At 34.5% G+C, this 56,137-nt stretch carries 69 protein-coding genes and 4 pseudogenes (1 of these 73 cut by a window edge); 60 read left to right on the top strand and 13 right to left on the bottom strand.

Annotated elements, in window-relative coordinates; all coding sequences use genetic code 11:
- Window positions 1-394 carry the 5' end (the start) of a tyrosine-type recombinase/integrase gene (locus DWW96_RS11355; protein WP_117910497.1) on the bottom strand. It extends 527 nt beyond the left edge of the window, so the window shows 394 of its 921 coding nt (coding positions 1-394); its start codon is at window positions 392-394; its stop codon lies beyond the left edge, outside the window.
- A gap of 284 nt (window positions 395-678) precedes the next feature.
- Between DWW96_RS11355 and DWW96_RS11350 the strand changes: the two genes are divergently transcribed.
- The 7 genes from DWW96_RS11350 (at window position 679) to DWW96_RS11320 (ending at window position 4,258) form a co-directional block, all read left to right on the top strand.
- The gene (locus DWW96_RS11350) at window positions 679-975 is read left to right on the top strand and encodes a helix-turn-helix transcriptional regulator (protein WP_117910496.1); all 297 of its coding nucleotides are present in this window, start codon (window positions 679-681) and stop codon (window positions 973-975) included.
- Between the two features lie 133 nt (window positions 976-1,108).
- Window positions 1,109-1,477: a hypothetical protein gene (locus tag DWW96_RS11345; RefSeq protein WP_117910495.1), complete on the top strand. Its 369-nt coding sequence runs from the start codon at window positions 1,109-1,111 to the stop codon at window positions 1,475-1,477.
- Between the two features lie 79 nt (window positions 1,478-1,556).
- Window positions 1,557-1,880, top strand: a complete 324-nt coding sequence (locus DWW96_RS11340) for a helix-turn-helix transcriptional regulator (RefSeq protein ID WP_117910494.1) — start codon at window positions 1,557-1,559, stop codon at window positions 1,878-1,880.
- A 14-nt stretch (window positions 1,881-1,894) separates the two neighbouring features.
- Window positions 1,895-2,263 carry a recombinase family protein gene (locus tag DWW96_RS11335; protein WP_117910493.1) on the top strand — a complete coding sequence of 123 codons (369 nt, stop codon included), beginning with the start codon at window positions 1,895-1,897 and terminating at the stop codon, window positions 2,261-2,263.
- A 15-nt stretch (window positions 2,264-2,278) separates the two neighbouring features.
- On the top strand, window positions 2,279-2,641 hold the full coding sequence (locus DWW96_RS11330) for a type II toxin-antitoxin system PemK/MazF family toxin (RefSeq protein ID WP_117910492.1): 363 nt from the start codon (window positions 2,279-2,281) through the stop codon (window positions 2,639-2,641).
- Window positions 2,642-2,692: 51 nt separating this feature from the next.
- Entirely contained in the window at window positions 2,693-2,890 is a 198-nt protein-coding gene (locus tag DWW96_RS11325) for a helix-turn-helix domain-containing protein (protein WP_117910491.1), read from the top strand.
- A gap of 153 nt (window positions 2,891-3,043) precedes the next feature.
- Complete coding sequence (locus DWW96_RS11320) at window positions 3,044-4,258, top strand: site-specific integrase (protein WP_117910490.1); 1,215 nt, start codon at window positions 3,044-3,046, stop codon at window positions 4,256-4,258.
- A 334-nt stretch (window positions 4,259-4,592) separates the two neighbouring features.
- Here the strand turns inward: DWW96_RS11320 and DWW96_RS11315 are convergent, their stop codons facing one another.
- Window positions 4,593-5,777, bottom strand: a complete 1,185-nt coding sequence (locus DWW96_RS11315) for an ISL3 family transposase (RefSeq protein ID WP_117910489.1) — start codon at window positions 5,775-5,777, stop codon at window positions 4,593-4,595.
- Between the two features lie 390 nt (window positions 5,778-6,167).
- Between DWW96_RS11315 and DWW96_RS11310 the strand changes: the two genes are divergently transcribed.
- Entirely contained in the window at window positions 6,168-9,578 is a 3,411-nt protein-coding gene (locus tag DWW96_RS11310) for a M64 family metallopeptidase (protein ID WP_243003073.1), read from the top strand.
- Between the two features lie 204 nt (window positions 9,579-9,782).
- On the opposite strand, the gene DWW96_RS11305 is transcribed toward DWW96_RS11310, so the two are convergent.
- On the bottom strand, window positions 9,783-10,925 hold the full coding sequence (locus tag DWW96_RS11305) for an IS110 family transposase (protein WP_347496362.1): 1,143 nt from the start codon (window positions 10,923-10,925) through the stop codon (window positions 9,783-9,785).
- Between the two features lie 510 nt (window positions 10,926-11,435).
- On the opposite strand from DWW96_RS11305, the gene DWW96_RS11300 reads away from it, so the two are divergent.
- On the top strand, window positions 11,436-12,452 hold the full coding sequence (locus DWW96_RS11300) for a DUF5688 family protein (protein WP_117910487.1): 1,017 nt from the start codon (window positions 11,436-11,438) through the stop codon (window positions 12,450-12,452).
- Between the two features lie 2 nt (window positions 12,453-12,454).
- The gene (locus tag DWW96_RS14085; protein ID WP_158562699.1) at window positions 12,455-12,619 is read left to right on the top strand and encodes a hypothetical protein; all 165 of its coding nucleotides are present in this window, start codon (window positions 12,455-12,457) and stop codon (window positions 12,617-12,619) included.
- A gap of 64 nt (window positions 12,620-12,683) precedes the next feature.
- On the opposite strand, the gene DWW96_RS11295 is transcribed toward DWW96_RS14085, so the two are convergent.
- Window positions 12,684-13,604 (bottom strand): tyrosine-type recombinase/integrase, encoded by a 921-nt coding sequence (locus DWW96_RS11295; protein ID WP_117910486.1) that lies wholly within the window; start codon window positions 13,602-13,604, stop codon window positions 12,684-12,686.
- A 283-nt stretch (window positions 13,605-13,887) separates the two neighbouring features.
- Here DWW96_RS11295 and DWW96_RS11290 point away from each other — a divergent pair, with 283 nt between their 5' ends.
- The 6 genes from DWW96_RS11290 to DWW96_RS11270 all read left to right on the top strand — a co-directional run bounded on the left by DWW96_RS11290 (window position 13,888) and on the right by DWW96_RS11270 (window position 17,059).
- A complete protein-coding gene (locus DWW96_RS11290; RefSeq protein WP_117910485.1) occupies window positions 13,888-14,184 on the top strand; it encodes a helix-turn-helix transcriptional regulator in 297 nt (98 codons plus the stop codon).
- Between the two features lie 234 nt (window positions 14,185-14,418).
- Window positions 14,419-14,826: a SpaA isopeptide-forming pilin-related protein gene (locus tag DWW96_RS11285; protein WP_117910484.1), complete on the top strand. Its 408-nt coding sequence runs from the start codon at window positions 14,419-14,421 to the stop codon at window positions 14,824-14,826.
- 9 nt (window positions 14,827-14,835) lie between these two features.
- A complete protein-coding gene (locus DWW96_RS14475) occupies window positions 14,836-15,345 on the top strand; it encodes a prealbumin-like fold domain-containing protein (RefSeq protein WP_243003071.1) in 510 nt (169 codons plus the stop codon).
- A gap of 133 nt (window positions 15,346-15,478) precedes the next feature.
- Complete coding sequence (locus DWW96_RS14470; RefSeq protein ID WP_347496360.1) at window positions 15,479-15,796, top strand: class B sortase; 318 nt, start codon at window positions 15,479-15,481, stop codon at window positions 15,794-15,796.
- A 58-nt stretch (window positions 15,797-15,854) separates the two neighbouring features.
- Window positions 15,855-16,457, top strand: coding sequence for a Type 1 glutamine amidotransferase-like domain-containing protein (locus tag DWW96_RS11275; protein WP_089135587.1), 603 nt, complete (start codon window positions 15,855-15,857; stop codon window positions 16,455-16,457).
- Window positions 16,458-16,570: 113 nt separating this feature from the next.
- Window positions 16,571-17,059 (top strand): hypothetical protein, encoded by a 489-nt coding sequence (locus DWW96_RS11270; RefSeq protein WP_117890483.1) that lies wholly within the window; start codon window positions 16,571-16,573, stop codon window positions 17,057-17,059.
- Between the two features lie 163 nt (window positions 17,060-17,222).
- On the opposite strand, the gene DWW96_RS11265 is transcribed toward DWW96_RS11270, so the two are convergent.
- Both DWW96_RS11265 and DWW96_RS11260 read right to left on the bottom strand, forming a co-directional pair.
- Complete coding sequence (locus DWW96_RS11265) at window positions 17,223-18,518, bottom strand: tyrosine-type recombinase/integrase (protein ID WP_004841158.1); 1,296 nt, start codon at window positions 18,516-18,518, stop codon at window positions 17,223-17,225.
- 86 nt (window positions 18,519-18,604) lie between these two features.
- Entirely contained in the window at window positions 18,605-19,234 is a 630-nt protein-coding gene (locus tag DWW96_RS11260) for a helix-turn-helix transcriptional regulator (protein WP_004841162.1), read from the bottom strand.
- 175 nt (window positions 19,235-19,409) lie between these two features.
- Between DWW96_RS11260 and DWW96_RS11255 the strand changes: the two genes are divergently transcribed.
- From DWW96_RS11255 to DWW96_RS11235, 5 genes are all read left to right on the top strand, one after another.
- Window positions 19,410-19,640, top strand: a complete 231-nt coding sequence (locus DWW96_RS11255) for a helix-turn-helix domain-containing protein (protein WP_002578307.1) — start codon at window positions 19,410-19,412, stop codon at window positions 19,638-19,640.
- Window positions 19,641-19,784: 144 nt separating this feature from the next.
- Window positions 19,785-20,099 carry a hypothetical protein gene (locus DWW96_RS11250; protein WP_009243674.1) on the top strand — a complete coding sequence of 105 codons (315 nt, stop codon included), beginning with the start codon at window positions 19,785-19,787 and terminating at the stop codon, window positions 20,097-20,099.
- Between the two features lie 329 nt (window positions 20,100-20,428).
- Window positions 20,429-22,129, top strand: coding sequence for a MobA/MobL family protein (locus tag DWW96_RS11245; protein ID WP_055159449.1), 1,701 nt, complete (start codon window positions 20,429-20,431; stop codon window positions 22,127-22,129).
- Complete coding sequence (locus DWW96_RS11240; protein ID WP_004841175.1) at window positions 22,113-22,817, top strand: DUF6040 family protein; 705 nt, start codon at window positions 22,113-22,115, stop codon at window positions 22,815-22,817. The genes DWW96_RS11245 and DWW96_RS11240 overlap by 17 nt, the downstream gene beginning before the upstream one ends.
- 366 nt (window positions 22,818-23,183) lie before the next feature.
- Window positions 23,184-23,756, top strand: coding sequence for a hypothetical protein (locus DWW96_RS11235; RefSeq protein ID WP_005421581.1), 573 nt, complete (start codon window positions 23,184-23,186; stop codon window positions 23,754-23,756).
- Window positions 23,757-24,243: 487 nt separating this feature from the next.
- Here DWW96_RS11235 and DWW96_RS11230 read toward each other — a convergent pair whose 3' ends face one another.
- Complete coding sequence (locus DWW96_RS11230) at window positions 24,244-24,480, bottom strand: DUF6061 family protein (protein ID WP_004841179.1); 237 nt, start codon at window positions 24,478-24,480, stop codon at window positions 24,244-24,246.
- 310 nt (window positions 24,481-24,790) lie between these two features.
- Here DWW96_RS11230 and DWW96_RS11225 point away from each other — a divergent pair, with 310 nt between their 5' ends.
- The 4 genes from DWW96_RS11225 (at window position 24,791) to DWW96_RS11210 (ending at window position 27,312) form a co-directional block, all read left to right on the top strand.
- On the top strand, window positions 24,791-25,375 hold the full coding sequence (locus DWW96_RS11225; RefSeq protein ID WP_117910483.1) for a GNAT family N-acetyltransferase: 585 nt from the start codon (window positions 24,791-24,793) through the stop codon (window positions 25,373-25,375).
- Window positions 25,376-25,452: 77 nt separating this feature from the next.
- Window positions 25,453-26,082 carry an alpha/beta hydrolase gene (locus DWW96_RS11220; RefSeq protein WP_117910482.1) on the top strand — a complete coding sequence of 210 codons (630 nt, stop codon included), beginning with the start codon at window positions 25,453-25,455 and terminating at the stop codon, window positions 26,080-26,082.
- A 49-nt stretch (window positions 26,083-26,131) separates the two neighbouring features.
- Window positions 26,132-26,437: a hypothetical protein gene (locus DWW96_RS11215; RefSeq protein ID WP_117910481.1), complete on the top strand. Its 306-nt coding sequence runs from the start codon at window positions 26,132-26,134 to the stop codon at window positions 26,435-26,437.
- A 59-nt stretch (window positions 26,438-26,496) separates the two neighbouring features.
- Window positions 26,497-27,312 carry a class I SAM-dependent methyltransferase gene (locus tag DWW96_RS11210; protein WP_117910480.1) on the top strand — a complete coding sequence of 272 codons (816 nt, stop codon included), beginning with the start codon at window positions 26,497-26,499 and terminating at the stop codon, window positions 27,310-27,312.
- A gap of 606 nt (window positions 27,313-27,918) precedes the next feature.
- Here the strand turns inward: DWW96_RS11210 and DWW96_RS11200 are convergent.
- Window positions 27,919-30,084 (bottom strand): CAP domain-containing protein, encoded by a 2,166-nt coding sequence (locus DWW96_RS11200; RefSeq protein ID WP_158562698.1) that lies wholly within the window; start codon window positions 30,082-30,084, stop codon window positions 27,919-27,921.
- 335 nt (window positions 30,085-30,419) lie between these two features.
- Here DWW96_RS11200 and DWW96_RS11195 point away from each other — a divergent pair, with 335 nt between their 5' ends.
- The 11 genes and pseudogenes from DWW96_RS11195 to DWW96_RS11145 all read left to right on the top strand — a co-directional run bounded on the left by DWW96_RS11195 (window position 30,420) and on the right by DWW96_RS11145 (window position 39,011).
- A complete protein-coding gene (locus tag DWW96_RS11195; RefSeq protein ID WP_117910478.1) occupies window positions 30,420-30,653 on the top strand; it encodes a hypothetical protein in 234 nt (77 codons plus the stop codon).
- Complete coding sequence (locus DWW96_RS11190; protein WP_158562697.1) at window positions 30,646-30,822, top strand: tyrosine-type recombinase/integrase; 177 nt, start codon at window positions 30,646-30,648, stop codon at window positions 30,820-30,822. Before DWW96_RS11195 ends, DWW96_RS11190 begins: the two co-directional genes overlap by 8 nt.
- Window positions 30,823-30,878: 56 nt before the next feature.
- The gene (locus tag DWW96_RS11185) at window positions 30,879-31,646 is read left to right on the top strand and encodes an ATP-binding protein (RefSeq protein ID WP_147339827.1); all 768 of its coding nucleotides are present in this window, start codon (window positions 30,879-30,881) and stop codon (window positions 31,644-31,646) included.
- Window positions 31,647-32,090: 444 nt separating this feature from the next.
- Window positions 32,091-33,449, top strand: a complete 1,359-nt coding sequence (locus DWW96_RS11180) for an AAA family ATPase (RefSeq protein WP_117910475.1) — start codon at window positions 32,091-32,093, stop codon at window positions 33,447-33,449.
- A 353-nt stretch (window positions 33,450-33,802) separates the two neighbouring features.
- Window positions 33,803-34,513 (top strand): DUF6796 family protein, encoded by a 711-nt coding sequence (locus DWW96_RS11175; RefSeq protein WP_117910474.1) that lies wholly within the window; start codon window positions 33,803-33,805, stop codon window positions 34,511-34,513.
- Between the two features lie 598 nt (window positions 34,514-35,111).
- Window positions 35,112-35,864 carry a S1 RNA-binding domain-containing protein gene (locus DWW96_RS11170; RefSeq protein WP_243003070.1) on the top strand — a complete coding sequence of 251 codons (753 nt, stop codon included), beginning with the start codon at window positions 35,112-35,114 and terminating at the stop codon, window positions 35,862-35,864.
- 105 nt (window positions 35,865-35,969) lie between these two features.
- Window positions 35,970-36,317 (top strand): hypothetical protein, encoded by a 348-nt coding sequence (locus DWW96_RS11165; protein WP_117910473.1) that lies wholly within the window; start codon window positions 35,970-35,972, stop codon window positions 36,315-36,317.
- Between the two features lie 130 nt (window positions 36,318-36,447).
- Window positions 36,448-36,966 (top strand): annotated as a pseudogene (locus DWW96_RS11160) (Rpn family recombination-promoting nuclease/putative transposase); the annotation flags it as partial.
- Window positions 36,967-37,088: 122 nt separating this feature from the next.
- A complete protein-coding gene (locus tag DWW96_RS11155) occupies window positions 37,089-37,712 on the top strand; it encodes a flavin reductase (RefSeq protein ID WP_022088047.1) in 624 nt (207 codons plus the stop codon).
- 98 nt (window positions 37,713-37,810) lie between these two features.
- The gene (locus DWW96_RS11150; protein ID WP_022088046.1) at window positions 37,811-38,224 is read left to right on the top strand and encodes a DNA cytosine methyltransferase; all 414 of its coding nucleotides are present in this window, start codon (window positions 37,811-37,813) and stop codon (window positions 38,222-38,224) included.
- Between the two features lie 88 nt (window positions 38,225-38,312).
- Entirely contained in the window at window positions 38,313-39,011 is a 699-nt protein-coding gene (locus tag DWW96_RS11145) for a hypothetical protein (protein WP_117910472.1), read from the top strand.
- A 156-nt stretch (window positions 39,012-39,167) separates the two neighbouring features.
- Here the strand turns inward: DWW96_RS11145 and DWW96_RS11140 are convergent.
- Both DWW96_RS11140 and DWW96_RS14465 read right to left on the bottom strand, forming a co-directional pair.
- Window positions 39,168-39,362: pseudogene (locus DWW96_RS11140) on the bottom strand (IS110 family transposase); the annotation flags it as partial.
- On the bottom strand, window positions 39,341-39,466 hold the full coding sequence (locus DWW96_RS14465) for an IS110 family transposase (RefSeq protein WP_243003069.1): 126 nt from the start codon (window positions 39,464-39,466) through the stop codon (window positions 39,341-39,343). The gene DWW96_RS14465 and the pseudogene DWW96_RS11140, both read right to left, overlap by 22 nt.
- 293 nt (window positions 39,467-39,759) lie before the next feature.
- Here DWW96_RS14465 and DWW96_RS11130 point away from each other — a divergent pair, with 293 nt between their 5' ends.
- The 5 genes from DWW96_RS11130 to DWW96_RS11110 all read left to right on the top strand — a co-directional run bounded on the left by DWW96_RS11130 (window position 39,760) and on the right by DWW96_RS11110 (window position 42,279).
- Window positions 39,760-40,230 carry a hypothetical protein gene (locus DWW96_RS11130; RefSeq protein WP_022088791.1) on the top strand — a complete coding sequence of 157 codons (471 nt, stop codon included), beginning with the start codon at window positions 39,760-39,762 and terminating at the stop codon, window positions 40,228-40,230.
- A gap of 207 nt (window positions 40,231-40,437) precedes the next feature.
- Window positions 40,438-41,076, top strand: a complete 639-nt coding sequence (locus DWW96_RS11125) for a GDSL-type esterase/lipase family protein (protein WP_117910471.1) — start codon at window positions 40,438-40,440, stop codon at window positions 41,074-41,076.
- A gap of 40 nt (window positions 41,077-41,116) precedes the next feature.
- Entirely contained in the window at window positions 41,117-41,602 is a 486-nt protein-coding gene (locus tag DWW96_RS11120) for a DUF6548 family protein (RefSeq protein WP_022088790.1), read from the top strand.
- A gap of 96 nt (window positions 41,603-41,698) precedes the next feature.
- Window positions 41,699-42,073: a DUF4186 domain-containing protein gene (locus DWW96_RS11115; RefSeq protein WP_022088789.1), complete on the top strand. Its 375-nt coding sequence runs from the start codon at window positions 41,699-41,701 to the stop codon at window positions 42,071-42,073.
- Between the two features lie 17 nt (window positions 42,074-42,090).
- Window positions 42,091-42,279 (top strand): hypothetical protein, encoded by a 189-nt coding sequence (locus DWW96_RS11110; protein ID WP_022088788.1) that lies wholly within the window; start codon window positions 42,091-42,093, stop codon window positions 42,277-42,279.
- Window positions 42,280-42,425: 146 nt separating this feature from the next.
- Here the strand turns inward: DWW96_RS11110 and DWW96_RS11105 are convergent, their stop codons facing one another.
- Window positions 42,426-43,499, bottom strand: a complete 1,074-nt coding sequence (locus tag DWW96_RS11105) for a DUF4179 domain-containing protein (RefSeq protein ID WP_117910470.1) — start codon at window positions 43,497-43,499, stop codon at window positions 42,426-42,428.
- Entirely contained in the window at window positions 43,489-43,974 is a 486-nt protein-coding gene (locus DWW96_RS11100) for a sigma-70 family RNA polymerase sigma factor (RefSeq protein ID WP_022088786.1), read from the bottom strand. The genes DWW96_RS11105 and DWW96_RS11100 overlap by 11 nt, the downstream gene beginning before the upstream one ends.
- Before the next feature lie 319 nt (window positions 43,975-44,293).
- Between DWW96_RS11100 and DWW96_RS11095 the strand changes: the two are divergent.
- The 9 genes and pseudogenes from DWW96_RS11095 to DWW96_RS11050 all read left to right on the top strand — a co-directional run.
- Window positions 44,294-44,602 (top strand): annotated as a pseudogene (locus DWW96_RS11095) (GNAT family N-acetyltransferase); the annotation flags it as partial.
- Between the two features lie 68 nt (window positions 44,603-44,670).
- Window positions 44,671-45,168, top strand: a complete 498-nt coding sequence (locus DWW96_RS11090; protein WP_117910469.1) for an NUDIX hydrolase — start codon at window positions 44,671-44,673, stop codon at window positions 45,166-45,168.
- Between the two features lie 57 nt (window positions 45,169-45,225).
- Window positions 45,226-45,648, top strand: a pseudogene (locus DWW96_RS11085) (dihydrofolate reductase); the annotation flags it as partial.
- A gap of 249 nt (window positions 45,649-45,897) precedes the next feature.
- Window positions 45,898-46,299, top strand: a complete 402-nt coding sequence (locus DWW96_RS11080; protein ID WP_117910468.1) for an HIT family protein — start codon at window positions 45,898-45,900, stop codon at window positions 46,297-46,299.
- Between the two features lie 593 nt (window positions 46,300-46,892).
- Window positions 46,893-47,330: a radical SAM mobile pair system MarR family transcriptional regulator gene (locus DWW96_RS11070; protein WP_117676378.1), complete on the top strand. Its 438-nt coding sequence runs from the start codon at window positions 46,893-46,895 to the stop codon at window positions 47,328-47,330.
- A complete protein-coding gene (locus DWW96_RS11065) occupies window positions 47,327-48,016 on the top strand; it encodes a radical SAM mobile pair protein A (RefSeq protein ID WP_117910466.1) in 690 nt (229 codons plus the stop codon). The genes DWW96_RS11070 and DWW96_RS11065 overlap by 4 nt, the downstream gene beginning before the upstream one ends.
- Window positions 48,004-48,912 carry a radical SAM mobile pair protein B gene (locus tag DWW96_RS11060; RefSeq protein ID WP_117854893.1) on the top strand — a complete coding sequence of 303 codons (909 nt, stop codon included), beginning with the start codon at window positions 48,004-48,006 and terminating at the stop codon, window positions 48,910-48,912. The genes DWW96_RS11065 and DWW96_RS11060 overlap by 13 nt, the downstream gene beginning before the upstream one ends.
- Window positions 48,878-49,078: a hypothetical protein gene (locus DWW96_RS11055; protein ID WP_117910465.1), complete on the top strand. Its 201-nt coding sequence runs from the start codon at window positions 48,878-48,880 to the stop codon at window positions 49,076-49,078. The genes DWW96_RS11060 and DWW96_RS11055 overlap by 35 nt, the downstream gene beginning before the upstream one ends.
- 104 nt (window positions 49,079-49,182) lie before the next feature.
- Window positions 49,183-50,850 carry a hypothetical protein gene (locus DWW96_RS11050; protein WP_117910464.1) on the top strand — a complete coding sequence of 556 codons (1,668 nt, stop codon included), beginning with the start codon at window positions 49,183-49,185 and terminating at the stop codon, window positions 50,848-50,850.
- A 23-nt stretch (window positions 50,851-50,873) separates the two neighbouring features.
- Here the strand turns inward: DWW96_RS11050 and DWW96_RS14575 are convergent, their stop codons facing one another.
- Window positions 50,874-51,005 carry a hypothetical protein gene (locus DWW96_RS14575; protein WP_278286588.1) on the bottom strand — a complete coding sequence of 44 codons (132 nt, stop codon included), beginning with the start codon at window positions 51,003-51,005 and terminating at the stop codon, window positions 50,874-50,876.
- Window positions 51,006-51,269: 264 nt separating this feature from the next.
- Here DWW96_RS14575 and DWW96_RS11035 point away from each other — a divergent pair, with 264 nt between their 5' ends.
- The 10 genes from DWW96_RS11035 (at window position 51,270) to DWW96_RS10995 (ending at window position 55,870) form a co-directional block, all read left to right on the top strand.
- Window positions 51,270-51,692, top strand: a complete 423-nt coding sequence (locus tag DWW96_RS11035) for an N-acetyltransferase (protein ID WP_117910462.1) — start codon at window positions 51,270-51,272, stop codon at window positions 51,690-51,692.
- Complete coding sequence (locus DWW96_RS14075; protein ID WP_158562696.1) at window positions 51,680-51,820, top strand: hypothetical protein; 141 nt, start codon at window positions 51,680-51,682, stop codon at window positions 51,818-51,820. Before DWW96_RS11035 ends, DWW96_RS14075 begins: the two co-directional genes overlap by 13 nt.
- Window positions 51,817-52,323: a YdcF family protein gene (locus DWW96_RS11030; RefSeq protein WP_158562695.1), complete on the top strand. Its 507-nt coding sequence runs from the start codon at window positions 51,817-51,819 to the stop codon at window positions 52,321-52,323. The genes DWW96_RS14075 and DWW96_RS11030 overlap by 4 nt, the downstream gene beginning before the upstream one ends.
- 111 nt (window positions 52,324-52,434) lie before the next feature.
- Window positions 52,435-52,626: a hypothetical protein gene (locus tag DWW96_RS14070; RefSeq protein WP_117910460.1), complete on the top strand. Its 192-nt coding sequence runs from the start codon at window positions 52,435-52,437 to the stop codon at window positions 52,624-52,626.
- Complete coding sequence (locus DWW96_RS11020) at window positions 52,571-53,098, top strand: hypothetical protein (RefSeq protein ID WP_117910459.1); 528 nt, start codon at window positions 52,571-52,573, stop codon at window positions 53,096-53,098. Before DWW96_RS14070 ends, DWW96_RS11020 begins: the two co-directional genes overlap by 56 nt.
- A gap of 84 nt (window positions 53,099-53,182) precedes the next feature.
- On the top strand, window positions 53,183-53,620 hold the full coding sequence (locus tag DWW96_RS11015; RefSeq protein WP_117910458.1) for a GNAT family N-acetyltransferase: 438 nt from the start codon (window positions 53,183-53,185) through the stop codon (window positions 53,618-53,620).
- Window positions 53,621-53,674: 54 nt separating this feature from the next.
- Window positions 53,675-54,319, top strand: coding sequence for a zinc dependent phospholipase C family protein (locus DWW96_RS11010; RefSeq protein ID WP_158562694.1), 645 nt, complete (start codon window positions 53,675-53,677; stop codon window positions 54,317-54,319).
- Complete coding sequence (locus tag DWW96_RS11005) at window positions 54,298-54,750, top strand: NUDIX domain-containing protein (RefSeq protein WP_243003068.1); 453 nt, start codon at window positions 54,298-54,300, stop codon at window positions 54,748-54,750. The genes DWW96_RS11010 and DWW96_RS11005 overlap by 22 nt, the downstream gene beginning before the upstream one ends.
- Before the next feature lie 149 nt (window positions 54,751-54,899).
- On the top strand, window positions 54,900-55,388 hold the full coding sequence (locus tag DWW96_RS11000) for an NUDIX domain-containing protein (protein ID WP_022087864.1): 489 nt from the start codon (window positions 54,900-54,902) through the stop codon (window positions 55,386-55,388).
- A 59-nt stretch (window positions 55,389-55,447) separates the two neighbouring features.
- On the top strand, window positions 55,448-55,870 hold the full coding sequence (locus DWW96_RS10995; RefSeq protein ID WP_117910455.1) for a GNAT family N-acetyltransferase: 423 nt from the start codon (window positions 55,448-55,450) through the stop codon (window positions 55,868-55,870).
- The last annotated feature ends 267 nt before the right edge of the window (window positions 55,871-56,137 follow it).

Genomic DNA, 56,137 nt, shown 5'->3' with positions numbered 1-56,137 from the left:
TTTTTGCAGAACCTTTGTAATCATATATAGTAGATAAAATTGCTTCGATATAGTTCAAGGGAATTATTTTTGGTAGTGTTATTGATTCTCTAAATTTAATCTGAAGTTTATTGAATGGATTTTTCTCGATTAAATCACGATATTCGAAATAATGAAATAATGCCTTGATAGATGCAATTTTGCGTTTGACGGTTTTAGGTTTATATTGTGTGTGTAGATTAGCTATGAAATTCTCAAGCATAGAAGGTGTAATATCGATAAAATTTTCAGTATTAATTTCTCTCATAAATTGTGCTAAATCTATTTTATAAGCCTTTAGCGTTTTTGCATCTAGTCTTTTTTGAATTTTACAATATTTTAAATATTCTTCAATGCGTGTCTGTAAATTGTTCATAATAATAAGTCTCCTTTGTAAATTAAATTTAGTAATATACATCTTATATCTTTTACAAATTGATTTCTATTTATTGGTTGTTTAAATATTAAAAAGCATGTTGTATTCAAAAATAAAATTTAAATAAAAAAAATAAAGTCTATATGCAATTAAGAAAATAAACCTTGTTTTCCCAATTTGGTTAGGAAGAAAATGTACGAATATTAATATAGAATTTATGAAGAACATTTTTGTAGCAAATAATAAAAATTTATCTGGTATAAATCAGAAAAGAGAGAAAACATATGATTTACAATGTAAAAGAAAGCGGCAGAAGGATTAAAGAACTAAGAAAACAGAAGGGATATACGCAGGAAAGCTTTGCAGATGATATAGGTATTTCGGTAAGAACTTATAGTGGTATTGAATCCGGGGCACATAGTACGAGTATAGATACTTTTGTAGAAATAGCTGGAAAACTAAATGTTTCGCTAGACTATGTGATTTTAGGGCAAAGGGAGAATAATTTATCGATTAAGATAAAAAAGGAAGAACGAGAAATAATTAAAAAATTCTTATATAACATAATTCAAGGTATTTAGGCTACGCATATGATACGTAGTGAATACGTAAGTAACCACATAAAAAATAAGAAAAAAATCAAGTACAGTTATATTGTGATTAAGAAACGTGCACATTTGTTAGTCGAAATACTTATGAAAGAAGGAAATATTTATGTTAAAGATTTTTAATCGTAAAGAAGTTGTTAATGGAGTGATATTCATTAAGTCAATAAAAGATTTAAACACAGTAATTAATGTAGCTAAAGATATTGGTAAGGAATGCAAAAGGAGAGGCTTAAATGTAGAGTATTGTTTTTGGGATACAAGTGAAGATAATGTAATCGAAAGAAAAGCAATAAAGCAGTTTTTAGATGAAATGCAGGATAAAAACATTAATCTGGTGGTGTTAAGAACTCTGGATGATATAAGCAATAATCCTATCGAAAGAGAAGCATTTCTTACAGTCATGAATGATAATGGAGTAGGAATTTATCTTTTTGAAGAGGGATGTTTCGCTATGGTTAATTATAATTTTGAATAATAAATCTTATGTTAGGCAGACATATTATGGTCTGTCTAACATAACAGGATGAATATGAACGTATGGAGGAGGCAACATATTGAAATATGAAGGATGGAATGTTGGTTCAACTATTCGAAGATTGAGAAAAGAAAAAAATATGACGATAGAAGAGTTAAGTGAAGCTGTAGGCAAAAGTCCTTCACATATAGCACAAATAGAGCAGGGATCTAGAAGGTTAGGTATTAATCTGCTTTACGAATTAATAACGGTATTAGAAACTGATGCAAATACAATTTTGGTTGTCCATAGAAAGAATTCGGAGTTATCAATTGATAAAGAATTAATGAAGTTGACACCGAAAGTAAGAATATATTTTCAAAAGCAGTTTCTTAATATGATAGAAGAGTTTCCGATTAAGTAAGAAAGGTAAAAGGTATGGGAAAGAAAAATAGAACAATTAAGGTAATTGCATATTTGTCAGTTGTAAATTCAACAGAAAAGAATGTGGAATGGAAGGAAGACAAGCAACTGAGATACATAAGAGAGTATGCAAAAGCACATTGCATTAGAATAGTAAAGATATTACGTAGAAACATATTAGGTAAAAATGTACGTGATGCACAATTTAGAAAAATGATTGGAGCCATAGAATGCGGGATGGTTGATGGTATTATAGTATGTAAAATGGCTTTAATATCTGACACGGTTGTTGATGCGTATAAGAAAGTTGGAGACGTGGTGCAGGCAGGTGGACATATGATAACTGTAGATGAAGGAGAGTTAAATCTTCCTCTAAAAATGTAAAGGAGATATAACTATATGAGACAGATTATGAGGGGAGATGTGATATATGTGGATTTGGGACAACATCCAAATAGTTCCATTCAGTCAGGCATTCGTCCCTGTGTAGTAATAAGTAATAACCAAAATAACAAATATTCAAAAGTAATTTCAGTTTGTCCCTGTACAGGAAGAGTAACGAAGAAGAAAGTGATAACACATATCCTAGTTACTACGAAAGATGTAAATGGATATTTTCAAAAGAACTCAATATTATTAATTGAACAAATTACCGTGGTTGAAAAGAAACAAATAATAAGTAAGGTAGGTCATATTCCACGAGATTCAGAGGTTATGAAAAAAGTTAATTGTTTAATTAAAAAGCAATTGGGAGTTGACTAAATAATAGAATTAATAAAAGTAAAGATTCAAAATGAGGTGGAGGAAGAAAAAGTGAATGAAAACACTAATGTTATCGAACCAGCATTACTAACATTGGAGCAGGCTTGCAATTATTTGTGTATTGGAAAGACATCTTGCAGAAAACTGTTTAAAGAGCATGAACATGAATTTGTTGTACGAATTGGGAATAGGCTATATGCAAATAAATCACTATTGGATAAATGGATTGATGATCAAACCAAGGCTTAAAAGAGGAATAACTAAATAGTAATGCTTGAGAAAAAGGAGAAAAGAAAATTTAGAAATATAAAGCGATTATTGTATTGAAAAAGAGAGCAAACTTTGCTATAATAAGAATAGAACGTTTGTTCTCTGGATTACATTTCGCAGAAAGGAGAACAAATGGGCAAAAAAACATTAGTAAAAACTAAAAAAGAGCCAAATATAAGAAGGCGTTCAAATGGTTTATGGGAAGCGAGAAAGCAGATTAATGGAATTCCAATTCGTGTTACTGGGCATGATAAGAAACAGGTATTAGCTGAATTTGACAAAAAAGTTGAAGAAGCTGAAAATCCAGCACTTATTAGTAGTGATATTACGGTTGATGCGTTTAGAGACAAATGGTTTAATACATTTAAGGTTCCTAAAATTAAAACTACAAGCATATATCCTATGACTAGAAGATATGAAAGAACTTTTGGTAATAGAATTGGTAAAAGAAAGTTAAATAGCTTAACTTGCTTTGACATACAGGTAGCTATTAATGGAATGTTAAGTGATGGAATAGGTATCACCACAATAAAAGATGCTCTTGGAAGTTTCAGAGAATGTCTTGAATCAGCTAAGAATAATGGATTGATTGCTATAAATCCCTGCTTTGAAATTATTCTTCCTGAAAAGACAAATAGTAAGCAAAGACGATTTTTAACTGTAGATGAGCAAAAGAGTTTTTTGGAAACAGCTGAAACAGAATATGGTTGGTATTACCCTATGCTGAAAGTTATGTTGCTTACAGGAATGCGTATTAGTGAAGTGGGCGGATTATGTTGGTCAGATATTGATTATGATAATGATGTAATTCATATTAGAAGAGCATTATTTAGTCAATATGAATATGGTAAAAAGAAATTACATTTTACAACAACAAAGACTATTAATTCGGTAAGAGATATTCCAATGATGGCAGATTGTAAAAAAATGTTAAAACTTCAAAAAAAGAATCAGAATAAGATAAAAAAGGAATTAGGAAAAAGATATAGAAGTGAAAATGAAGAAGGATTATCTGATTTAGTATTTACATCATCTATGGGCTCAGCAGCAACAAGATATAATGTTGCACCAATTATAAATAAGATTGTAAAATCAATTAACTTGAGAGAAGATTATGAGTCTGTAAAAGAAAATCGTAAACCGATATATATGGAGCCGGTTTCACCCCATGCTCTTAGAAGAACATTTTGTACAAGATGTTTTGAAGCAGGTATGAACATAAAGGTTGTTCAGAAAATTATGGGACATAGTAACTATGCAGTTACAGCGAATATATATACAGAAGTAATGCCGGATAAAATGAATGAAGAAGTTGAACTTTTTAATTCTAAGTTATTGACAATGTAAAGAATTTGGTCCAACTTTTGCAATGGACCAAATTCTTATAAATTTGAAAATGGTAGAGAAAATAGTTTTGCTAATGTGAAGAGAGAGTCGTTCAACTTAAAAGTTGGACCAGAAAAAATTATATATAGTATTTCTTACTGCATTGAAGGAGAATAATAAAAAAAGTTATCACTTCAGATGAAATAGTCAGGCTAAAGCCGTGCAAATAAAAAGAAGAACATCCACGAGCCATGTTTACATGGGCGAGAGGGTGTTCTTCTTTTTATGGCTCTTTGTCAAGCATGGGGGTAATCCCTTATATATATCGTGTGTGATTTGTAATCACACACGATTTTTATATAGTATCACATGATAACATTATTCTGTTTCTGAAATTTTCAAAATTCCTATATCCATAAGCATTTCGCTTAATTACTTTAATCTTATTATTCATTCCTTCTGTATATCCGTTTGTATATGGGCAATCAAAACTGTTGAGTATGTATTTCGCCCAATTGGCAAGTGTAATAAGTACTGAATTGAATTCATCCAGTTCACTGACAGAGGCAGCATTAATAAATTTACGAAGTTTGGGTTTGGCTTCAGTACTGCTTTTAGAGTTCATAAAGTCATAAAAAAGTTCTTTTAAATAATAAGCCTGAGCTAGATCGTTTGATTGTTGTAACATTACTTCAAGAGCCTCAAGATTTTCTTCATTTAACTTATCCTTATGGGCGAGAATTAATTTACGGCTTCGTTTGAAATATTTTCTCTTTGAAGGATGCATCTGTTTTTGAATTCTAATTCGTACTCTTTCGGTAGCACCGGTTACCTGTTTAACCACATGAAATTTATCAATAACAATGGTTGCGTTAGGCAACAACCTCTGTGCAATATCCTTATAAACCTTGTACATATCCATAACAAAGTAACGAACATCCTTACGGTTGGGAAAGTCTCTTAAGTATTCTTCAAGCCTGTATTGGGTTCTGGAAGGAAGAATGTCAAAAACTTTATGCTCTTTTGGTGCTGTCAGAATGGAATGATATTTATTTCCACCCGAATTTTCCTTAAACTCGTCGATTGAAAGTACTAAAGGAAGCGTTTTCGGTTTCTGATGTTTGATGTCTTTGAGCCGCCTGAAAATAGAGGAAACGGATATCCCCAGCTGAGAGGCGACATTTGAAACATTAAGAGAACTCTTTAGCAAGTGTATTGCTTCAAAACATAAACGGGTGGTAAGGCGACAGTTCTTAGGAAGAAGCGAAAAAGGTTCCGTAAAATGTCTGTCACATGAATCACAGTGGTATCGCCGTTTTCTATAATGAAGGAAAGTACTTTTTCCCATAATGGGGCTGTCTTTAATAATGGAAGTCCTGTAGTCATGAACTTTGTTGGTTATGGCTTTACAGTGAGGACAGACACAGTCTTTACGCTTTAACATGAAGTAAATATGGTTTTCTTTTGATGTATAATCGATATTTGTGATAAAAAGGTCTTTTATTTCCAGTATATTTGAAATATAATCATTGTTAGGCATAGTAATAATCTCCTTTGTGGTTTTGTGGTGATTCTATTATAAGAGATTATTTTATCTATGCCTACTTTTTTGTAGAAATATCACAAAAGATAAAAAAGGAACTATACCTTACCCCCAAGTAAAGTATAGAACCTATTTAATAAGATTTTCTTCTTCGTGTAATATTAAATGTGTCGGCTGTAAAATTAACAAAAATTTAATTGGATTTTCATTGACCCATATAACACCTTACAATATAATAAAAGCAAATATATAGCTTATAAAGGAGGTTCCTTAATGACGAAAAAAATAACCGCAATATTCTTGGCATTGTGCATGGCAATTTCCGTTTTGCCGATGACCATTCAGGCGGCATCAAAGCCCGATATTAAGGTTGGCGACTATGTTAAAATGGGCGCGTATAACAATGCCTCAATTCTTTGGCGATGTGTAAGCATTGACAATAACGGACCGCTTATGCTTGCAGACAAAATTGTTGACACCCTTGCATATGATGCCAAAACAAATGACAACAGCAATTCAAAATCACACAGCAGAAGCTATAAGCGTGATGATTACGGTTCTAACTATTGGAAAGACAGCAATATGCGTTCTTGGTTAAATTCGACCGCAGCTGAAGGCAAAGTCGATTGGCTTTGTGGCAACCCTCCGAAAGACGGATATGTAAGCGGTGTGGGAGCGTACAACGAAAAAGCGGGTTTTCTCAACGCTTTTTCAAAATCTGAAATTGCGGCAATGAAAACCGTTACCCAGCGTTCTCTCGTTTCTCATCCCGAATACAACAAGGGCATAGTTGATGGAGACGCAAATTCGGATTTGTTATACTACACCGATATTTCGGAAGCGGTGGCAAACTACGACAGTTCATATTTTGAAACTACAACCGAAAAGGTTTTTCTTCTTGATGTAAAGCAGGCTAATGCCGTGTGGAAAAATCTCAAAGGTTATTATGTTGCGTATAATAATGACGGTATGGCTTGGCCTTATTGGCTTCGCACTCCTGTTACCGATTGCAATCACGATATGCGTTATATCAGTTCATCGGGTCAGGTCGGTCGTTATGCTCCGTGGTATTCCGATTTGGGCGTAAGACCTGCATTTTATCTCGATTCCGAATATTTTGTTATAACTTCCGGCAGCGGCTCACAAAGCAGTCCTTATATCGGCTCTGCTCCAAATAAGCAAGAGGATGATTATACAATTTCGGAACCTGCCGAGGACGCAAATCCCGATTGGAATGTCAGCACCGAGCAAAGCATTCAGCTCACCCTCGGCCCGTGGTATTCAAATGACGGAAAATATTCTAATCCTACCATCCCTGTTTATACCATCCAAAAAACACGCAGCGACACGGAAAATATGGTTGTTGTCGTTTGCGGCGAGGGATACACAAAAAGTCAGCAGGGCAAATTCATCAATGATGTCAAACGACTTTGGCAGGACGCTATGAAATATGAACCGTATCGCAGTTATGCCGATAGATTCAATGTTTACGCTCTTTGCACAGCTTCCGAATCGACTTTTGACAATGGTGGAAGCACCTTCTTTGATGTTATAGTCGACAAATATAATTCGCCTGTTATTTCTAATAATCTCCACGGAAGTCAGTGGAAAAATCATATTTTTGAGAGATGTATCGGTCCTGAATTTATCGAGAAAATTCACGATGCTCATATCAAAAAAAAGTGTGATCCAAACACAATTCCGTCCGGTTCGGAATATGAGCCTTATTATTATGTTCACGATTATATTGCTCAGTTCGCTATGGTTGTAAACACAAAATCAGATTTCGGCGGTGCTTATAATAACCGTGAATACGGCTTCCATTATTTCATTTCGCCATCAGACAGTTATCGTGCGTCAAAAACTTTTGCACACGAGTTTGGACACGGTTTGCTCGGTCTCGGTGATGAATACAGTAACGGATATTTGCTTGACGATAAGGAACTTAAATCACTCAATCTTTCCTCGGTTGAAGACCCGGAAAAGATAAAATGGCGACAGCTTTTAGGTTTTAGAAACACATATACCTGCCGCAATGCTTACGGCTCAAAAATGCTTGTTTCAAGTTATGAGTGCATAATGAGAGACACAAACTATCAATTCTGTGAGGTTTGCCGTTTGCAGGGCTTCAAGCGAATGTCTCAGCTTGTTAAGGATGTAGACCTTTATGTTGCAACTCCCGAGGTTAAGGAATATACGGGCGCTTATTCAAAGCCGTCTGATTTTACCGACCTTGAAACAAGTTCATATTATAATTACACATATAATCGCAATGACCGACTTTTGAGCGGCAACAGCAAAAGCACATTTAATACTAATATGAACGGTAAAAAAATCGAGCTTAGAACTGTTATTCAAAACATTTCAGATAAAAATGCACGACAATTAAAATTCAAAATGTGGATTAAGCACTCCGACGGAAGCGTTGCGACCGATTCATCGGGGAATCCGCTTCAAACAGTACAAACCTTTGACATTCCTGTTTGGAATGATAAGGCAAATTTCTGGCCGCTCGGTGCTTTGGATCACATCAAAAGCGACTTTAATTCAGGCTTAAAGAGTTGCTCGCTTATTTATCAAATTCCGTCTGATGCACAGCTTAAGAGCGGCGATACCGTGGCATTTCAGGTGCTCGATGAAAACGGAAATGTGCTTGCAGACGACAATACGGAAACACAGCGCTACACAACCGTTTCAATTCAGTATAAATTTGAGGACGGCTCTGAAATTCCAAACACTGCCGGCGGAACATTTACCGTGCCATACGGCACAAAGCTTGATTTAACACCGGCAAAAACACTTTATGATTATGAATTTATAAAGGTTGACGGCTTGAATAAGCCTATTGTTTCGGACGGAACGGTTGTTACATATTATTACAAAAATAAAAACGAAGAACACACTCACAATCTGACTTTGGTTGCTGCGAAAGCTGCCACCTGCACTACTGCGGGCAATTCCGCATACTACACCTGCGATGGCTGTGACAAGTGGTTCGCAGATGCAACAGGATCGGTAGAAATTACCGATAAAACCAGTGTGAAGATTCCGGCTCCCGGACATACCGCAGGCACAGAATGGAAGTCTGATGATACTAACCACTGGCATGAATGTTCTCGTTGCCACGACAAAAAGGACGAAGCGGCTCACAGCACCAGCGAGTGGATCATTGACACGGCAGCTACCGAAACCGCAGAAGGCGCTAAGCATAAGGAATGCACCGTCTGCAAGAAGGTTCTTGAAACCGCAACGATCCCCGCAACAGGCAGCAGCCATACCAATAGCTACGGCGTATACGTTGGAATGACATATACGGCAGGAAATTTAATATACCAGATTACATCAATTGATACTGCAACAGTAGGACAATCAAAGGTTATTGGTGTAGTAGCTGCTAAAAAGAATAAAATAAAGAAAGTTACAATTCCGGACAGAGCAGATTGTAAGGGATATAGATTAAATGTAACAACAATTGGTAACAATGCGTTTGCCGGCTGCAAGGCCCTTGAGAAGCTTACAATAGGTAACAAGGTAACTGTTATCGGAAAAAATGCATTTAAGAACTGCTCAAAACTTGAAACAGTAGTAATTGGAAAAGCAGTTAAGACAATAAGTTCTAAGGCATTTATAGGAGATAACAAGATTAAGAAGATTACATTCAAAGGTGACAAACTTAAGACTGTAAAGAAGAATGCATTTAGCAAGAAAGCAAAGAAAAATATTAAGTCTAAGAAGACTAAACTTAAAGGAAATAAGAAAGCCATTAAGTTGTTTAAGAAGAAACTTAAAATTAAATAATTAAAAAGTAATTAAAGAGGCTAGCTTTTCAAGAGTTGGACATGTCATGTATGTCTTGTATTCTGCGAAAAGGTAGCCTCTAATAAGTTTATTAAGAGGGAGATAGTGTGAAAGAAAGTAGAAACAAGCCATAAATTGGCGCACTTGAATAAGCTGTCTAAGGCAGGCAACTTTTTTGAAGTGTTATAGAGTTAAAAAAATAGATTAAGAAGCTAATGGCTTATCAGGTGGAAGTGTTCCTTCACGTTGTAATAGCTTCTTTGCCTGTCTGATAGCTTTTGCCTTTTGTTTTTCAACAAGAGCTACAGGCATATCGATTTTATAAAGATTGCTCGGATTCCACTCCTCACCGGTAGACAGCATCTGGTAGATGGCAGTAAGAATCATACGGGCAATAGCGATAATGGCTCTTTTCTTGCCACGACGTTTAACTAGAGCTTCATATTTCTTTTTGTAGTAAGGAGATTTGTCAGATTTTACGGCTGCATGAGCACATTGTACTAATGCAGGCTTGAGGTAGACACCAGCACGCGTAATCCAGACAGATTTCTTCTTACCAGCAGATTCATTGCTGCCAGGTGTTAAACCAGCCCAGCAACATAAACGTTTGGAACCCGAGAACTGAGACATATCCGTACCGATTTCGGAGATGATAGTGATTGCACTATCACGTTTGACACCCGGAATGGTACAGAGGAACCGGACAGCATTTTCAAAATCAGGATTAGAAGAAATCATATTTTCTATCATTTTATCAACATCATTGATTTCGGCTGTGATATAATCCATGTGTGCGCGAACAAGACGCATACGGTATTTTTGGGTATCAGTCATCTGATATCCTTCGACGGATTCTATAACAGCATCTTCTTTGGATTTGAGGTTTCTAAGAAGTTTAGATGCGATTTCTTCGTGGTTAATGGATGTCCCCGATTGATCAAGCAGATAGTCAATAATGGACGTGGATGACTTCCCAAAGATATCGGAAACAACAGAATCTAATGCAACATTACAAACAGTAAGAGCATTCTGATATCTATTCTTTTCACTTGAACGACAGGAAACGAGCTTGTAACGATAGCGGGTGTATTCCCTCATAATACGGACTGCCTTGCAAGGAATATAACTGCCTTTGACAAGCCCAAGACGGAACAAGTCTCCAATCCATTTAGAATCTTTGGTATCATCTTTGTTGCCTTTTACAGCCTTTACCCATTTGGGATTGGCAATGACAACATTGATTTCATCTTCCAGAATATTAAAGACAGGAATCCGGTATTTTCCTGTGGATTCCATACAGACATCAAGGCAGTCGTTGTCGAGAAGCCATTGACTGAACTGCCACACAATTATATTGGATATTCGAGGAGGAAGATGAATAGAGATTTACGAATAAATGGATAAAAATTATCAATAAAGAACTTCTTTCCATACACGAAAAGTGGTTGAGCAGAATTATAAAAAATCCAAAAATAGCATAGGTTAAGAAGTCAGTTGTAGTAGAAATAGGTTGGGACCCCGTGTCCCAACCTTTCCTTTTTGCACATCAACCAAATAATTTAAACCACAATATGGTTTATTATCCTAAATCCCATCCACGATAGAATTCGACATCGACACACCGCAATAGTAAAATATAACCATAAAGTTTGAGAGCAACAGGCCTTAAAACTTTAAATCAAAAATAAATAAATGCCTTATTGAGAACAGTAGTTTAAGAACTGACTGTTTTTCAATAGGGCATTTTTTATTGCAAAAATGGAGGTGTCTTATGAAAAGTGAAAGCATTTTAGTTGTTCCACCATAAGAGTGAAACAGAGCAAAAATTAAAATTAAGGATTTTTTAGGAGGACGAACATGAATTTAAATTACGAAGAATTTAAGGAAAAAATTAAGGATGATATTAAGGATTATATGGACGAAAAGTACAAGGATTGTGGAGTTGTAATCAGAAAGGTTAATAAAACCAACCGTGAAGTTGATGGATTGAATTTCTATGACATTCCGGGGTTAAAAAATGCCACACCAACCATATATGTAAATAATCTTTATGAAGAATATGAAAGAACAGGAAAATATGAAGAGGTCATAAGAATTGCAGCTGAAACAATGGAAAGAGGAATCAAGTCATTTAATGATGAAATCAAGGCAGAGCTTTTGGATATATCAAGACTTAAAGATAACGTGTTTTTTACTTTAATAAATGCCGAGCAGAACAAAGAGTTATTAAAGACGGTTCCCCATAGGGAGTTTGAGGACCTTGCAATTGTGTATAGATGGAATCTTGGAAATGATTCTTTGGGAACATATACAAATCTTGTTGACAATGATTTGGCAAAGAAGGAAGGTCTTACGGAAAATGATTTGTACAATGCAGCAAACAAAAACACAAAGGAACTATTCCCTATATTAGTTAAGAATATGAACGAAGTCATTAGCGAAATCATATTTGGTGACAGTGAACTTAGTGGAGAAATGGAGGAAGAATTCAAAGAAGTAATGATGGAAACTCAGGATGAACGTTCAATGTACGTTATAACAAATGAAAGTAAATTGTTCGGAGCAGCTTCAATGTTGTATGAGGAGCCACTACACGAATTGGCAGAAAAAATTGAAAGTGACCTGTATATTTTGCCATCAAGTATCCATGAAGTTATTGCCGTATCAGCAGATTTTGGTTCACCTGATGAATTGGCAGAAATGGTTTATGAAATCAATATGGACCAGGTAGACATTAATGACCGCCTTTCAAATCAGGTATATTGCTATGACAAGGATTTGAGAACACTAAGACTTGCAACAGACACGATAAACAAGAGCCTTGATGACGTTGACCGTGGAGTAATATCAACCCCGGAAAGAGAGGTCAGATAGTCATGGAAGATTTTCAAAAAGAATTAGCAGAGAGAATAAAAAGTGAAGTTGCTAACTGTGGCAAGAATGAAGAGTTTTTTATAAAAGTTGAGGTGGTAGCGGATGGAAAAGGTAAATCAGGTATGGGAGAGAGCTGTACGGCAAATAATGAAAAAATGAGTACATAAAAATGGGTCACATAAATAAAAAAATGCAGCAATATCTCTTAGAGAGGTTTGCTACATTTTTCTGCTATAGGAAAAATCTATTTCTTGGATGTTTTGTACTCAATATATCTCGTTGCCTTGCCGTTGCAACATGTGTATATATTTCCGTTATATTAATAGAGCTATGTCCAAGCATTTTCTGAATGTATCTAATATCTACATCTGCCTCTAAAAGACTGGTGGCAAATGTATGGCGAAACATATGTGGTGTTATGTGTAGATTTATTGATGCAAGTTCAGTATACTTATTTATCATTCTTCGAACAGTTTGGTCTGAGAGTGGATTGCCAGATTGATTGGCAAAAAAATGCCCACAGTTTTCACGTTCACGCAAAAAATCTGCGTGATATTCTTTTAAAATATTAATAACTTCGACATTTCCTATTTGTAACATTCGTTCTTTAGAGCCTTTTCCAAAAATTAAAATTGTTCCGTTATCTAAGTTAATGTCATTAATACCAAGAGAGCAAAGTTCAGATATTCTCATACCAGTAGCAAAGAGGAGCTCAATGACAGCCACATCACGTAAGGCATTTTTTTGCTGAAATTTAGTTTTTGCAGAACCTTTGTAATCATATATAGTAGATAAAATTGCTTCGATATAGTTCAAGGGAATTATTTTAGGTAATGTTATTGCTTCTCTAAATTTAATCTGAAGTTTGTTGAATGGATTTTTCTCGATTAAATCACGATATTCGAAATAATGAAATAAGGCTTTGATAGATGCAATTTTGCGCTTGACGGTTTTAGGTTTATATTTTCTGTGTAGATTAGCTATGAAATTCTCAAGCATAGAAGGTGTAATATCGATAAAATTTTCAGTATTAATTTCTCTCATAAATTGTGTTAAATCTATTTTATAAGCCTTTAGTGTTTTTGCATCTAGTCTTTTTTGAATTTCACAATATTTTAAATATTCTTCAATGTGTGTCTGTAAATTGTTCATAATAATAAATCTCCTTTGTAAATTAAATTTAGTAATATACATCTTATATCTTTTACAAATTGATTTCTATTTATTGGTTGTTTAAATATTAAAAAGCATGTTGTATTCAAAAATAAAATTTAAATAAAAAAATAAAGTCTATATGCAATTAAGAAAATAAACTTTGTTTTCCCAATTTGGTTAGGAAGAAAATGTACGAATATTAATATAAAATTTATGAAGAATATTTTTGTAGCAAATAATAAAAATTTATCTGGTATAAATCAGAAAAGAGAGAAAACATATGATTTACAATGTAAAAGAAAGCAGCAGAAGGATTAAAGAACTAAGAAAACAGAAGGAATATACGCAGGAAAGCCTTGCAGATGATATAGGTATTTCGGTAAGAACTTATAGTGGTATTGAATCCGGGGCACATAGTACGAGTATAGATACTTTTGTAGAAATAGCTGAAAAACTAAATGTTTCGCTAGACTATGTGATTTTAGGACAAAGGGAGAATAATTTATCGATTAAGGTAAAAAAGGAAGAACGAGAAATAATTAAAAAATTCTTATATAACATAATTCAAGGTGTTTAGGCTACGCATATGATACGTAGTAAATACGTAAGTAACCACATAAAAAGTAAAAAAAATCAAGTACAGTTATATTGTGATTAAGAAACGTGCACATTTGTTAGTCGAAATACTTATGAAAGAAGGAAATATTTATGTTAAAGATTTTTAATCGTAAAGAAGCCGTTAATGGAGTGATATTCATTAAGTCAATAAAAGATTTGAATATATGGACTTCTAAAGAACAGGGAATACACATTGACTGAAACAAGACCATCTGATGGTTTTGTAACTGCAGATGACATTACATTTGAGATCATTGAAAGCGATAGTGCAAATGGAAAGACGAGGGTGATAATCAAGAACAAGGGAATATCAAATGAGCTACCAGACAATAATGTGGTAATGTATGATGACACAACAAAGGTTGAATTTTCAAAGAAGGACATTACAAACGGAAGGGAACTTTCAGGATGTCACATGCAGGTAACTGATAAGGATACAGGAGTTGTAATGGATGAATGGGTTTCAACGGAAGAAAGCCATGTGATTGAAGGAAAGTATGCCGTTGGTAAGACATATGTTTTAACAGAAAAACAACCAAGAGACGGTTATGCAACTGCAGCAAGCGTTGAGTTTACCGTGGCAGATAATGGCAAGGTCTAGAAGGTAAGCATGATGGATGACACAATAAAGGTTCAGTTTAACAAGACTGCATCAGACACAAAGAAGCAGCTTTGCGGTGCAAAGTACAAGGTGTATGACAGCAAGGGCAGAAAGGTTCATGAATTTACAACCGGCAAGAATGCTGAACTCATTGAAGGAATTTTAAAGGCAGGAGAAACATATACCTTTAAGGAAGTAAGCGCACCAAAGCATTACAAGGTTGCAAAGGATAAGAAAATCAGGATAAAAGACACAGGAAAGCTTCAGAAGCTTACAGTGGTTGATGAAAGAATACCTGAAGTACCAGATACACCACAGACAGGAATAAAGGGAAAGACTGCAGGTATGATGATTTCACTTATCTCATTATTAATGGCACTTGGATGTTTTGCATGCGTGAGAGCAAAGGACAAGTCAATAAACGTGGGAAAACTTAAGGGAGAAAACAAGGAATGCATTGGATATTTGGAAGTGCCTGAAACAACAATAAGTTATCCTGTAATGCAGACAAGGGGATAATCCGGATTATTACTTAAGCCATGACTTTAATAAGAACTATAGCTTTTATGGAACACCATACTTAAGTCCTTACTGTGACTTAAAGAAATCTGATAATATAATTATCTATGGTCATAACATAAACGGTGGAAAAATGTTTGGAGCACTGGAACAGTATAAGGAGAAGAAGTTTTTTGACAAACATAAAAAAATATATTTTACAACAAATCAAAAAAGAGAATATGAAGTGTTTGCTGTTATGAGTGTAAACATAAGGGAATTTGAATATTGGAAGTTTGTAATGGCAAGGGATGAGAAGGACTATGATGAGTTTGTGGAAAAGGTGCTGGAGCATGGCTTGTGGAATATAGGGGAAAAGCCTAAATATGGGGAGCATACGTTGATGTTGTCTACATGTGATAATGGGAAAGGGGACGATTGGAGAATTGTGGTAGTGGGGAAGGAAATATGATATAATGAATCGTAATATTAAGCAAAATACAAATCGCAATTTATAAAGGAGAATATTGATGAACCTATTTTTATGTTCGCACTTTTCAAGTGTAGGAAGTCTGATAAAGGAAGAAATTGAAAATAAAAAAGTCGCATTTATTCCAACAGCTTCGCTGCGTGAAGGCTACACCGGTTATGTCGGCTCGGCTCGAAAATTATTCAAAAAGTTGGGAGCAATCGTAACTGAAATTGATATTTCAACGGAGGCTTATTCAACGATACAGTCTGTTTTTGAAGATGCGGATGTGATATATTTTACCGGCGGAAATTCTTTTTTCCTTATAGACCAGCTCCGTAAAACGGGAACGGATGAGCTGTTGAAGAAAGAATTGGCAAAGGAAAAACTGATGATTGGTGAATCGGCAGGTGCGATTATATGCGCTCCAAGCATCCAATATATCGAGCAAATGGATGAAAAGCCGGAGGACTACTCCCAAGAAGATGATGCAGGGCTTGATTTGATTGATTTCTATGTTCTTCCGCATTATCTTACAGCACCATTTAAGAAAGTTACCGAGAAAATAATGACTGAGTTTTCGGATTTGAATCTATGCCCAATTAACAACCGTCAGGGAATTGTAATTGATGGTGAAGGTTCAAAGGTTATTTGCAAAGACTAATTTGAAAATTCCAGTTTATCTATGCGATGCATTCACATTCCGCATCGCTTGTAGAAACGCGCAACTTCCAATTTTTGAGATTGAGAAATCGGTATTTGTAGGAGGAATGAATCATGTTATTGTTGTTACAGAACGTATTGTATTGTTTATTGTATGTTATGCTGATAAAATGTGCAGTAAAGAACGATGGGCTTAATTGCTTATACTTTTATCCAAAAGAATATATAGAAGAAGCAGAAAAACGCGGAATTGCCAATAAAGAAACGGTTATGAAAAAATCAAAGTGGTTTATGATTCCGTTTTGTGTCATCATATTTGTAGCTCTGATTCTGATTATTTCCATTTGGAATCATGTTACGGATTTTAAAACAGCATATTTTCAATCCTTTCTTTTTCTTGTAATTATGAACTGGTTTGATGGGATTGTGATTGACAGATTATGGGTAGGGCACAGCAAAATCTGGCATATAGAAGGTATGGAAGATGTTTCTTATGTTAAGTCCTGGAAGACAGTACTGATAAAACGAGGAGCGGCTACAGTGGTATACATGCTTGTGGCACTTGTGGTAGCCGGAATCGTGGTATTGATAAGTAAAATATGACAATTCCAATTTTTGAAGCTGAGAAATCGGAATTTGTGGAGAGATTTCCTGAGTTTTCCTTATTTTACAGGCTTTTTAGCCCCTTAGATAGTGAAATGATATGTATTTTCCCTTATTTTTACCCTTGTGAGGAATCCGCAAGGGAAATAAGGGAAATTTTTATTTAAGCGTTGCTCGCTACTTTATCAAGAAGTCTTGCGGAATCCCGCTTTGCTTTTCTTGTTGAGTGAGCGTAAATGTTCATTGTGGTACTGACATCGGAATGTCCTAACAGTTCCTGTACATCTTTCGGAGCAGCTCCATTCGAGAGCAGGTTGCTGGTGTAGGTATGTCGTAACTGGTGAAAGTGAAAATCTTCAAATCCTTCCAGCTTTTTTGATACTGACCTGCAAGCAATGCCGAGTGTACTCGGCAGTTCCAGACTGCCATCCGGTCTGAGGCAGACAAAGGATATTTCTTTATAATCTGCCGGGACTTCCTGTGTTCCGTCAAGGTGATAGTATTCATAATACACCCTGTTTTTCACATGCACCTCTTTGTAGTAGTTGCGGTGGTAAAGTTCCCCGTACTGCATCCGGCTTTTCAGTTGTTCCCGTCTTGCTGCTTTCAATATTTCAGTCAGCGTATCTCCAAAATCAACAATCCTTACTTTCTTTCGCTTGGTCGTTCCAATCACATTTTTATGCTTTGCACCGTCGTAACGGATACTTCTTTTAATGGTCAGGCATTGATCTTCAAGGTTGATGTCCTGCCATGTAAGACCACAGGTTTCACCGATGCGAAGTCCTGCATAATATGCAATCTGAATCGGCAGGATCGCAGGTGGATTTTTCTTTTCCAGATACTTGATAAGTCGCTCATAATCCTCATGTGAAATCGGCTGTGTGCCATCTTCGACTTCATCATCGGAAAAGAGGTCAACTTCCTCTGCCTGTTTTTTCAGCTTAATATACTGCATCGGATTGAAACTGATTAACTGTTTTGGAAATACTGCAAAACGGAATGACTGCTGCAACACTGCGGAAAAAGAATGGATATAATCTTTACTGTATCCTTTTCTCACTTTTCCGTCTGGAAATTCGCCACCGAATGTAAGCAGATCAAGAAATGCCTGTAAATGTTCGGCAGTAACTGTTTTCAGTTTACGGTCTGCAATCGGGTGTTTCTTAGTGCAACGGATTGCACTGAGATAATTTTCCACTGTGCCATTACTGAGTGTTCCGGTTTTCAGTTCTTCTTCTGCCCACATGTCCAGAAGTTCACCTACGGTAAGGTTATCTGCTTTTGCAACAAATTTCTTATCTTCGTAATCTTCCAGTGCCTTGCGGAGAAGTTTTTCTGTCTCACTTTTGCTTTCGGTTCCGGCATATTCTTTCTGAACCATTTTGCCGCTTGCGTCCTCTACATAGAAGCGGTAGTACCATTTCTTTCCTTTCTTTCTAACAGATCCTTTTGCCATAATCGTATGTCTCCTTTCGATATCAGACAATCGGAACTGCTGAAATGCTTCTTGCGTGTAAGTATATCATAACTCCGATTATCTTACTATACCGATTCAGAATCCTCGTACATAACTTCGGATAAAAGATTTGCAAGCCGTTGTTCTGCTGTTTCCGGTTTCTTGGAATAGAGCCTTACAATATCTGCCATGTCATTCAATGCGTTGACAGTATGGGTGATCTCCCTGAGAAACATGATCTCGTTATATTCATCATTCGATTCAAACCCCATTACTTTTGCAATGTCCGCTTCTTTGGTATTGCCTTTGTAATTCTTGCAGGCGAACTGGAACGAATCCAAAAACAGTTCATATTGTTTCAACATTAACAGCAGTAGGTCTTTGGAAAAAGCATCTTCTGTTTTCGTAAGGTCAAGAGGTAACTGTTTGAGAATATCCGTCATGGCATCACGAATCTGTAATTCTCTTTTATCCGTAATGTCGGTTTCATATTCGTCCGTTTCCCCTCTGAGCCATTCCACAGATACATGGAGAGCTTCTGAAAGACCTTCCAGCACCATTTTCTTTGTATTGTCAATCGTTCCGGCTTCATATCTCTGAATCGTAGATGCAGTCACACCCATCTTTTCAGCGATATAAGGCTGTGTCAGATTCAATTCTGTACGGCGCTGTTTTGCCCTGCTACCGATCAGCTTGCGTAATTCTTTATCTTTCATGCTGATGTGCCTCCTTTTTCGGTATGTCATTACTATACCACATAACAAACAATATTGCAATATGCAATTAAACAATAAACAATATAATTTCGTAATGCTTGACAAGATGATATAAACACGCTATACTGACAGCACAAAAGAAATTGCATAATGCAATTTATAAGGAGGTGGTCACATGACGCAAAGAAAGATTGCCTTATCTATTGAGGAAGCTGCGGATTATACGGGAATCGGCAGGAACACCCTGAGAAAACTGGTGGAGTGGAAGAAACTTCCGGTATTAAAGGTCGGGAGGAAAGTCCTGATTAAAACGGATATGCTGGAACTTTTCATGGAAGCCAATGAGGGCAGGGACTTAAGGGATAAAGGAAATGTGAAAGCCGTCACAAGAAACGGTTCCACTTAAAAAGGCGGTTCCCGAAGAAACCGCCAAAGGTTTTATCAGACCGAAGCCATGATATACCTACACGCAAGCAGATTATACCATGTACTTCGTCTGACAGACAACAGGAAACTTATGTTTGGAAAAAAAGAAAGGACGATGATATTTATGGCAAGATCAACAAAGAGTTATGAGGAGCGTCTGCTCCAGTTGGAAAAAAGAGAACAGGAAAGCCTTGAAAAAGCGAAACAGTACGCAGCACAGAAACGGGAACTGAAGAAACGTCAGAAAGATGTGGAAACAAAAAAACGAACCCACAGGCTCTGTCAGATTGGCGGTGCGGTGGAATCAGTGATTGGTTCTGCGATTGAGGAAGAAGATATTCCGAAGCTGGTCGGCTTCTTAAAAAGGCAGGAAGCAAATGGGAAATTCTTCTCAAAGGCAATGCAGAAAGAGCCAGTTGCAAATACGGAGGAAGTGTAATGCCGGAGGGAGTGGAGTTTCCATTCCCTTCATTGCTTTTTTATGAAGGGCGCACTTATGGACAACCAGAGGTCGTCCGTATAAGTTTGCCACAGGTGGCAACCGGTCTGCGCTAACGCTTGCCGGGCTCGTTCCGTCGGCGGGCATTTCATGCAGACCTGCTCATGTCGCAGGAGGCACTCTTCGCCAGAGGGGCGCATTCCATGCAGGCTGTTATGCACAGAGCACTCTTACGCAGAGGGCGTTCCGGCAGATACCATTCTCTTTTACAGGAAATGTTAACTGCCGGAAATCAATGCCGGGTACGGCAGAAAGGGGGGAAACGGATCATGGCGATCTTTCATTATACGGTAAAGATTGTCGGACGCAGCAAAGGGAAATCCATCATATCAGCGTCTGCCTATCTCAATGGTGATGTAATGAAAAATGAAGAAACAGGCAGGATCAGTTACTACACTTCCAAAAGAGAAGTTGTTTATACCAGTTTGATGATGTGTGAAAATGCACCGCAGGAATGGCAGAATGTACCTGCCGAAAATATCAAACGGTTTCAGAAATCTGTCCGGTATAAAAGGGCAGACAACAAAGAAGTTGTACTGGAGAAATTCAAACTTACTTTTCAGAAACAGTGCTTATGGAATGAAGTTTTGAAGATTGAGAAAAGTTCAGACGCACAGCTTGGCAGATCGTTTGAGTTCTCACTTCCAAAAGAATGGAATCGACAGGAACAAATTGAATATACAACAGATTATATTCAGAAAAACTTTGTGGACAAAGGCATGTGTGCAGATTGGAGCATTCACGATAAGGGCGACGGAAACCCGCATGTGCATTTACTTGTAACCATGCGTCCCTTTAATCCCGACCACTCATGGGGAAACAAAGAAGTCAAAGACTGGGAGTTTGTCAGAGATACTGACGGAAATATTGTGGTTGATGAATCCCACCCGGACTGGTGGCAGGATAAAAAGAATCCTGACCGTCATGGAATCCGAATTCCGGTATTGGACGAAAACGGTAATCAGAAAGTTGGTGCAAGGAACCGTAAACAATGGAAACGGGTGCTGACCGATGCTACCGGATGGAACAATCCAAAGAATTGTGAATTATGGCGGAGCGAATGGGCGAAAGTCTGTAATGACCATTTATCAGTAGAACAACAGATTGACCACCGTTCCTATGCAAGACAGGGAAAATTAGAAATCCCTACAATCCATGAGGGTGCTGATGCAAGAAAGATTGATGAGAAATTCCAGAGTGGACAGGTGCAGACAGCTTCATGGAAAGTAGAGGAAAACCAGATCATAAAAAGACAAAATGCACTGCTGAAAAAGATACAGACCAGTTTCGGAAAAGTATCTGGTGCATTATCACAGTGGAAGGAGTGGTTAAATGACCTTAGAAGAAAGCCGGGAAGTCATTCCCATGATGGAGTCAATGATAAACCAGATCGAGGAACAGCAGAACCTTATGGCAGAGATGGTACAGGAATTACAGGAACGGGACAGACAGCTTCTGTCCTTTCAGGAGCAGAACCAGAGTTTGCAGATCTTAAACAGCGAGTTATCCGGGCTTCTGAATCTTTTGCCAGATACAGAAGAACTGCTCTCCCAGATCGAACAGCAAAAAGTCAGAATCGAACAGTTGGAAAACGAGAATCAGCAATGGCAGGAATTAACGCAGAAGCTGAACAACGAGAACAGCTTATTACTGACATTAAACAGCAGATAGAGAAAGCGAGGGATATTGATGAACGAATGCGTAAACTTAGAGAACGTCGGGCGGGTGGAAGAACTCCTGGCAATGACGGAACAGATGCAGGACGAACTGGATCAGAAAGACCAGACAATTCTGGAACTGAACAGGCAGCTAAACAGATCGCTGACCTTGAACGAGAAATTGAACAGCGAAAACAGAGCCGAGAATATCGAAGCATTGCGGACAAAATTAAAGCAAACAGAGGAACAATTAACCAGCGAGACAGACAGCAGGAAAAGAGCCGACGCAGAAGTCGTGGCATGGAAATTTAAGTACGAAAAAGCGGAGCAGGCAAAACGCTATGCACAGACACACCAAAAGACGGTAGAGGTGCCTGTCGAGAAAAAAGTGCCTTATGAGAAATGCGATAACTGTGACCGTACTGCTTATCAGAAAGCAAAAGAAAAATGCGATAATCGAAAAATTCAGTTGGAGAAAAAATATAAACAAATGACAACAGGTTATGAAAGCCTTATGTTCCTGTTGGCATGGTACAGCATAGCAACTACACTGTTCACAGCTATCCTTTCTCCGGTTTTTCTTAACGACTGTATCACCTTTTTCGGTACGATTGGTAAAGGAATCATAAACCTGTTTCGAGAATTTGTTACAGGAGCAGATTCTTTCGGACAGTTAAGCAATGGAATCTCAAACAGTATCGTTTCCGGGATTGTGTACTGGCTGATCGCGGCTATTGTTATGGGAATTTTATTCATTATAACGGGATTCCTGATAATTGGGATTGGCTATCAGGTGGGAAAAATCTACCGGAAATATTGTTGGGATATCATCAGCATTATGGTGGCAATAATGAGTACAGCTATCGTAATCTACTTTGGCGAATGGATAAAATCTGTCATTCCGATAAACCTCATTGTACTGTTACTACTTGTATATGTGGTCTATATTGGAATTCGATGTTATGTAAAAGACTGGCGAGAAGAGCGGGGATATTATTAAGAAAAACACAGGGAGATGTCTTTATCTTCCTGTGTTAAAAATGAAGCATTGATTATTTTTATATGAGAGGGATTATCGGACAGACCTATATCGTGTTACAAAGTGTTGTAAAGCCTGCAATTTCGTGATTTTTAAAATTGACCGTTTTATAGGATAGTATAAAAGTTTGTTAGAGAATCTTAAAAATAAACATTAAAATTATATAAATCACCACTATTATAGGATACTATAAAAAATAATTCAAAACAAGTCTTTTATTTTTTTAAAGAGTGATATATATTAAGTGTATACAAAAGCATGCGCATTCTTTTGCATTCTTTTAAAGTTGTCTATAAATCTTAAATTCCTCAAGAAAGGAGGAAAATCATGAAAAAAATTAAACGTTGTATAGCAATTATTTTGTCAATGGTTTTAGGATTTTCGATGTCAACAGTATCTTTTGCTAGTGAAAGGTATAATCAAAATGACAATTCGAAGGGGACTTGTAGTAAAGAAGATGTTGACTTATCCAATGGTGGTTATACTATAATTTATGAAGATGGAGAACTATATATAGTTCCTTCTCAAGAAACACGAATGGGTGGCGGAATTGGATACTGTACTGTAAAAAATAAGACTTTTTCATATTCTATGACAAGAAGTCAAGCAGAGGCAGCTCTTAAAGCAATAAATGTGGGAGAGGGTGCGACTAAAAGTTTAGGGACTTTACTGCTAGCTGCTTTAGGTGGTCCTGTTGGTTCGGTTGTTGGACTCAGTGTTTCTGTAATTCTTAATTTTATCGGCGGAGAGAGTACTTACGTTAGTCATTTAAAATCATTTCTTAATTCGGGTAAATCTGTAGCATATTTTAAGTTTGACACACATTGTGTGAATAGAGGAACTATGTATGGAGATCCAATGTATGATTACGTGGTAGATAACGTAAGAATGACTTATTAAAAAATTGCATGAAAAGAAAGTATTGGGCGTTATTAGTTTTTGCGTTAATAATAGTATTGCAGTGGATTGGATTAGGATTTCATGGTCAAATAAGGTTTATTTTTTTGATAATTATATTAGTTCTAATTGTTTTATTTGCAATATTATTGCGAAAATAGCAAAAGTGATTTGTGAATAGTGAGGTAAAGGAACAAGGTGAAGCCGATACACTTAGGGCAGTCCTTTACGGAACGGACACAGCCAGTACCGCAATGATACATAAGAGGGCTTGAAAGAAGGTCACAAACCTTGCAAGTCCTCTTGTTTATTCTATGTGTCGAGCCCGTCTATGTGTCAGATTGCATTTTCTGATAGACTGTTTCTTTTCGTGACTTATCAAAGAAAGTTCTCCTGTCGGGTATGTTCCAATTGTTTATTTCGGATATAAGCGTCTAATTCACAATTATATTCGTAGAGGCGAAAGACTACTTTGTTCTAAAAGGTATTTCTATATCTCTAATGAATCTTCCGCGTTCACCCACATCTGCAAATTTCCATCAAGATATAATCTTGCATATTCAAGTGGTTCATCAACTGCAAGTGAAGTTAATGCACAGTCTGATCCGGGAGTGGTTTTTAAATTCTTTTCTGCTTCCCAACAATCAATGCGAAGCATATAGCCAGCACTGGTATAAACATCAATACTGTTTCTGTGTGGATTGTATTCTGCAAATATCGTTCTCATCGTATCCTATCTCCTTATCATTCAATCAATCATCAGATACAAAAATCAGAAGCATTTCAATCAGTTCACCATGTCACTTTTATTTTGTGTTATACTGTTTTATATGATTTTCTTGCCCTTGTATTTGCCCTTATCAGAATTCGTAAACACTGATGGGACGATATAACACAAGGGAAAGAATAAGGGAAAGCTCATCTGCGATAAATCCAGTGTTTTCAAGGGTTGGCAGAGAATTTAATAACAAGATATAACAGTTATCAAATCTCTTAAAACAGGTGAAATCTCAATCGAAATTGGTGGAGGAATATCCATGATAAAAGTGGAAAATAAATCAAGGAAAGAAATTGCAGACATTGGCAGAAGAATCGGTGAGGCATTTGCTGATGAAAAAGCCGGAACTGTTACGATGCTCACAAGAGAGCAAACAATAAAAGGCTTTGAGATTATGACGGAATGGTTTTACAGAGCAGGAACTCTGTATACCACATCGGAAATAGGAGAGGGATATCTTGCTTATTGGAGTAAGAGGGCAAAACCTTCAATGGGTCCGACCTTACATATGATCAAGCGACTTTTATGCGAGTTACCGCTTAAGGCACTGATAGCTATGGCACAAAGCGGAGACGAACAGTATGCGAAGATTTTCAAAAAAGAGCATGACTATATTGCAGTATCCATGGTTGTTGTCCTGCGAGAATTTCAGGGGAAAGGATATATGCGCAAGATTTTGGAGCAACCTTTTGCCGAGGCGGACACAAAGGATATTCCCTGTATTCTGGATACTGATACGCCGTTAAAAGTAAAAAAATATACTCGATGTGGAATGGAACTATGTGGCGAGAAAAAATTGAAAAATGGCATTTCACTGTATACGATGGCGTATAATAAAAATTAATATGGATAGTGGAAATGAAATGTTTCAAATGTTGGATGAACTAAGATGATAATTCTAAGTTGTAAAGGTGGAGCATTATGAAGAATATTTTAATTCATGGGCTAGGGCAAAATCATAAAAGTTGGAATGAAACCATCAAATTTTTAGAGATAGATAATATAGATGTTCTTTGTCCTGCACTTTTTAAAATGTCAAGTGGCAATAGCAATGATTATCAAAACATATTTTCTTCTTTCTCTGATTTCTGTAACAATCAGGAAGGAAAACTTAATTTATGTGGACTTTCATTAGGTGGAATATTGGCATTGGATTATGTAAAAAAGTATCCAGAAAAAGTAAACTCTATTATTATCATTGGAACTCCTTATGATATACCCAAAGTTCTTTTCAAAATACAAAGTATGATATTTCACTTCATGCCAGACTCACAATTTAATGATATGGGCTGTTCAAAAAAAGATTTTATTACTTTAGTAAACTCAATGAGCAATCACAATATAAAAAACGGTTTGGATAAAATTAATTGCAAAAGCCTAATATTGTGCGGAAGTAAAGATAAAGCGAATATGAAAAGTGCTAAACAAATTAGTCAGAGTATAAGAAAAAGTGAATTCAAAATAGTTAAAGATTCTTCCCATGAGGTTAATGTTGATAATCCAAAGGAACTTGCACACATAATTTATGATTTTTGGAAGGAATTTCTGTAACGCAACTTCCAATTTTTGAGATTGAGAAATCGGTATTTGTGAGGATAAAATGCAACTTAGAAAATACACAACTTCTGACTGTGGGTATTTGGCTGAATTGTTTTATCATACTATTCATAGTGTAAATGCAAAAGATTATACAAAAGAACAATTAAATGTCTGGGCAACCGGAACAGTGGATTTAAAAGAATGGGATGAATCATTCCTGAAACATCATATGGTAGTTGCAGTTGAGCATAATGAAATCGTTGGTTTCGGTGATATTGATGAATCCGGCTACTTGGACAGATTTCAGTTTAAGAAGTTTATGGGGCTGTCTCCAAGACACGTCAATTTGAATTGTTTATTTTCATAAAATGTGTTATAATCAAGTTAGTTAAAACTAACTAATTATATTGCAAAAAAGGTAAATGTATGAGTGAAAGAATAAAACCTACTATCAGTGGCAGTGCTGAGACAATGCTCCAGAGCTTTTATGCCAGAGCCCAATATTCCAAAAGTAAACATAATAAATTCTATGATGCAAAGGCGGTAGAATTAGTCGACAAAATTGATTATGATTTTTCTACAGCGGCTAGGGATTCTACGATGGGGAAAGGGGTAATTGCTAGAACGGTAGTTTTTGATGAATTAGTAAAGAATTTTATAGAGAAAAATCCTGATTGTACGGTGGTTAATATTGCCTGTGGTCTGGATACGAGATTTTATCGCATGGATAATGGTAAAATCACCTGGTACAATCTGGACCTGCCAGAAACGATAGCAATTCGCAATCAGATTTTCGAGGAATCAGGACGTGTTTCTACGATAGGAATTTCTGCACTTGACCCTGCATGGCCAAAAGAAGTAAAAGTGCGGGGGAAAATGCTTTTTATCATTGAAGGATTATCAATGTATCTGACAGCAGAAGAAAACGGTAAGATATTAAAAATAATAAAGGACAACTTTGATAATGCCTGTATTCTTATGGAATGTCTGGCAAAGGCATGGGTAAAGAAAGAAGGAATAGAAAAATCCATACAGCAAACAGGCTCAAAATTTGTCTTCGGTGCAGATCATTTTGAAGACCTTGGGAATATGACAACAGGGTATCATAAAATAAAAGATGATAATATTCTTCGTGGCATGGAGTTATTTTCATCTGCATACAGACTTTTGGAGTTATTACCGATTGCAAAAAAGGTTACGCAGAAGATTCTGATATTTGAAAAGGACGAACAAAGCATGTGAAAGAGTCTTTATACGTGAATGTAAAACCACACGTCTGATGTTAAAACTGGAATTTTTAAATTTCAAGATAGATAAAGACATAAGAATAGCCGAAGAAGTAAAGGTCAGATAAATAAAAGAGTGTTACGGTGCGGTTATCCAGTGGATAACCCTGAGCAGTAGCAGTGACAAAGCCTGAAGGCTAGATATAGAGGTTTTAGGATTCTTCCTAACAAGAATGCATTTGTATATACAAATGCGTATCTTGCAAAAGACCCAGCCTACATTATTTTGCAGAAAGAAGGTGGACACATGAGCTCAAACAAAAGAGACATTACAAAAATAATACGGTTAAATGGCAGAGAATATCAGATGGTAATGGAAAAATTATAAAAAATAACATATAATTCAATGTCAAAATAGTAACTAAGAGATTTCGGGTAAAAAGATATTTGATTGTAATGGTACAAAAAATCCTTTATGTATACAAGTTTGCAAGCCTTGTATATCATAAAGGATTTTTTAGTAATGATATATTGAAAAATTATATTTTATTAAATATATCATTAGATCATCAAAGTCTCAAAAAATAATTGACTTTTTAATTTGCTTTTATTATAAAGCCTTTTATTTTACTGTTACTTTGCAGACAAATTTTTTCGTACCTGAAATTACTGTAATCTTAGCCTTTCCTTTTTTCAAGGCTTTGATTCTACCGTTTCTGTAGACTTTGACAACTTTTTTGTTTGAGGTTACGTAAGTGATTCTGTCACGACTGTTTATCGGTGTTAGAGTAACTTTAAATTTAAAAGTTTTGCCTTTTTTCAAAGTCAGTTTCTTACAGTTTAGCTTAATCTTTTTAGTAGTAATTTTGCTTGTCTGTGCATCCTGAGACGAAGTCGTTGGAGTTTTTGTAGTTGCCTTAGAAGAAATTTTTGCAAGTGTTACAGAATATACTTTTCCACAAGCACTGCAAGTCTTGGATTTTAATCCGTTTTCTGTGGTTGTAGGTTCTTTTACAACTACATATTCTCCGTAACTATGTCCTGGTGCTTTTATGCTTCTTGTTTTTGATTTTTCACATACAATGCAGGTAAAAGTTGTTACGCCGTTTGCTGTACATGTAGGCTCTTTTGTGACTTTTCCGTCATCCCAAGTATGGTTACCGGTTTTTGTGATGGTCTGACCATATGAAATTGTTTTCTTACAATCAGTGCAATATGTATTTCCTGTATAACCATCTTCGCCACAGGTTGCGTCTTTTTTCTTGCGAATTTCAGTATGCTGATGTCCTGTTGCTGCAATGCTCGCAGTTTTGGTTTTTGCACATATACTACAAGTAAATGTTCGAACACCTTTCGCTGTACAAGTAGGTTCTGTTGTGACCTTTCCGTCATCCCAAGTATGAGTAGTTAATTTTGCAATGGTCTTACCGGATGAAACTTTAGTGCCACAATCAGTACAATATGTATCGCCGGTATAACCGGTTTCGCCACAGGTAGCAGCTTTTTTATTACGAATTTCAGTATGAAGATGTTCTGTTGTTTTTGCAATGTTTTCAGTTCTTGTTTTATTACAAATTCCACAAGTATAAGTTTTTACGCCTGTCTCTGCACATGTAGGTTTTTTAGTGATTACTCCCTTATTCCAACTATGATTTTCTGTTTTTGCAATAGTATTGCCTGATGAAAGTTTAGTTCCACAGTCAGGGCAATATTTATCACCGGTATATCCTTCCTCTTTACAGGAAGCTTCCTTTTGATTTCGAATTTCAGAGTGGAGGTGCTTTGTTGCATCTATGCCAATTTTTTCAATTTTTGTATTATTACAAATAGCGCAGGTATAAGTTCTTTCGCCTTCCACTATACAGGTTGGAACTTTTGTAATTACTCCACCATCCCAATGATTATCACAGTCATGTACAATTATTGTTGCCGAAGTTGTTGATGGCAATCCGTACAGTGATGTGGTTAACGTGGTGGTACCTTCTTTAAGACCTATAATCTTTCCATCACTATAGGTGGCAATGGAAGGATCATCAATGGAAATGGTTGGAGTATCCAGCACAGTTCCAATAGCTCCCCAACTATTTTCAAGATAAATTACAGGTGTAATATTTGGAGTTACTGTTTCTCCTAATTGAAGAATATATGAATCCTGGTCAAAAATTGGCTTGAAACTCTTAAGCCAGCTTTGAGTTACTGAAACAGTAACAGTTTGCCAGCTGTCATTTGCCGGTGTTTCTGTTGTATTAACAGAAGGTCTGTATGCAAATTCCTCTACCCAGTAGTCATAGCCATTGTAAGTTACATGACCAACACCAACGCAATTAAAATCATAACTTAACATATTTCTGCGGTGCCCCTGACCGGCATAAGGTTCAGTATCTTCACGCCATCCTCTATTTACTACTTCTGCAGAAGAATAAAAGTTAGTACTACCTGCTGCAATGTTCTCGCCTGCATACCATGTAGTAATACTTTCTTCAGTATAAATAGTAAAAGGACCTTGACCATTTGGGCGGGTGTGATCGTAGGATAATGCAATTTCTGCTGCACGCTTCATTGCAAGTCGCTCTAAATCATAGTCGTAGACAAGTTCTTTTAAACCGGAATATGCCTCTTGTTTTGTATCAGTTTTATCCCAAGCCCATGCGTCAGTAGGACTGGTTCTCAGTTCATTAATCATATCTAAGATTCTTCGGGCTTCTGTCTGGCCATACTTTACAGATATATTGACCGGAATGATTTCTTCTGCATTTACCTTTGTAGGAATTATCATAAGTAAACTCATAACAAAGGAAAATAGCAGTAATTTTAAAGATGTTTTTTTCATATATTCATCGTTCCTTCCATAAATAAAATATTGTTAAGGAAAAAAGACTTTTCCGATATATAAAATTCATAAATTATCGGGTAATTTATATAATTATATTTTATTACATTTTTTTGCGATTGTATATGACATTTTTGTGTCTTGACACCCTGATTTTTATGTGAAACCTCATAACTAAAAGGTTAAAACTGCATAATTAAGAGAGACTTCTTAAAGGACCATAATTTTTATATAATAAAATCGGCAGAAACTATTAATTAGAGATTGAATATTGGTTTAAGGAGTGTCGATAAATGACAAAGTGGGCAGTTATAATTGTGGTATTGCTAGCCATAACTATTAGTGGATGCAGTAGTAATGGAAAATCAAACGATAATATTACAGATGTAGGAGAAGCGACAACAGTGAATAATTCACAGGAAAATATAGGTAATAATACAGAAGAGTTTAATAAAAATACAAAGGTAAAGGATTATTCTTCCAGAAAAAACAGATTCCAAACAAAGGCGATTTTTAACTGTGGATGAGCAGAAAAAATTCTTGGAGACAACAGAAACAGAATATGCATGGTACTATCCAATGCTTAAAGTTATGTTGCTGACAGGTATGCGTATTAGTGAAGTGGTCAGATTATGTTGGTCAGATATTGATTATGATAATGATGTAATTCATATTAGAAGAGCATTATTTAGTTAATATGAATATGGTAAAAAGAAGCATATCACATTACAGAGATTTTTCCTAATTACTTTTTGGATTATCGGGAAGAATGTGATGATAAAGCAGTACGTTGGTTATTCTGCACGCACTCTAATGAAGGTGATTGGAGTGGAAATATATATGATTTCTTCTGCAAGGTACGTACACGAATGGATGATGAAGTGGCAGTTCCATTTGCCAACCGAAGAGATGGATATCGTGTAGACAGAGTGGATGTTCATGATGCCTTAGAGGAGGCTTTAGCAAATGCTCTGGCACATGCCAATTATTACGGCAGACGAGGGATTCTTGTTGTAAAAAAAGGAAAAGAACTTACCATATCGAATCCAGGAACAATCCGAGTAACAAAAGAGGAATTTTACGCAGGTGGCAATAGTGATCCACGAAATCCCAATATTCTTAAGATGTTTGGTTTTGTCAATGTAGGTGAGCGTGCCGGAAGTGGTGTTGATAAGATTATGACTGCATGGAAAGAGCAGAACTGGAAGAAGCCGGAGTCTGATTTTTCAGAGCACTCAGATAGAGTGACATTAAAACTGGAAGTAGGACAGGTTGTTTATATTCCGGGTGCTGCTGATATTAGAAATGAAAATACAGACCAAGCGGAACCGAAGCCAATGTCGAAAGAAGAAAAGATATTGGATTATATCAGACAGAATGGAAGTATTTCTTCACAAGAGGCTGCAGATATAGGTGGTTATAAATCTAAGACTGGAGCACGAAAACTACTTGATAAGATGATTGCAAATGGTTTGATTAAGAAAGCTGGAAAAGGACCAGCTACTAAATATATTATTTAGAAAGCACATAATTGATTATTCGACACTATATCGAACACTATTGAACACTTTTTCTGTTTATTGGATACAAAGTGTTCGATAAGTGTCCGATAGTATCCGATAAGTGTCCGATAGTGTTCGATTAATGACCAACTATCGAATACTAACAATCACTCAAATCAGAACGACAAGTAATTTGTGCAGACTGTCTGCACAAATTGGATTAGGAGCATATATATGGATTTACAAAACATACAAGAGATAGCACATAGCTACCATAAGTGCAAGAAAAATAAATTTGAAGCAGAAAGCCTTTTTCATAATAATTGAAATAATTATATAGAAAGTGCGTATAATCATAAAAAATATGGCTATAATACTTGCGTATAATCATAAAATTGAGTACAATGTGCGTATAATCATAAAATTAAGAACTTGCATATATGCGCATAATCTGGAGGAACAATGATATTAAAAAGAAAAATATATAAAAAACTACTGGAATGGAAAAGTGAATGTCGGGGGAAAAAAGCTTTACTGATAGAAGGCGCCAGACGTATTGGAAAGTCTACCATCTGCGAAGAATTTGGAAAAAGCGAATACGAAAGTTATCTTCTTATTGACTTTGCTAAAAAAGATAAGGAAGTCGAAATGTATTTTAAGAGATATCTGAATGATTTGGATACATTTTTTATGTTGTTACAGACGCATTTTGGAACAAAATTGACAGAGAGAAACTCTCTTATTATTTTTGATGAGGTACAGATGTTTCCACAGGCAAGAGCTGCGATAAAATATTTAGTGGCAGATGGAAGATATGACTATATTGAGACTGGCTCATTGATATCAATTAGGGAAAATGTAAAAAATATCGTGATACCATCAGAAGAAAGACATATTAATATGTATCCATTGGATTTTGAAGAATTTGCAATAGCATTAGAGGAAGATTTGCTGGTTGAATATATAAAAAAATGCTTTGAAAAAAGAGAACCTTTGGAAAGAAGTATGCATAACAAGGCAATGCTTTTGTTTCAACAGTATATACTTGTTGGTGGGATGCCCATGCCAGTAGTAGCATTTATTGAAGGTAAAAAAGATTTTACAGAAGCGGATAAAGAAAAAAGAGACATTCTCAAATTGTATCGGGAAGATATTATGAAAATAGATGCAAAGTATAGAAGTAAGGTACTTGCAATTTATGACCAGATTCCGGGATTCCTTTCACAGCATGAAAAAAGAGTGGTATTCAAAAAACTACAAGATGGTAGTTATGCAGATCAGTATGAAGAAACATTTTTCTGGCTGTCGGATTCTATGATATCTAATGAGTGTTTTTTGTGTAATGATCCTAATGTGGGTTTATCATTAAACGAGACAAGAAGCTATGTAAAGTGTTATATGGGAGATACCGGGCTTTTGGTAAGCCATACATTTGATGAGAATGAATTACTTGAAGATGAAGTGTATAAACAGATATTGGCGGGTAAATTGCAGATAAATGAAGGGATGCTTTATGAAAACGCAATAGCCCAGATGCTGGTGGCAAATGGACATAAGTTATATTTTTATACACACTATAATGAAAATAAGCATCGAAATGATATGGAAATAGATTTTATCATTTCAAATAACAGCAGATTAAAATATAAGATGTTTCCAATCGAAGTGAAGTCAGGAAAGCAATATAAAACAACTTCATTAAATAATTTCAGAGAAAAATACAAGAAGCGCATAGGGGAAAGTTATATTATTCATCCAAGAAATTTAATCGTGAAAGATGGAATTATATGCATTCCTCCATATATGACGATAAATATATAAAAATTAGACATACACACTTGACAATAAGACTTGAGGTTGACCTTGAGTCTTTTGTTGTATAATAAGGATAAAAGACAATATAAAAAAGCATTTCTTTGGATATATGTATATATCAAACTATTAATAGCGAAAATCTTTATCTTTCTGAGCAAGTTATTAGAATTGTTTGACAAACAATGTGTTTTCGACTAATATAAAGAAGTTAGATATGACTAACCTAACGCAAACGTCATTTAAAAGCATGTCGTAATTTGTACTACTGATGGATTTGGAGACTTTCATCAGGGAAGATAACCGGCTGCAGGCAGGTAATCAATTTTCTTCTAAAATTGGTTACAGAAAGAGGAGAAAAAATGGGAAAAAAGAATAGGAGAGCAATAGTATTAGGAATAGTTTCAATGGCACTATTTATGATTGGTGATTGGCTTTTGGATGTAAAAGGAAGTGGCAATGAAGAAATTGGTACATTCGTTAATTCAAATTGGCCTAAAATGTCTATGTGGAGATTTGAGGTATCAATACTTTTGGCCGCAGTGGCAATGCCTTTATATTGGATTGGACTTATGAAGTTAAGAAAAATAGTAGAAGATGCATGTAAAAGAAAACCACAGGGGTATGCTTTAGGAATGAACCGTTTGTTTCAAATAAGTTCGGCAGCAGGATTAATAGCTGTATTTTTTATTCATGTTATGTGTTGCTTATTGCCAATTATTTTCAAGGTGGTTTATGGACAGGAAAATACATTTGAACAGGCTGCAGAAATAACAAATCAGGTTGGAATGTACATAATTATACCATTTATGGTTTATTACTTAATTATGGATGTTGGAATGTCGATTGTAATAATTTATTTAATTGTTACCAGACGATTTGCATTGCCAAGATGGATGGTATGTTTTCAACCGTTGGGAGGATTGATTTTATGTGAAATTATGAAACGCATACCGGTTGTATGGTGCAATGACATTTCAGTTGCATTTGAGAGTATGGGACATATGTTAATGTTTTTAGCAACATATATAATGCTGTGTAAGGGAGGAGAAACATGTTATTGTAATAGTTAATTTAAAATTTGCACAGAGACTGATTGGGTGGTTTACACGAAAAGTCGGGATAAAGCCATTGATATAATTGGTTTTTGTTATATTGCCATTGATAAAAAATTAATTATTGAGGACTTTTTTGTTGATATTGTAGAAGACACAATTGATATGCTAATCCGATAAATTATTATTTTATGGAAAAATATGGATTAACAATAATGACCATATTTGAATTCGACATCCCTTCACACCTTTGATAAAATAATTGTGTCAAGGAAATTGATCAATAACCAACAACAATAAAATAAATGCCTTATTAAATTTCGGTTTTGTGCCGGAAGTTTAAGAGGGCATTTTTATTTTACAAAAGATCAAAGGAAAGTGAGGAACAGAACAGTGAAACAGATAGTAGAAAAGAATGAGAGCAAAGAAATTACATATCTTTTTCAGGCTCTTGAAAAGGAATGGGATAGCTGTTTTCGTTTTACTATGCCGGTGAGATAAAGAATGCTTTAGCTTACAGAAAAAAAACTCCTGTGGTACACACTTTTTGCACCTTATATGAGAATATGATACAATGACTCCAGATAAATAAAAATTTGTGATAAGGAGAAGCACAATGGAAGAAAAAACAATGGACAATGTAGCAGAAAACGAAATAGAAAAAATGGAAGATTTAGGACAGGCATTAGAGGAGTCTTATGCACATATGGGAAATGGAGAGTATGATACAGATACTTTGTTGGCATGGGAAAAGATTAATGAATATAAGGAGGCAGGAACTATTCTGTCGGTTACGATTTCTGGAATCGTAAATAAAGGTGTGATTGCTTTAGTGGAAGGTGTGCGAGGATTTATCCCGGTTAGCAGATTAGATATTAATCATGTGGAAGATACAAATGATTGGTTAGGCAGAGATATTAGAGTTCGTGTTATTGAAGCGGATATGGAAAAAAACAAACTCGTTTTATCAGCCAGAGAAATTCTTCGTGAAGAAAGTGCAGCTGCCAGAAAGGCGCAGCGAGAGATGGCTGTTTCAAAGATAGAGGTTGGTTCTGTTGTTGAAGGAAAAGTAGAATCTATTCAGCCATATGGTGCTTTTGTAGACTTAGGAAACGATGTAACAGGTTTGGTGCATATTTCACAGATTTCCATGGATCATATTAAATCTCCAAAAGAAGCTCTGGAAGTAGGACAGATTGTGAAGGCAAAAGTCATTAAAAATGATGGCGGAAAGATAAGTTTAAGTATTAAAGATTTGTTGGAAGAAAAAAGAATTCAGGAAGAAGAGGAAATAAAAAACAACATGCAGGAAGTGGAAAGTATTGGAACTTCTTTAGGAAGTTTATTTAGTGGATTGAAATTAGATTAAATTTCAATTTTGAAATTGATACGGTAATATTTGTCTGAAAATGGATTTAGAAACAAAAACGCACAAATTATTTATTCTCACAAAGAAAGAGCTTATTATTTATCGATGGATGATTTCTTGTCCAGCAAGGAAGCACAGGCAAATGTTGGAGAGTTCTCAAGTTCAGCCGGCACTAATTATATGGGAAGTCATGGACTAATTTTAATTATTTTTATTGTAGCGGTTTGTGTACTAACAGTTATAGGGAAAAAAATATTTGCATTGGCACCTGCAGCAGTTAATTTCTTAATGGTTATTTATGATAGCTTTTTTAGTACATCATTACATGGCGAATCAGATTTTGCAAGTGTAGATGTATCATTGAAAATTGGTGGATATTTAATAATTATTGCAGGTATTATAATTTTGGCTATATCAATATTCCAGTTTTTAAAAGAAAAAAATATCATATGAATATTATGATTAACCAATTATAGGGATATAGGTAATAATGTTAATTGATATATATATTAGACGATTAAAAAGTTAATAAAAGGCGTTCTATGGTGTAATAGCTTCATAGAACGCCTTTTATTATGTTGAAGATGATGAAAATACGGTTTTTAACTTAGAAATGCAAACGACAAAATATGAAGAACTACCTAAAAGATCACGATATTATCAGGATATTATTGATTTAAACCTGATTGAAAAAGGTGAAGCATATGATATACTTAATACAAGTTATGTAATTTTTATTTGCACTTTTGATTTTTTTGAAAGCAATAAAAGTATGTATGAATTTGAAAATATATGTATTAATAGGCCGGAATTAAAATTAAATGACGGAACGCATAAAATTTTCTTAAATACCAAGGGAGATAGAAGCGGCATAAGCAAAGAGTTGAAATTATTATTAGATTATTTCGATGGCAAAGAACCGGAAAGCAAACTTGCTAAGAAAATTGATCAGAAAGTGTTTGAAGCCAAAAGAAATGACCAATGGAGGCGAGAGTATATGTCATATCAGATGGAATTAAATCAGCAGTATAGGAATGGAAAGGAAGAAGGAAGAAAAGAAGGAATAGACGATATGAGTAAGCTGATAAAAATGCTAATATAAGAAAATAAATATGAAGAACTTGAAAAAGCAGTAAATGATGAGGAATACCAGAAGGCACTAATGAGAAAATACAGAATAACTAAATAGAACAGTGAACATAAATAAAATTTGGAGGAATTAATATGGATAAGAAGGCAATTTATAACTTGACTTATGGGGTATTTATGGTATCCACTAAGGCAGGGGATGTGGTTAATGGATGTATTACAAATACATGTATTCAGGTGGCTAATAATCCGGTTAGAATAGCCGTGTCGGTGCTTAACAGTAATTATACATGTGAATTAATTAAAAAGAGCGGAATTTTAGCAGTTAGCATTTTAGATAGTGATTGTACGTTTGAGTCTATAAAGCATTTTGGTTTCCAATCAGGAAGAGATGTGAACAAGTTCTCAAATATTACACCACCAACTGATAATGAAGGAATTCCTTATCTTGGATGGCAGTCATGTGCAGTTATAAGTGGTAAGGTTGTTGAAAAGCATGACCTTGGAACACACACTTTGTTTATTGCAGAAGTTACAGATGCAAAAGTTTTAAGTGAAAAAGAACCATTGACTTATGCACAATATCAAAATGAAATAAAACCAAAGCCTAAAAAGGATGATGAAAGTAACGGAAGAAAAATAGTAGGCTGGAGATGTAAAATCTGCAATTATGTATATGAAGGAAGTGAGTTGCCTAAAGATTATGTATGCCCGGTTTGTGGACATGGCGCAGATGATTTTGAACCAATTTACGCTTGATAGAAAGATGTTGATTTTGTGGTAGCATAATATAAAATTGCGAGAAGAATAAAAATAAGCATATTCTAGCTGAAATTACGTTAGAATATGCTTATTTTATGGCTGGCTTTACACCTGTGGCATCTGTGGAAATAATGGATGCGGCAGTGGAAACATATAAATACAACTTCATTGAACAAAAAGGATTCAATGAAACCGTAGAAACTAGAGACATAAGGGAAGAGGAAGTTAAGCAAAAGCTTTATGATGAAATAGGAGAAAGACATGTAAACTTGGTGGTTGGAGGATTCCCATGCCAAGGATTTTCAATGTCGGGAAATAGGGTAATAACTGATGAAAGAAATAGCTTGTATTTGGAAATGAAGAAGATTGTTGAACGCCTTAAGCCGGAATATGTGGTAATGGAAAATGTTGAAGGATTGCGTTCAATGATGAATGGAGCAATAGAAAAGAAAATCATAGAAGATTACAAGAAAATTGGATATGACATTAATGTAACCATTTTAAATTGAAAAAAATGGGCATTTATGTTCAATTACATCGGCAGGTGAACAAGAAAAAATAGAAGAGGAAATTAAAAAAATAGATTCTGCAAATTTAATGAATAATTATTGGATTGGAGCATATGAAAACTTTCAGTATGAGGAATGGACATGGATTACTGATGAAGAATTTTTATATAATAATTGGGCGTATGATGAACCTAATAATTATCATAACATAATAGAAGGATATGGTCATATCATTACAGGAGATTATACTTCTGTAAACAAGTATAAAACATTGGGTACTTGGAATGATTCATCACAAGATGGAGCTGGTTACGCAAATACATTTTTTGATTTAAAAAACTACGGATTCATATGCGAAATAGACAACATAAATGTAAATATTTCAGATCATGATTATTCGGATAAAAAAGTTACAGTTAATGGTAAATTTCCTTTTGAAATGGGAACTGGTGGAAATAGTACAACAACTGATTTCTACTATAGAGACAGTTATTTTAGTGAAGATTCATCATCATATAATGCAAGTTTAGCATCAATGTCTATTAGTATGGCTCTTGCTGGTTTTGGGACACCTAATAGTAAGGATGAACCCAAAAATTTTAATAAAAATATCGTAGAAGTGTATAATCAAATAGGATTTGAAGATGAATACAGTTGTATATATGATTTTGATAAAGAAGAAAAATTGTATAACTCGCATGGAAACTTATTATTTTATGATACATCTTTAAGTGGACCAAATTCTACAGATAACTCAATAGGTGTTCATATTGCAAAAAAAGAATAAAAATAAATGATAAAATAAAAACTCTTTTGTCTGTAGTAGCCTGCAAATAAAAAGTCAAGGCTAATCTAAAGAACATTGAAAATTTTATACAGGTTGAAAATTAGGTATCAAAATAAAACCACCACACTAGTGCTGGTCTGAAAATCGTAGTTATAATTAGGATTCTGGAAGAGATGAAAGATATTCTTTCACTCGTCCATAGTAGATTCTTAGAAACTTGTTGGCACCAGCCGTTATATAGACATAATAGGGTTTACCTTGAGCACGTTTCTTGTCTAAGAACTGATACACAGGATCATCCTATGGTTTGGTCTTGATTAAAGCGTCCATTACCTGAAATAAGGTTTTTCGTGGGTCAGTTTGATTTCAAAAGGTGTGGAAACAATTTCACCAAAAGGTCGCATAATAGCAACCATACTTTTACCTTTTGAAACATCAATACCTACTGCGTTCATAAATTTGTCACTCCTTAAGATTATTGCAATGGATAAATATCAGTTTTACTCATTGCCTATTCGATCTACTGTGGTGTGACACGAATGCACCTATGGCGATTCAACCTGCATAAAACGAACGCTGCGAATGAGGAGCTGGTTATCAGTCTTTTTTACGGACGCGAAGTCCAAGAAAGGAGAAGATATCCAATTGCTACCTACATTCTAACAGCTTAAGCAACAAGATGGATAATTCCTTACTGGCTGTAAGGGTTATTAACCATAAATATATTGTAGTAGAAAGGAAATAGAAAATGTTTAAAACAAAATCGGGACGAAATATTTCATATTTCGGAAATGAATACACAAAAGAAATACATAGAAAAAATGGAAATAATTGCAAGATAAAAACTATTGATGAATTGTTCGAAATTTTACTTGATGTTTGGTGTAGAGAAACAGCCTATCCTAGCTGTCAAAAAGAGTATGATGAGGAAAATGATCCTACATATGGACAGTGTGCAATAACAGCAACGCTGGTTTATGATATGTTTGGAGGCACAATTCATAAAATAAGAGTTTCAGGCGGTGGTACTCATTATTTCAATAAAATTAACGAACATTATATTGATTTAACAAGTGATCAATTTAATTTGTATGATATTTATGTAGATTATAGCAATAATGAACTTGTAAAACGAGAGTACTGTGGAAAGAATGCCGACACACTAAAAAGATATAAATTATTGGTGCAGGCTATTGATAACAAAGTGAATAAAGAATAAATTTAAAATAAATTTCAGATATTTATAGTTGAAAATGGAAAAAGAGTTGTTGTGAAATAGACTATCGTAAGAAGCATCAATTGAACAAGAACCATATACTGAGGCAGAATTGAAAATAAATCTAAATTCATACAGACAAATATAACAATATAATTTGCCGGCTTAGTTGATAGAAGGAAATTCAATATAAAAAGAGAGGGTATTACAATGAATAATGAGCAGATGATAAAAATTAAAAATTTTGATTATTTAAATCAGAACATATTAAAGGGAAAAATTCTTTTTACAGGTTCATCACTGATGGAACAGTTTCCTATTTGTGAAATTGCAAGAAGTAAAGGATTTGATGAGGTAATTTATAATCGAGGCGTTGGTGGATTGAATACAGATGAGTTTTTGGAAAACATTAATACATTGCTTTTAGACCTTGAACCATCGAAGATATTTATCAATATAGGAACAAATGATATTACGGAAGCCCGATATGGAGATAAGTGGATGTCACATCTGATGGACAATTTTTGCAAAATTATTGAAACTACAAAAGATAGTATTCCTAATGCAGAAATTTATATAATGGCATTTTATCCTGCAAATTTACATTTGCCTTGGCATACAGAAGAGGCAATTCAATGGATGAAGCTTAGAACTCCTGAAAACATTCAAATGTGCAATGAGTATTTGAAAGAAATCGCAAATAAATATGAATGCTATTATATTGACTGCAATGCAGGTCTCGTTAATGAAAATGGAGAACAAAAAACAGAGTATGCAATTGACGGTGTGCATATGTATGCAAATGGATATTTGAATGTTTTTGAGGTAGTAAAATCCTATTTGAATTAATCGTTTATTTTATATTAAACAAATATAGGAGCATAAAAATATGAATAATATTGAAATTATATTTTTTGAAGAATACAAAAAATTAGATAATTTATGTAAAGATTTACTGGGAAGCAATCAAGGAATTACGCAGTATGTAAATGAAATGGAACAAATACCATTTGAGAAAAGCAAACTTGTTGAGTCATGGCAATACGATTATAAAATGCTTAAGCATATAAGATGGATACGTAATAATATAGCTCATAATAATGGAGATTCAGAATGTAGCGAAAGTGATGTACAATATGTAAAAAATTTTTATCAAAGAATAATTAATAGAACAGATTCATTTTCATTAATAAATGTTGAAATTAGAAAAGCAGAAGACAATCAAGCTAGTAAAAATATTACAAATGAAAATGTGGATAATGTTGTAAGTAGAGATAATAGTAATAATGTATTTATAGGAATAACAATGATTGCATTAATAATTATTTTGGTAATATTTGTTTTGATGATACATTATTTTATGATAAATGATTAAAACTAAAAACTGCATATATAATTTTCACGTGTTAAAAAAGATAAATGAATATATGCAGTTAATAATTAGAAGAATTTGTATAAATGGAGTTCGAAAATGACAAAGGAAGAATGGTACAAACAACTATTTAGCAGACTTAATAATTCAAAATTTCGCAGTAGTTTTCATTTAAAACAAAAGGATATTGATTACATAAATGAAAAGGGAATGGAAACTATAAGGGAACATGCAAGAGAATTTATTTTTAAAAGAGAAGCTCCTGCATTTATTCCAAATGACGGAAAGCAAACTCCAACAAAAGGACATCCGGTGTTTGTTGCTCAGCATGCAACAGCTACATGTTGCAGAGAGTGTATCAGAAAGTGGCATAAAATTCAGCCGGGAAAAGAATTAAGCAGAATTCAGCAGGATTATTTGGTAGATGTAATTATGACATGGATTCAGAGTGAAGTGGACAGGTACAATAATTGAAGGAACGGAGTAATAAAATGTGGAAAATTAAGCATATATTTGATGGCGATTATGGATGTGAAGAACGTTCTGAAAGTGAAAAGCCAAAGGTGACAGTTACACTTGTAAATGAAAATAATGAGAAAAAAATCATATCAGTAGAAGACAAGTGGCTTATGGATAATAACTTAGATGAAGGCGACGAATGGCCTGAAAATTTGTTGTAATAAATTGTTTGAAATTTGAGAATATTAAAAAGAAAGTCACCGGTCAATTGAATATGCATCCAATCAAGTAAGTAGGGTGCGTATCACAATTACCGGTGCTGTTAATTATATTTAAATATTTGATTTACAGAAAAACTTTCACGCTTTTAGTTTGTCATATCAAATGTGTTATTTCCCGGAAGAGTTATTGACTTAATATCATCAAGATTTCCAATAACTCCGGTGAATACAGTATATTTAGAACGTTTGCTGCCATTTTCTACAGAATCAATCTGAGAAATAACTTTAGGCGAGGTTTCTTTACCTTTAATATTTAATGTTGCAATACCGGTATTAAGTTCATCTATTACATCTATCAATGGTAAAGTGTTTTTTTCACCCTTATGGTATGAATAGTAGATTGTGTATTCAATAGGTGTGATAATTATTTCATTAATATAAACCTTTTTGTTGTTATATTTTTCGCCTAAATCAATTTCCCTATTAAATGTTTTTCTAAGTTCTTCAGTACCATGTTTTAAATCCCAGGATATTTTCCAATTGCCATTTACAAAAGTTTCATCTTCAGAATAAACTGTATGACCTGTAGCATAAAAAGATTTTATTTCCATAGTAATATTTTCAAAATCTAAATCACGTTCATTATCAACATCAAAACCGTAAGTGTAACTTGTATCATCTGATTTATAATGATTAGCATATCCTGTTGCCCATGACAGACCAACTTGTTTACCATTAGATTTTGTACAATAAAAATCAACGTCCATAAATACATCAACCAAATCATAGCCCATATCTTCTACAGTTTTTTTCCATTTTCCATAATCAACCTTAAAATAAACGTATGCAATATTATTGTCAGCTACAGTTTCCACAAGTTCGACGGAAATACCTTTATCTTCACACTTAATGTTTTTTAAATTTGAATCAGTATAAATAGTGTCATATCCGTTTTTAATAAGATATTGTTCATGTGTTTCTTTCTCTGTAGTTTTAATAACCTTATTTTTAACGTGTGAATCCATATGTAAAATATAGTTAATTGCATAAACACTGCCATTTGATAATAAAATACAGGCTAGTGCAATAGAAGCAACTTTAAGTAATCGCGGATAAGAATGTTTCTTTTTTGTATCCTTAACAGAATTTAATATTTTGTTGTCGATTTTTTCAGATGTTTTAATTTCATCATATACTTTTTTATATTCATTAACATCCATACTGTTTATCCTCCTCTAAATTCATTTTTAAGAGCTCACGTCCTCTTTTTAATCTCATTTTAATTGCTGATTCTTTACAGCCAAGTATTTCACCAATTTGCTTACAGGAATATCCTTCGTAATAATGCAGATACATTGGAGCTTTACATTTGTCAGGGAGGTTTAGAACCATTTGCAGTAAATCATTATATTCTGAAGAAAATGATTCTCCCGGTAAGTCTTCATGATTAAAAATATCTCTTTTCTTATTCCAAAATAATTTCAGGTGATTTTTGGAGAGATTAATTGAAATTCTAATGAGCCATCTTTTTTCATGTTCATCTGTTTCAAAAGCTTTGTTACTACAATAAAGTTTTGTAAAAACTTCCTGCAAAATATCTTCAGCGTCATTTGGATTTTTTACATATGTGAAGATTATTCTGAAAAGAAGATCCTTGTACTTGTAGTATTTCTCTTCGAATTGCTGAGTACTCATAATTTGAATTGTTTCTCCTTTCACCTTATATACAGTCGGGAAGCGGTAATGGTCAATTTTTAAATAATAGAAAATTTAAATAATAGTTAAATAATAAAACTTAAGCTTAAATAATATAACACATATATTTTACGCGAAAAAGAAGATTACTAGGGAAATAAATTGCTATTGAAAGTGAGCGATGGTAATATATTATGTAAAATAAAAATCATACTTATATAAACATGATGGCTTTATACGATTAGAAAATTAAAAGAAAATCTTATGATTTGGAATAAATAGTAGAATGTCGGTTTGTAAAGGATAATTTTGGGTTGCTTTATCCGATGACAGAGTAATTGGTACAATCGGACTCATGTTGAAGGAGAAAAATTGTACTGTTTTGAAAAAATTTTTTGTAGAGAAGGCGTTTCGTTCACAGAAAGTAGGACTTTCATTATACAATGAACTTTTGAAGTATGCTAACAGCAAAGGTATTGAGCATATAATTTTGGATACACCTGCGGTTGCTCATATCTCACATAGGTTTTATGAAAAAGCTGGTTTTAAAAGAATTAATTCAGAAGAACTACCAGTACCATATTCCTATCCGGACAGGGATAGCATACTATATCTGTTGAATCTATAAAGTTATGTTTATAAGTATTTTGTCAAATCAAAAACTATACACAATTATAAGATTAGAGGAGAAAGAATATGCAGGATTGTGGATTTACAAGAGAAAATAAATGGTTTAGATATCGTGCAGCAACAATAATAATTGAAGAAGGTTGTGTGCTATTTGCAGGAAATGAAATAGACGATTATTATTACTCAATCGGTGGTGGAGTTCATGTTGGAGAAACATCTGAACACGCAGTAAAAAGAGAAGTGCTTGAGGAAACAGGTGTAGAATATGAAATCGACCGTCTTGCAGTTATTCACGAAAATTTCTTCAATGAAAATCAGGGAAGTTTAAAAGGAATGGATTGCCATGAAATGTCAATGTACTATTTGATGAAGCCTAGAGGAACAAAACAGCTTAATAGTGATAGTTATAGCCAGGGAGTAAGAGAAACAATGCATTGGATACCAATAAAAGATTTGGATAAATACAAAGCATTTCCAACTTTTTTGAAGGAATATCTTAGTAAGGAACATGCTGGAATTGAGCATATAATTACGGATGAAAGAAAAACTGGATTATTATATTGAAAAGGTAAACCAGGGAAATTAGTCTCGTAAAAACTTTTATATAAGGAGAAAATTTATATGATAGGTTTAATAGTAGCCCGTTCAAAAAATAATGTTATTGGAAAAAATGGAAAAATTCCGTGGAAAATAAAGGGAGAACAAAAACAATTCAAGGAACTTACAACAGGAAATGTTGTAATAATGGGACGAAATTCATACGATGAAATTGGTCGCCCGCTTCCAAATAGAGAAACGATAGTTATTTCGAATACTAAAAAATATATAGGTGAAAATCTTCATACAGCATCTAGTGTAAAAGAGGCTATAGAATTTGCAAAAGGAAAAGATGTATATATAGCCGGTGGCTATGGAGTATACAAAGAAGCCATACCACTAGTGGACGTAATGTACATTACTGAGATTAATATAAATGTAGAGCAAGGGGATGTCTTTTTCCCAGAATTTGATGACAATAATTTTAATATATCTATTGTAGAAACATCTGAAAATAATGAACTGTTTATAAGAAAAATTTATAGAAGAAAGAATAAGCAATAGTAATTTCCAGTTTTATTAACGATAATAAGGAATTAGACGGGTAAATTTTAAAATGTTAGAAGAGATGGAAAATATTAAATATGGAAATTTAGAAACTGCAATGTATTATTGTGAGAGAAATAAAATAGGGAAATGGATAAATCGAAGTTTGTAAGGAACAGAAACTTTGAATTTTATGGAGGTAAGTCGTAAATGGATTGTATATTTTGTAAGATATTAAACGGAGAAATTCCGAGTTTGAAAGTATATGAAGATGAATATACAATGGTTTTTATGGATATTGCAAAAGATGTTGACGGCCATATGGTTGCAATACCTAAAAAGCATATTAAAAATATTCTAGATTGTGATGTAGATACGCTTAGCCATTTGATGTCCACAGTGAAGAAAGTAGCCAACTATTGTGTTGATAAATGTGGGTACGAAGGTGTGAATTTACTGAATGCAAGTGATGAAAGTGCTGGTCAATCTGTTCCGCATTTTCATATTCATATTATTCCAAGAAGAAGAAACGATAATGTGGATGCGTGGCCTAAATTTGACGGGGCAAATTGCGAAACAGAAGAAATTTATGAAAAGATAAGAATGAGCTAAATTTGAATCTTTGGAGATGTTGAGATGATAAAAAAATACAAAATAGGTTTTGATATATGGGGATTGATTACTTTTATTATTATTATGATTCCCAATTTTATTTGGTTCGCAGTTCCAGCACCGAATGATATTTTAAGGGGAGAGTCAATTACAAAAACAGTAGATGTAATAGCATCTATATGTCAGGTGTTAATGGTAATGTCGTTATGTATATTCATTAATCAAGACCGTAAAAAAATAAGTATCACACGATTTATTATGGCCACAATTATTTGTTGTCTACTGTATTTTTTATGTTGGATATTTTATTATGTAGGTGTGACGAATGGCATTGTTATATTGGGTTTGACTATTTTTCCATGCTTGGTATTTCTGTTTTTCGCTATTGAAAGAAAGAATATGATTGCTGTTATACCTATTTCAATATTTATGGTATGCCATTTGATTTATGGAATAGTTAATTATATTATTTAAGAAACTTCCAGTTTGGAGAATTGAAAAAAACGGAATTTACCTATTAAGACATATAAACTCTTGACAATAAAGCTCCTATATAGTATGTTTTTGATAAACTACTATATAGGAGCTTTTGTATGGAAATGAATGGAGGATTTCTTGTCACCAAAATAAAACAGCTTGGAGACCGGATTTTCGAGAAGATTCTCAGTGAAAAGAATATTGATGCGTTTAATGGAGCCCAGGGGCGTATTCTTTATGTGCTGTGGCAGAAGGATGGTATTTCAATCAGGTCACTTTCGACTAAATGCGGATTAGCGATAACATCTCTTACTACGATGCTGGAAAGAATGGAAAAACAAGGGCTGATAAGCCGTGTTCAGTCTGAAACGGACAAAAGGAAGACACTCCTGTTTCTGACTGAGAAAGCACATGCCTTAAAGGGCGAGTACGATTCTGTATCTGATGAGATGGGTAGTATTTACTACAAAGGTTTTTCAGAGGAAGAAATTACCCGGTTTGAGGAATGCCTCGACCGCATCAGAAAGAATCTTGAGGAGTGGCAGAAGTCATGAGTATTTGTATCAAAAATCAGATTCAGAACATGAATATCGTCATTGGCTGCACAGTGGGGTGTGCATATTGCTATGCCCGCAACAACGTGAAACGCTGGCATATGATTGATGACTTCGCTGACCCTGAATTCTTTCCGGGTAAGCTCAAGATGATGGAAAAGAAACGTCCGCAGAACTTTCTTCTTACCGGCATGAGCGATCTCTCCGGATGGAAGCCGGAATGGAGAGACGAGGTATTTGCAAAGATCCGTGAAAATCCACAGCATCAGTTCCTGTTCCTTACCAAGCGACCTGATTTGCTGGATTTTGATACCGATCTGGAAAACGCATGGTTTGGCGTTACGGTGACGAGGAAAGCAGAACTGTGGCGTATCGACGCCCTTCGGAAAAACGTCAGAGCAAAACATTACCATGTTACCTTTGAGCCGTTATTCGATGATCCCGGCACAGTTGACCTTTCCGGAATCAATTGGATCGTTGTCGGCACCATGACCGGAGCTCAGAGCAGGAAGATTCATACGGAGCCGGAATGGGCATGGTCTCTGACGGACCAGGCACATAAGCTCGGCATTCCGGTGTTTATGAAGGAAGACCTTGTCCCTATCATAGGGGATGAAAATATGATTCAGGAAATGCCGGAAGAATTTAATAAAGTGTTAGAGGTACAGAAATCATGGAAGAAGTAATGAATGGAATCCTCATTCGTGAGGTGGAAACAAAGAACATCATGACTAAGTCTAGTCTGCCGGTAGGCGGTTACTCGGTCAATCCCTATGTGGGCTGTACACATGCCTGCAAGTATTGCTATGCTTCTTTTATGAAGCGCTTTACCGGGCACAAGGAGGAATGGGGCACTTTCCTTGATGTGAAGCATTGGCCAGAAATTAAAAATCCGAAGAAATATGCCGGACAGCGGGTGGTCATCGGTTCTGTGACAGATGGCTACAATCCACAGGAGGAGCAATTCGGGAATACCAGAAAACTTCTGGAGCAGCTGATCGGCAGTGACGCAGATATTCTGATCTGCACAAAGTCGGATCTTGTGGTACGGGATATTGATCTGTTGAAGAAGCTTGGACGTGTAACCGTTTCATGGTCGATCAACACACTAGATGAAAATTTCAAGAACGATATGGATTCTGCTTCGAGCATTGAGCACCGTATCGCTGCTATGAAGCAGGTATATGAGGCAGGTATCCGTACAGTCTGTTTCGTATCCCCGGTATTCCCCGGTATCACGGATTTTGAAGCAATCTTTGAGCGGGTAAAGGATCAGTGCGATCTGTTCTGGCTCGAAAATCTCAATCTTCGAGGCGGTTTCAAAAAGATAATTATGGATTATATCGCCGGAAAATATCCTGATCTTGTACCACTTTACGACGAGATCTATAACAAGCATAACCGTAGCTACTTTGAAGCACTTGAAGTAAAAGCTGAGAAAATGGCTAAGAAGTATGATTGTGCCTTTGTGGATAATGAAATGCCTTATGGCAGAGTCCCGCAGGGACATCCAGTGATCGTAGATTATTTCTATCATGAGGAAATCCGTGGGACAGAGAATACCGGAAAAAGAAATCGCTAACTTCCAGTTTATAAGGATATTTATTAATATAGAAACAAATGATATTACAGAAGCACGATATGAAGATAAATGGCTGTCACATTTAATGGACAATTTTTGTAAAATTATTGAAACCACAAAAGATAGCATTCCTGATGTAGAAAATATTAATGAAAAAGTAGCATAAAAGTGATCTAATAGTTATTAGACAAGGAGACAATGTTTATGCATTATGAGATGTAAGACATTAGTGAACGGAACACAAAAATAAAATAGAGAAAGGAGATGTGTATGAGCAAAATCAAAAGGCATTTTAAGATGATGATTGGTGGCTTTCTGTTTTTTGCAGTTTTTCTTATTGGAATGAGATGTATGAGAGAGTCTGTCTATGCACTGGGAGATGTGTCAAGATATCATACAGAATTTATTAATCAGGCATGTCCAAATATAAAAGTAATAGGTAGGGCATATCTGGTTGGTCCTGACAATGTGGCACATTGGAAAAATCATATTGCCATGGATGTAGTACCTGCAGGAACAAAGATTCAGGGTAAAACAGTAGATCCTAAGTATCTGCCACAGGACAATATTGAAAATTTAAAGGTGCTGTATTCAAGTGTTATAGGATATCAAAATTTCACATGGATTAACGGTGCATATCTGGAAAGTGAAACAGCTAATTTACAGGTAGTAGAATATGATAAGAATACTGTTACTTTTTGGAGTAATGGATATAAAAGTTTTACAGGAGCACCTGTTATGTGTGCCCAGTATTTATTACAAGCTTCACATCCACCTGGATTTTATAGAACATCCAGAAACAATGTCTGGATTGATCTTGACAAAGAATATAACCGTATACCGGAAGGCACAAACATTACAAAGGTTGCTGACGGAAAGGTAACATGTGGGTTTATTGGTATTAGTCCAATACCAGGAACAGCAGATAGTGGTGATGTATATAGAGTAGGAATAAATCAGAAAATATATATAGTTACTACGAGAAGACTTTATTCTAATACATCAGATACAGATGATTTGTATTACAAAGTTATATTCCAGGGGGACAACAGTACCAACTATCTAATGAACGGATATGGTTACTATTATGTAAAAAGTAAGTACATAAACCTTTACAAAAATGGAACAGAAGTGCCAGAGGGCGCTGTAATGAAAAAAGTTTATAACTTGAAAACATTAAAGGAAATTGGTGTTAGAAAATCAAAGGATGAGTCGAATGATGACAATGTTGTAGGACTCCTTCAGGCAGATGCAGAGATAGAAACGTTGCCAAATGAAAGTGATTCAAATTGGACCACGGTATGGTTTAACAGTGAAAGAGCTTATGTTAGAACACAATATCTGACAGATGTAGAGCTGGTTGAAAATAAAACTAAAGTAAAAAATCTTTTAGTAAGCAATGTAAAAAATAATCAATATGTATTGTCATGGTCGAAGTCTTCTGGATGTACAGGTTATAACATTACATATACCGGTATAGGGAAAAACTCGAAAGCTTTCTTTAAAAAGACCGATTATAAGAAAACATCAATTACTGTCAAAAGATCTTATTTTAAAAACAACAGAAATACTATTCTGGTGAATATTGCAGCAAATTATAAAACAGGAGCAACCGAAGCTACACAGATAGTTCTTTCGTTGGACAACAGGCCACCAAAGATGAAAAAGAAGCATCTTAACATAAAGAAAAAACAGATATCCTTTGAAAAAATGGTGATACCTGTTGATATTGTTCAATATTCAACAAATAAATCATTTAAGAATGCTAAAACTGTATGGGATAAAAAGGGTGGTGGACTTAGGGCAATTAAAAAGCTAAAGCCTAACACAACTTACTACATAATATATAGTATTACAACTGACGTATCCACTCTAAAAGGATATAAGAAAATTGGTGGAATTTGGTCCAAGACGATAAAGGTAAAGACAAAAAAATAATACTATTTAACCGCAAAATGAAATTAAATAACAAATTTATTTCCATTAAGAGTTTCATAGTTGTCGATATGGCAGATTTCAATGTGGTCACCTTTCCATCCGATATCACAGTCACTATTAAATTTAATAGTAACTTTAAAAATAATCACCTTCAAGCTATAATTGAAAAAATATAGTTTGAAGGTGATTTTATATGGCTAGATAAGGGATATAATTGAATTGGCTGAATATGGAGTGATTGTTGAAAATAATCCAGTTGTAGTTGATGAAAATATTATAACGTCGTATTGTCCTCAAACAGCGCCTAAGGTGGCGTTTACATTATTATAAATGTTAATAGGTAAAGAAAAAACATATGAAGTAAGAGTGGCAATGGGACATAAATAAAAAACATACTTTTATAAACATGAGGGCTTTATATGATTAGAAAATTCAGAGAAAATGATTTACCATCAATTATGCAAATATGGTTTGATTCAAATGTAGAAGTACATAGCTTTATTCCAGAAAAATATTGGATGGATAATTTTGAAATGGTTAAGGATATACTTCCTCAGGCGGAAATATATGTATATGAAAATTTAGGAAAAATAAGTGGCTTTATAGGATTAAACAAAGATTATATAGAAGGAATTTTTGTTGAAAAGAATATGAGGTCAAAAGGTATAGGAAAACAGTTATTGAATTATGTTAAGAAATTAAAAGAGGAAATGCATTTAAGTGCGTACCAAAAAAATTACAAAGCAATTTCATTTTATCAAAGAGAAGATTTTGTGATTCAGTCAGAAAGTATTGATAATGATACAAATGAAAAGGAACTTCTTATGAGTTGGAAGAAATAGTAGAAGGTTGGAAGGACATACTTGCTCTTGCATATATAGGAACATATCAGAAATTAGATACCAATCAGTGGTTTATTACAGGCGGTGGATTAGAAAGTAATGAAAGGCTGGGTCAATGCTGCATATGAGAAATGGCAGAAGTAGCAAGGCACATATATATAGACTTCCATATGCGGTAGAGGTTTATAAAAATGGATTAGTATCAAAGATAATAGTGTCAGGTGGACGCAACATCGGAAATGCAAATATGGTTGAGGCTGACTATCTTAAAGAAAAAGCAATTGAGTTTGGAATTAAAAAGAAGGATATTTTGGTTGAAAACAAGGCAATGACTACTTGGGAAAATATGAAATTATCGCGAGAATTGATGATTAAAAATAATTTGCTTGGCGAATGTACAAACATTGCAATCGTGACATCTTATTTTCATATGAGACGAAGTATTATGATAGCAGAAAGAGTTTTTAGAGATGATGGTGTTAATATAGTTTCTTTGCCTGGTGAAGATAATTCTACAAGAAGAACAACCTGGTTTACGAATGAAAAAGGACGAGTTAGAGCGATAGGGGAAGTAGAGAAGATAATAGATTATGTTAAAAAAGGAAAAATTGACGATTTTGAAATTATATAAAAAATAGAGTATTTATAAAAGTGTTGTTAGATTAAAATGTATAGTGGAGGTAATCAGTAATGGAAATCTGGATGAAATCTGAAAACTAGATAATAAATTTGGAGGTTTCAGATGGCAAAAAAGAAAAGAGAACATATAGTATTTGATCAAATGTTAAAACAAAAGAAGAATATTCCATTTTCAATGGTGAATAAGGAAAATACTAAAAAGAGAAAAAAGAAAGCGTTTAAAGGAGGCAAATCATTAAATGAAAACAATAGCAATTGCAGCTGTGACAGCAGGCGGAAAAACAACTATAGTTAACGAATTGAAAAAGCAAATAGCAAATACTAAAGTTTTGCATTTTGACGATTATTCTTTTGAAGGTGAAGTTGATAATTATTATGAATGGACGAAACAGGGAGCGGATTATAATGTGTGGAATCTGAGTCCGTTGGTTAAAGATGTCATTGATATAAAAAATTCAGGCTGCGATTATTTGTTATTAGATTATCCTTTTGCATACTGTCACGAAGGTTTAAGGGAATATATTGATTGTGCAATTTTTATAGATACGCCATTAGATATTGCGATGGCTAGAAGAGTTTTGAGAGATATGAAAAATGCTACAGGAGACGAGATTCGACAAGACATGGATACGTATCTTAAATATGCCAGAGTTGCGTATATTCAAATGTTAAAAGATGTTTTGCCAGCATCTGATTATGTGATAGATGGGACGAAAGAATTAGATGAGAAGGTTGATGAGATAAAAAAGATAATTTTGTCACTTTAGAGTTTTATTATAAAATTATGACCATGGTGGATAATTTTCAATTTGAAATGAAAAAATTAAGAAAGTGCAGGTTAGTTAGACAGTATGAAAATAATTACATTTGAAGAAAAGTATAGAGATGACCTTATTTTTATGATATTGGAAGCAAAAGATGCATTGGGAAGAGTTCCGGGACTGAATGAAGATTTGTTAGATATCCAAAAAAGTTATATGGATAAGGGCGGAATGTTTTGGATTGCCATAGATGAAAATGACAGAGTTATTGGAAGTGTGGGTGTGAGAATGATTGATAATTCCAATGAATGTTATATTCATCGTTTGTTTGTGAAATGTAATCAAAAACACAACGGCATAGGAACTAAACTTTTGACTACCGCAGAAGAATACGTTAAGAAAAATGGAAAAGATGCTACGCTTGTACACTTAGGTAAACCTAAAGAACAATGGTTTGAGTCATGGAAGTTTTATCCAAAGAATGGTTATGTTGAAATTGAAGATAGTATTATGAGAAAAGAACTTTAATCTATTAGTATTTTGATGATAGGTGGTTATCAAGTGCAGTATAAGGAGAAAAAGATGGCACAAAGATTAATACATTATTTATTAGGGGAGATTTTTTCAGAAGAAATTGAACTAAAAAACAAGAAAAGATTTCTATTGGGAAGCATAATGCCTGATGCATATATGAATTTGAAAGACAGAGACAAAACTCATTTTGCCAATAGAACAGAAGAAACAACATATTTTGATTTTAACTTATTTAGGGAGAAGTTTGACAGGCAGATTAATGAAGATAGCTTGTATCTTGGCTATTATATGCATTTGGTTGAAGACGTTTTTTACAGACAATTTATACATAGGGATGAGTTTAGAATAACGAAAAGTCAGAAAGAAATTTCAATGCTACACAACGATTATCATATTTTAAATTCTTATATAGTTAGTAAATTCAATTGTCAAAATATTTTGCAGGAAAAAATTAACCTTGATTCAGAAAAAATTATGGAAATTGCAGAGTTTAGAATAGAAGGATTCTTGAAAGATTTTGCAGGAGATTTTTCAGATAAAACTCAGGGTGAAACAGTTTTCATAACGGAAAATATGCTAGACCAATTTATAGAAGAATATGTGCCTGTGATGCTGGAAGAATTGAGAGCAGTAAAAAAAGATAAATCTATTCTGGTAGCAAAAGATTATAAATGGAAAAGAGGGAAGAAATGATTGAAGTAAATTTTTATGATGAAGTAGATGATTCTTTACTTGAATTTGCTGTTATTATTTCAAAATCTAATGGTAAATGGGTATTTTGCAAGCATAAAGAAAGAGATACATTTGAAGTACCGGGAGGACACAGAGAAACCGGTGAGAAAATTGAAGATACTGCAGTAAGAGAATTAAAAGAAGAAACAGGAGCTGTAGATTTTAACATAAAACCAGTTTGTGTATATTCAGTAAAAGGAAAAACGCGTGTAAATGAAAATGCAGCAAAAGAATCTTTTGGAATGCTTTATGCAGCAGAGATTTTTTCTTTTGAGGAGATACATAGTGAAATCGAGAAGATAGTTTTAAGCGATGACTTAATACGTCAGTGGACATATCCTTTGATTCAACCTAAGTTAATTAGCGAAGCAAAGAAAAGAGGTTATCTATAAGAGCAGAGCAAATATATGTAGAACTCCAATTTGGATATTGCAAAATCACATCCTGAAACACAGATAGAGGAAGAACATTTTGTTATTGAAATATATCCTATTGAATTGTAGTGGGTAATGTAAACAATTAAAATTAAGGAGGTTCTACAATGGCAGAACTATGGGATGCATACAATAAGAATTTTAATAAAATAGAAAATAAGACATTGATTCGAGGCGAATCCATTCCTGATGGAGCGTATCATCTTGTAAGTGAAATAGTAGTAAAGCATACAGATGGCTCATATTTACTAATGCAACGTGATTTTAGAAAACATCACGGCGGAAAATGGGAATTGACTGCAGGAGGTTCCGCGTTACAAGGAGAGGATGAGTTAGAAGCAGCAGTTAGAGAATTAAAAGAAGAAACCGGCTTAAGCGGTGAAATGAAGGAGATTGGGCGTGCTGTTCGTCATGACCACCATTCATTTTATGTAGTATATTTGTGTGAGGCGGATTTTGAAAAGGACTCGATTGTTTTACAGGAAGGAGAAACAATTGGTTACAAATGGGTAGACAAGGAAACAATGTTTAAATTGGATGGGAATGAGCTAGCCTCAAGCAGAACGTTGGAGATTGTTAAAAAACTAGATTTGTAATTGATTATATTATGTAGTGAACATACGAGAGTAAAGGAATATAAGATAACGGAGTATTTATGAAATACACAATAAAAGAAAATCAATTGAATTATGAAACATATTATACACTTAGAAAATCAGTAGAATGGAATAATTGGAGTAAAGAACAGGCGGAAAAAGCCTTGGAAAATTCATATTATTCAATTGTAATTTTTTATAATGATAATGCAATAGGAATGGGAAGAGTTGTTGGTGACGGCATATATTTTACTATTGTGGATGTTGTTGTCAGATCTGAATATCAAGGTAGAAAGATAGGTACAACAATCATGAACTCAATTTTAGAGTATATTGAAAAAAATATGTGTGAGGGAAGTCGTGTAAGTGTACAATTGTTGGCAGAAGTTGGAAAGGAACAATTTTATATAAAACAAGGATTTAAACTTGTTCCACATGAGTATTGTGGCCCGGCGTTGAGAAAGATTATATATAAGAAATAAATTCTAAAAGAGAAAAAATTGGGTGATTTTTTATTGTATATAATTGGCAAAAATTGTATGGATTTGTTTTTTGTAAAAAATAGACACCTGTATAAAAAAAACACACTCTTCTTTAAAAATACAAAATGATAAACTTGTGAAGAAAATGTGAAAGTTGAATTTTACTATGTAAATGGATAACAAATAGGAGACAAAAATGTATTGAGGAGGTAAGAAAATGAGTCTTTACTATTTCACAAAGAGAAACTCGTTATTTGGCAGAGTTTG

Source organism: Eubacterium sp. AF17-7, from assembly GCF_003461285.1.
Taxonomy (GTDB): domain Bacteria; phylum Bacillota; class Clostridia; order Lachnospirales; family Lachnospiraceae; genus Eubacterium_U; species Eubacterium_U album.
Note: the sequence above shows the minus strand (reverse complement) of the source record. Positions and strands in the feature narration are given on the sequence as shown.

Bases quoted from the DNA above. Each gene is read 5' to 3' on its own strand.
- DWW96_RS11350 (WP_117910496.1), top strand. From the start codon at position 679: ATGATTTACAATGTAAAAGAAAGCGGCAGAAGGATTAAAGAACTAAGA.
- DWW96_RS11345 (WP_117910495.1), top strand. From the start codon at position 1,109: ATGTTAAAGATTTTTAATCGTAAAGAAGTTGTTAATGGAGTGATATTC.
- DWW96_RS11335 (WP_117910493.1), top strand. From the start codon at position 1,895: ATGGGAAAGAAAAATAGAACAATTAAGGTAATTGCATATTTGTCAGTT.
- DWW96_RS11330 (WP_117910492.1), top strand. From the start codon at position 2,279: ATGAGACAGATTATGAGGGGAGATGTGATATATGTGGATTTGGGACAA.
- DWW96_RS11320 (WP_117910490.1), top strand. From the start codon at position 3,044: ATGGGCAAAAAAACATTAGTAAAAACTAAAAAAGAGCCAAATATAAGA.
- DWW96_RS11315 (WP_117910489.1), bottom strand. From the start codon at position 5,777: ATGCCTAACAATGATTATATTTCAAATATACTGGAAATAAAAGACCTT.
- DWW96_RS11310 (WP_243003073.1), top strand. From the start codon at position 6,168: ATGGGCGCGTATAACAATGCCTCAATTCTTTGGCGATGTGTAAGCATT.
- DWW96_RS11300 (WP_117910487.1), top strand. From the start codon at position 11,436: ATGAATTTAAATTACGAAGAATTTAAGGAAAAAATTAAGGATGATATT.
- DWW96_RS14085 (WP_158562699.1), top strand. From the start codon at position 12,455: ATGGAAGATTTTCAAAAAGAATTAGCAGAGAGAATAAAAAGTGAAGTT.
- DWW96_RS11295 (WP_117910486.1), bottom strand. From the start codon at position 13,604: ATGAACAATTTACAGACACACATTGAAGAATATTTAAAATATTGTGAA.
- DWW96_RS11290 (WP_117910485.1), top strand. From the start codon at position 13,888: ATGATTTACAATGTAAAAGAAAGCAGCAGAAGGATTAAAGAACTAAGA.
- DWW96_RS14475 (WP_243003071.1), top strand. From the start codon at position 14,836: ATGATGGATGACACAATAAAGGTTCAGTTTAACAAGACTGCATCAGAC.
- DWW96_RS14470 (WP_347496360.1), top strand. From the start codon at position 15,479: ATGTTTGGAGCACTGGAACAGTATAAGGAGAAGAAGTTTTTTGACAAA.
- DWW96_RS11275 (WP_089135587.1), top strand. From the start codon at position 15,855: ATGAACCTATTTTTATGTTCGCACTTTTCAAGTGTAGGAAGTCTGATA.
- DWW96_RS11270 (WP_117890483.1), top strand. From the start codon at position 16,571: ATGTTATTGTTGTTACAGAACGTATTGTATTGTTTATTGTATGTTATG.
- DWW96_RS11265 (WP_004841158.1), bottom strand. From the start codon at position 18,518: ATGGCAAAAGGATCTGTTAGAAAGAAAGGAAAGAAATGGTACTACCGC.
- DWW96_RS11260 (WP_004841162.1), bottom strand. From the start codon at position 19,234: ATGAAAGATAAAGAATTACGCAAGCTGATCGGTAGCAGGGCAAAACAG.
- DWW96_RS11255 (WP_002578307.1), top strand. From the start codon at position 19,410: ATGACGCAAAGAAAGATTGCCTTATCTATTGAGGAAGCTGCGGATTAT.
- DWW96_RS11250 (WP_009243674.1), top strand. From the start codon at position 19,785: ATGGCAAGATCAACAAAGAGTTATGAGGAGCGTCTGCTCCAGTTGGAA.
- DWW96_RS11245 (WP_055159449.1), top strand. From the start codon at position 20,429: ATGGCGATCTTTCATTATACGGTAAAGATTGTCGGACGCAGCAAAGGG.
- DWW96_RS11235 (WP_005421581.1), top strand. From the start codon at position 23,184: ATGAAAAAAATTAAACGTTGTATAGCAATTATTTTGTCAATGGTTTTA.
- DWW96_RS11230 (WP_004841179.1), bottom strand. From the start codon at position 24,480: ATGAGAACGATATTTGCAGAATACAATCCACACAGAAACAGTATTGAT.
- DWW96_RS11225 (WP_117910483.1), top strand. From the start codon at position 24,791: ATGATAAAAGTGGAAAATAAATCAAGGAAAGAAATTGCAGACATTGGC.
- DWW96_RS11220 (WP_117910482.1), top strand. From the start codon at position 25,453: ATGAAGAATATTTTAATTCATGGGCTAGGGCAAAATCATAAAAGTTGG.
- DWW96_RS11215 (WP_117910481.1), top strand. From the start codon at position 26,132: ATGCAACTTAGAAAATACACAACTTCTGACTGTGGGTATTTGGCTGAA.
- DWW96_RS11210 (WP_117910480.1), top strand. From the start codon at position 26,497: ATGAGTGAAAGAATAAAACCTACTATCAGTGGCAGTGCTGAGACAATG.
- DWW96_RS11200 (WP_158562698.1), bottom strand. From the start codon at position 30,084: ATGAGTTTACTTATGATAATTCCTACAAAGGTAAATGCAGAAGAAATC.
- DWW96_RS11195 (WP_117910478.1), top strand. From the start codon at position 30,420: ATGACAAAGTGGGCAGTTATAATTGTGGTATTGCTAGCCATAACTATT.
- DWW96_RS11180 (WP_117910475.1), top strand. From the start codon at position 32,091: ATGATATTAAAAAGAAAAATATATAAAAAACTACTGGAATGGAAAAGT.
- DWW96_RS11175 (WP_117910474.1), top strand. From the start codon at position 33,803: ATGGGAAAAAAGAATAGGAGAGCAATAGTATTAGGAATAGTTTCAATG.
- DWW96_RS11170 (WP_243003070.1), top strand. From the start codon at position 35,112: ATGGAAGAAAAAACAATGGACAATGTAGCAGAAAACGAAATAGAAAAA.
- DWW96_RS11165 (WP_117910473.1), top strand. From the start codon at position 35,970: ATGGATGATTTCTTGTCCAGCAAGGAAGCACAGGCAAATGTTGGAGAG.
- DWW96_RS11155 (WP_022088047.1), top strand. From the start codon at position 37,089: ATGGATAAGAAGGCAATTTATAACTTGACTTATGGGGTATTTATGGTA.
- DWW96_RS11150 (WP_022088046.1), top strand. From the start codon at position 37,811: ATGGCTGGCTTTACACCTGTGGCATCTGTGGAAATAATGGATGCGGCA.
- DWW96_RS11145 (WP_117910472.1), top strand. From the start codon at position 38,313: ATGAATAATTATTGGATTGGAGCATATGAAAACTTTCAGTATGAGGAA.
- DWW96_RS14465 (WP_243003069.1), bottom strand. From the start codon at position 39,466: ATGAACGCAGTAGGTATTGATGTTTCAAAAGGTAAAAGTATGGTTGCT.
- DWW96_RS11130 (WP_022088791.1), top strand. From the start codon at position 39,760: ATGTTTAAAACAAAATCGGGACGAAATATTTCATATTTCGGAAATGAA.
- DWW96_RS11125 (WP_117910471.1), top strand. From the start codon at position 40,438: ATGAATAATGAGCAGATGATAAAAATTAAAAATTTTGATTATTTAAAT.
- DWW96_RS11120 (WP_022088790.1), top strand. From the start codon at position 41,117: ATGAATAATATTGAAATTATATTTTTTGAAGAATACAAAAAATTAGAT.
- DWW96_RS11115 (WP_022088789.1), top strand. From the start codon at position 41,699: ATGACAAAGGAAGAATGGTACAAACAACTATTTAGCAGACTTAATAAT.
- DWW96_RS11110 (WP_022088788.1), top strand. From the start codon at position 42,091: ATGTGGAAAATTAAGCATATATTTGATGGCGATTATGGATGTGAAGAA.
- DWW96_RS11105 (WP_117910470.1), bottom strand. From the start codon at position 43,499: ATGGATGTTAATGAATATAAAAAAGTATATGATGAAATTAAAACATCT.
- DWW96_RS11100 (WP_022088786.1), bottom strand. From the start codon at position 43,974: ATGAGTACTCAGCAATTCGAAGAGAAATACTACAAGTACAAGGATCTT.
- DWW96_RS11090 (WP_117910469.1), top strand. From the start codon at position 44,671: ATGCAGGATTGTGGATTTACAAGAGAAAATAAATGGTTTAGATATCGT.
- DWW96_RS11080 (WP_117910468.1), top strand. From the start codon at position 45,898: ATGGATTGTATATTTTGTAAGATATTAAACGGAGAAATTCCGAGTTTG.
- DWW96_RS11070 (WP_117676378.1), top strand. From the start codon at position 46,893: ATGGAAATGAATGGAGGATTTCTTGTCACCAAAATAAAACAGCTTGGA.
- DWW96_RS11065 (WP_117910466.1), top strand. From the start codon at position 47,327: ATGAGTATTTGTATCAAAAATCAGATTCAGAACATGAATATCGTCATT.
- DWW96_RS11060 (WP_117854893.1), top strand. From the start codon at position 48,004: ATGGAAGAAGTAATGAATGGAATCCTCATTCGTGAGGTGGAAACAAAG.
- DWW96_RS11050 (WP_117910464.1), top strand. From the start codon at position 49,183: ATGAGCAAAATCAAAAGGCATTTTAAGATGATGATTGGTGGCTTTCTG.
- DWW96_RS11035 (WP_117910462.1), top strand. From the start codon at position 51,270: ATGATTAGAAAATTCAGAGAAAATGATTTACCATCAATTATGCAAATA.
- DWW96_RS11030 (WP_158562695.1), top strand. From the start codon at position 51,817: ATGAGAAATGGCAGAAGTAGCAAGGCACATATATATAGACTTCCATAT.
- DWW96_RS14070 (WP_117910460.1), top strand. From the start codon at position 52,435: ATGGCAAAAAAGAAAAGAGAACATATAGTATTTGATCAAATGTTAAAA.
- DWW96_RS11020 (WP_117910459.1), top strand. From the start codon at position 52,571: ATGAAAACAATAGCAATTGCAGCTGTGACAGCAGGCGGAAAAACAACT.
- DWW96_RS11015 (WP_117910458.1), top strand. From the start codon at position 53,183: ATGAAAATAATTACATTTGAAGAAAAGTATAGAGATGACCTTATTTTT.
- DWW96_RS11010 (WP_158562694.1), top strand. From the start codon at position 53,675: ATGGCACAAAGATTAATACATTATTTATTAGGGGAGATTTTTTCAGAA.
- DWW96_RS11005 (WP_243003068.1), top strand. From the start codon at position 54,298: ATGGAAAAGAGGGAAGAAATGATTGAAGTAAATTTTTATGATGAAGTA.
- DWW96_RS11000 (WP_022087864.1), top strand. From the start codon at position 54,900: ATGGCAGAACTATGGGATGCATACAATAAGAATTTTAATAAAATAGAA.
- DWW96_RS10995 (WP_117910455.1), top strand. From the start codon at position 55,448: ATGAAATACACAATAAAAGAAAATCAATTGAATTATGAAACATATTAT.